Below are 56,681 nucleotides of genomic sequence, written 5' to 3' on the forward strand. Positions count from 1 at the left end.
CCGGGCTCGACCCGCGCAGCCGCAGTGATCTGTGGGAGATGTTGCGCGGCCTCGTCGCCGAGGGCACCACACTGCTGCTGACCACGCAGTACCTCGAAGAGGCCGACCAACTTGCCGACAACATCGTCGTCGTCAACAACGGCAGGATCATCGCGCAGGGCACCCCGCTGCAGCTCAAACAGCAGGCGGGTAACGCGAGCCTGGTCGTCACGGTCTCCCATGCGACCGACCTGCCCGCCGCGCGGGAGCTGATCGCGCGCACCGGCGCCGAGGTCCACGTCGACGTGGGCGCGCGGCAGCTCACCGCGTCGGCCGACGGTATCGCCGAGTTGACCCGCGTGGCCGGTTGGCTGCAGGAACGTGCGATCGAAGTCGACGACATCGGGTTGTCCCGGCCCAGCCTGGACGACGTGTTCCTGTCTCTGACCGGCCATCGCGCCGAGGGCGACGACGAGGAGGTCGGTGCATGACCGCCACCGAGCACCGGCCGGCCGACACCGTCGAGCGCCCGCGGATCCGCCAGACCAACATCGCCGAGCAGTCGTGGATCATGGTCAAGCGCAACATGATCCATACCAAACGGATGCCCGAGATGCTCAGTGACGTCACGGTGCAGCCCATCATGTTCGTGCTGCTGTTCGCGTTCGTGTTCGGCGCATCGATCGCGACGGAGGGCAGCGCGTCCTACCGTGAATTCCTGCTTCCCGGTATCCAGGCGCAGACCATCGTGTTCACGGCATTCGTGGTGTCCACCGGCATCACCGCCGATGTCGAGAAGGGCATCATCGACCGGTTTCGATCGCTGCCGATCAGGCGGTCGGCCGTGCTGATCGGCCGTAGTATCGCCAGCCTGCTGCACTCGTCGATCGGTGTGCTCGTGATGGCGTTGACCGGGCTGTGCATCGGATGGCGGATCCGCGGGGGTGTGGGGGACGCCATCCTCGCCTTCGCGCTGATCCTGGTGTTCGGCTTCGGGATGATCTGGTTCGGCATCCTGATCGGTTCGCTGATGCGTTCGGTGGAAGCGGTCAACGGCGTGATGTTCACCGTACTGTTTCCGATCACGTTCCTGGCCAACACATTTGCCCCGACCGAGCCCATGCCGCGTTGGCTGCGGGTGATCGCGGAGTGGAACCCGGTGTCATCGCTGGCTCAGGCGATGCGGGAGCTGTGGGGTAACGGCCCGCCCGCCCCGCCGGAGGCTCAACTGCCGCTGCACCATCCAATACTCTCGACCATCCTGTGGTCGTTGGCGATGACGGCGGTCATTGCGCCATTCGCCCTGCGGGCATACGCCCGCCGCACCGGCGACTAGGCGCGGATCGCGTCAACCGTCCACGCGGGCAGAATCGGCGCGCGCGTGAGGAAGTGGTCGGCCTGGCCATTGCTGCGCAGCAGCTCCTGCGTGCGCAGAATGCAGCAGCCCATCCGGACCATCGCGAAAATCTCGAACCAGTCGAGGTTTTCGAGCTTGCGGCCGATCATCTCCTCGAACCTGCGGACCACCGCGGCGCGGCTGTCGAAGCCGGGTAGCTCGGGGTCGGCATCGATCCCGTTGACTTCCAGCATCTGCTTACGCGTGGCCAGCCACCACGCGATGTCGGCCTCGGCCGGGCAGACACACGCCTGCTCCCAGTCCAGCGCGCCGATGATCTGGCCGGCGTCGTCGAAGATGGCGTTGGACATCCTGGCGTCGCCCCAGCAGATGGTCAGTGCCGACGTCTCGCCCGGCTGATGCCGTCTGAGCCAGCCGAACGCCTCGGTCATGACGTCGGGGACCTGATTGCCGGATCCCCAGCGTGCGTATTCGTGCCACCATCCGAGCTCCGCGGAAACGCCGAAACCGGCGGGGCGCTCCAGCCACGTCGCCTCTGAGACCGGAACCCGTTGCAGTGCCGCGAGTGTCTCCAGGAACGAGTCGTGCGCGCGCCGCTGGATCTCGGGTCCGGCGTCATGCATCCAGCCCTTCGTGGCGTACGAGGTGTCCGACGGTGTGTGGCCGACGATGCGCGGCATCACCAGAAATTTCGAGCCGATCCAGGTGCGGTCGGGCTCGTAGAGGATCGGTGACGGCGTCGCGATGCCGTACTCGTGCAGCAGTTCCTGCGTGAGCGTCTGGGCGCCAAGGTCGTACTCGCGAAAGATGCCGCCTCCGGTGGGCGGAATCCGGATGACGTACTCGTTCGTCTCGCCGTCGACCGCTGCGGAGAACACCAGGCTTTCACTCGACCATCCGGCCGCCCGGTTGGCCGCGCTCAGTTCCGATACGACCGCGACGCCTGCGAATCTGTGCTCGAACCACTTCTGCAGCTGCGCACGGGTGGCGGCGAGGTCGCGTTGGTCGAGCGTGATGCCAGCCATGGAGAACAGGGTTACATAGCAGCCATCTAATGTAAAGAACAGCGACTTTACGTTTGGTCTGCCGTATGTAATAGTCCTGGAAGCGAGTTTCCTCGCTAATCGTTGACCACCCGCGAGAGACGTCGCCGCGACTGGCCGAGCCCCGCGGCGTGACGCAGTTCAGCAAGGAACTGGTCGGGATCTCCCGTATCGATGATGTAGTGGCATAACGCGATTCGTACGACGGCGGCCGCGGCGACATCTTTGTCGTCGCCAGGGATGATGCGCGCGACGCGCTCGTGAATGATCGGCAGGACCCGTTTCATTTGCTGCAGTACGTGTTCGGGTTCGACGTCGACCAGTGAGCCCAGCGAGTATGTGCGCTGAAATTCGACGATGAACCGCAATGCGGCGTCCAGCCTGTCGGGACCGCTGAGGCCGGCGATGGCAGCGGTGATTCCCGCGTCGAAGTTGTCCTGCTCGTAAAGGCCGAATGCCTCGAGCAGGCCATCTTTGGACCCGAAATGCCGATACAGCGTTGGCCGCGACACCTTGGCCTCGGCCGCCACGTCCGAGAGCTGCAGCTTGCGTGTGCCGTCCCTGGCGAGCACGACGAAAGTGGCGGCGAGGATACGTCGCCGCGTCGACGTATCCGCGTCGGCGGCGAGGTGAGCAGACACAGCCACTTCCTTTACATCGGGAGGTTCAAATGTCACACTAATGCTAGCTCGAGCTCCGGTGCAGGCTCCTTTCGGCGAGACACCCTTGACGTTTATGTTAAGTCCCGCATTGAGAGGTGGGGCCGTCAAGGGGACAAGCCTTGTCGCAATCTCCGCACCACGATCCTGGCGATCAGCCGATACCGGATTGGGCAGACACCTGGATGCGCGAATATGACCGTGGTACCGATATGACGAAGTTCTTTGGTTCCTCGGGAACCGCAGGGGGTAGCGGCATTGCTGACGACGAACTACGGCGCTCTGGTGCCAGAAGATGAACTGCTCGCACACCAGATCGTTGACACCTTCGCCACCGTCAGCCAGTCGGATCCGTCGTGGACCGAGAAGATCTGGACGATGGCCCACGCCAGCGACAACTCACTTCAGGTCGTCCTCGGCGTCGGCAAGTACACCAACCGCGGCGTCTTCGACGGTGCGGCAGGCGTGTGCCGCGGCACCGAGCAGTGGACGGTGCGTGCCGGGCGCCGGTTGTCGTCAGACCCGGCGGCCACCCACGTCGGGCCCATCCACTACCGCGTAGTGGAGCCGTTGCGCACCGTCCGGGTCAGCCTGGACCCGACGGAGCACGCCCCGATCGCGTTCGACGTCAAGCTGTCGGGAAGCTTCGACGCCGCGCTGGAGGATCCGTGGCCGGACCGTAGCCCGGACGGGTATCGCGTCACCCACAACGTGCTGAGGTACCACCAGATCGGGGTGGCCTCCGGATGGGTGGAGGTCGAAGGAAAGCGCACCGAAATCGAAGCGGACAAGTGGATTTCGATTCGCGACCATTCCTGGGGGCTGCGGCCCGGTGTCGGAAAGCCGATTCCCGGACTGCCCCGCGGGGGTCGCAGGATCAAACAGATGTTCATGACCTGGCTACCGATGACGATGACGCGACAGGACGGGTCCACCTATTCGCTGTTCGTCATGTACCAGGAGGAGCGAGGCGACGGCTATCTCGAGATCCGTTGTCAGGCAGAGCAACAGAACGACGACGGCGGTTCACACCGATTCGTCTCCGTCGAACAGGACATGCACTTCCAGGACGACAACCGCAGGTTCACCCACGGCACCGTCACATTGATCGACTCCGACGGCAGCAAGCGCCCGCTGACCATCACCGCGGCGGGGCCTGGCGGCTTTCACCTGGGCACCGCCGGCTACTACGGCTGGAACGACTGGGTGTACGGCCAATGGGTCGGTGACCTCAAGGTCGAGGGCAACCACGTCGTCGACTGCGACAAACCCGAGAATGCGCGCGAACTGCATCAACTGCGGGATCTGCTTGTGCGCGTGGAGGATCCGGTCGAGGGTGGAGTCGGCCTGGGCAATGCCGAGACGTTCGCGCTCGGCGCATTCCCAGAACGCGGACTCACTGCGGAGAACTCATTCCTGTGACACCGGCGAGGACTGCGGGGCCATCTCGTCGTACACGCTCCACCAGATCGCTTCGTGTTCGGCGGACCCGAGCCGCCCATCGGCAAGGCTCTCGTCGGCTCTGATCAAACGAACACCGAGACGTTGGATCGTGTCGCGCGCCGCGTTCGATCCCAGATCGGGATGTCCGACCAGGACCGCCGCGGTCATCGTCCGCACCTGTGTGCGCACGGGGTCGGCCAACGACACCGTGACGACGCCCAGAACGAGAGTGGCGCTGATCGAGACGGCAAGTGCCGTCCACGGATTGAGCACGTTGCTCAGATAGATCTGCGCGGTGATCCACACCGCTGCACCCCACAGCGGCCAACCCCGTGCCGCGCGGACGCGCCGACGTTCGGTGGGGCTGATGCCGGGCGGGTAGACGACGAGTCGGTACCGGGTCACGCCGAACCGGTCGGGTCGTACGGAGACCGATCCCCAGGGACGGTCGCCGTCGAGAAGCTGATGCCAGGCGCAGCGCAGTACGCCGTTGTGGCTCTTGGACATGTCTCCGGTCTACGCCCGCCGTCGCGTCCGAAGTGGCGTCCGAACGGTTTCTTGACGGCGGCGCGATCAACTTTTACGCCTCTGGCGCCCTGCTGGGTATTGTGTACTATACCTAGCATGACCGACAGGATTCCGGCCCGGCTCGCAGACCACCCCACGGTCCGCAAGGTGCGGTCGCGAACCGTGGCGCGACCAGGCATCATCGACGCCGACTGGCTGCGTCAGGTGTGTCGGGACGCGGGCGCTGACGACGTCGCGTTCGCCAGCGTCGACAACCCCGAGTTGGCCTCGGAGCGTGAACACGTCGACGCCGCACTGCCGGGCACGCTGAGCTACATATCCCTGGTCGTGAAGATGAACCGTGACAACGTCCGCTCCACTGCGCGCAGCGTCGCCAATCAGGAGTTCCATCGCAGCGGCGAGATCATGAACGAGGCCGCACACCGGATCACCCGTGCACTGGAGGATGCGGGGTATCGCGCGATCAACCCGTCGATGTCGTTCCCGATGGAGATGGACCGATTCCCCGGCCGCATCTGGGTCGTCGCGCACAAACCCGTCGCGGTCGCCGCCGGTCTCGGCGTGATGGGAATCCACCGCAATGTCATACATCCGAAGTTCGGCAACTTCATCCTGCTGGGAACGGTGCTCGTGGCCGCACCGATCGGTAGTTACGGTGAGCCGCTCGATTATTCGCCATGTCTGGAATGCAAGTTGTGTGTGGCGGCCTGCCCGGTCGGGGCGATCAAGAAGGATGGCGAGTTCGACTTCTTCGCGTGCTCGGTGCACAACTACCGCGAATTCATGGGCGGATTCACCGACTGGGCGCAGACCATCGCCGACAGCGAGGACGCCGCAGATTTCCGTTCGCGGGTCAGCGATTCCGAGAACGCCTCGATGTGGCAGAGCCTGTCGTTCAAGGCCAACTACAAAGCGGCGTACTGCCTGGCGGTGTGTCCGGCGGGGGAGGACGTCATCGAGCCCTATCTCGACGACCGCAAGGGGTTCATGGACCTGGTGCTCAAACCCCTGCAGGAGAAGAAGGAGACGCTCTACGTGTTGCCGAACTCGGCGGCCAAGGAGCACGCTGAACGCCGCTTCCCCCACAAGCAGATCAAGGTGGTCGACAGCGGCATCAGTGGCCTCTAGCCCGGCGGTGGAATGAATTGGGCCGCATGTGGCGTTTGCCCATGCATGAACAAGGTGCGTGGGCTGATTCTGACCGTTGCGGCAGTGGCGGTTTCGGGTGTGACGCTGGTCGCACCCGCGGTAGCGCAGGCTGCGGCCTGCCCCGACGTGCAGGTCGTGTTCGCACGCGGCACCGGTGAGCCCGTCGGGGTCGGACGTGTCGGCGATGCATTCGTCAACGACCTGCGGTCCACGGTTCCCGGCCAGTCTGTCGACGTGTACGCCGTCAACTACCCGGCGTCATACGACTTCCTGCGCGCCGCAGAGGGTGCGAACGATGCGAGTGCGTTCGTCCAGAAAACCGTCGCGACCTGCCCCGACACCAAGATCGTGCTCGGCGGCTTTTCGCAGGGTGCCGCGGTGATCGATGCCATCGCGATCGCCAACGCGCCGACGCTCGGCTTCGTCAACCCGATGCCTGCGGCCGTCGCTGATCACGTCGCCGCGGTCGCCGTGTTCGGCAACCCGTCCATCCGGTTGCTCGGTGGTCCGCTGACCGGGTTGAGTCCCCTGTACGGGTACAAAACCATCGACCTGTGCAACGGTGCTGATCCGGTGTGCTCCACCGGCGATGACAGGCCGGCGCACAGCCAGTACATCGAGGCCGGATTGACAACGCAGGCAGCGCAATTCGTGGCCGATCGGCTCACCACGCAGGCGCCGATCACGACGCTGGCCGGCCAGACGCACAGCTGAGGCGCAAGCCCCGCTAGCCCCAGGCGTGCACGGTGTTCTGTGCCGCCTCCAAGCCCTGCGAGATCAACAGCTCGGTGGCGTCACCGGCCTGCTCGCAGATCGTCGGCACCTCTTTCCACTCTGCGGTGGTGAAGGTGCCGAGCACGAATGCCGCACCGTCCATCCGGCCCGGCGGACGGCCGATGCCGATGCGTACCCGCTGAAAGTCGTTGCTGCCCAGCGCCGATCCGACCGACCGTAGGCCGTTGTGGCCCGCTACACCGCCGCCGGACTTCAGCCGGATCCGCCCGAAGTCGATGTCGAGCTCATCGTGGATGACGATGATGTCCTGCGGCGCAACCGAATAGAACTTCGCCAGCGGCGCGACCTGACGCCCTGACTCGTTCATGTAGCAACGCGGCTTGGCGAGGACCACCGAACGGCCGGCCAGCCGGCCGGTGACCACGTCGGCCCCCGACTTCTTGTGCACCTTGAACCCCGAGCCGATGCGGTCGGCGAGGATGTCGGCGATAAGGAAGCCGAGGTTGTGCCGCGTCGTGGCGTACTGCGGACCGGGATTGCCGAGGCCGACCACGAGTTGAGGTTCGGCCATGTCGGGCTACTCGGATTCCGCGGCGGGTGCCTCTTCGCCGGCTTCGCCCTCGCCCTCGGCCTCTTCGCCCTCGGGCGCCTCGCCCTCCGCCTCTTCGTCTCCTGCCTCGCCCGCACCCTCGGCCTCGAGGTCTTCCTCAGTCGGCGCGGCGACGACGTTGACGACCAGCGCCTCGGGATCCGAGATCAGCGATACGCCGTCGGGCAGCGTGATCGCACCGGCGGTGAACTGCGTGCCGATGTCGGCGCCCTCGACCGACAATGTGAGGTTTTCGGGGATGGACTGCACGTCGGCCTCGATGGTGATGGTGTTCGCATCCTGCGTGACCAGGGTGCCGGGGGTCGCCTCGCCCTCGACGATCACGCTGACCTCGACGGTGACCTTCTCGCCGCGACGCACGACCAGCAGATCCGCGTGGGTGATGCTGCGGCGAATCGGGTGCAGGGTCAACGCCTTGGTCAGTGCGAGCTGCTCGGTGCCCTCGATGTCGAGGGTGAGCACCGCGTTCGTGCCCGCGTTACGCAGCACGGCGGAGAAGTCGTGAGCGTTGAGCTCGAGGTGCTGCGGTTCACTGCCATGGCCGTAGAGGACTGCGACGACCTTGCCGTTGCGGCGGGCCCGGCGCGAAGCTCCCTTGCCGGTTTCCTTGCGAATCGCAGCGGGGAGATTGTTCGGCGCGTTCTTGGCCATCGTGTTCAGCTCCTGTGTCGTGTGTTGAGCACGGCCAGGGCGCAACCTGAAGAAATCAGTCCGCGTCGATAACGGTGGCCGGACCACCCTCGCCGTGATTAGCAGCCAGAATAGCCGGAGCCGCTGCTCAACCCCAAATCAGAGGCCGAACTTGGTGTCCGTGAGCTGCTCGGACAGCTCCCACAGGCCGGTGGCCTTCTCCATGTCGCGCGCCAGTGGACTGCGCAACGGGGTGGGCCCGGACGGACCCCACATCGCAAAGCGTGGTCCGACGAACGAATCGCCGGGCAGCTGCTTGGCCGCTGCGTACAGCGTCTGGCGGGCGCCGAAGTCGGCGTCGGTCGCGAGCTTGTTTCCGAACGTCATCAACGCGTCGCCGAACTTGCGGCCGGTGTTGCCCTGCAGGTTGGTCGCCGAGTAGCCGGGGTGGGAGGCATGCGCCTTCAGTGGTGACCCGACGGCGTCGAGCCGGCGCTGCAACTCGCTGGTGAACAGCAGGTTCGCCAGTTTGGACTGCCCGTAGGCCCGCCACGGCGAGTAGGACCGCGCTTTCCAGTTCAGATCCTCGAGGTTGATCGCGCCGATCAGGTGCATGCCCGAGGACACCGTCACCACGCGGTCGGTGAGCTTCGGCAGCAGCAGGTTCGTCAACGCGAAGTGGCCGAGGTGGTTGGTGCCGATCTGGCTTTCGAACCCGTCGGCGGTCAGCGCGTACGGCACCGCCATGATGCCTGCGTTGTTCACCAGCACATCGACGCTGTCGACGCCGTCGGCGAAGGCGCGCACCGACGCGAGGTCCTGGAGGTCGAGCGGGCGGACCTCGACGTCGCCGGACATGGACGCGGCGGCGTCGTCGCCCTTGGCGGTGTTGCGTACGGCGAGAATCGTCTTCGCGCCGACACGCGCCAGCTCACGCGCGGTGATCAGGCCCAGTCCGCTGTTGGCTCCTGTCACGACGACGGTCCGTCCTGCGAACGACGGCAGATCTGCGGCGGTCCATTCAGTCATGCCGACCACCCTACGGACGTCATTCGCGGCGAACTATTTCGGCGGGGTCTTCGGCACCGTGACGTTGAAGCCCTTGATGATCGCCTCGATATCGGGCGCCTCCTCGGCGGCCTTCTCCGCGTAGCCCGTCACCGTGAATTGGATGAGGTACCGCTGGTTGGCCGGCGGCGCTCCGGTCGCAATGACGATGCGGTTGTAGGTGTGCATCCGGGAACCGTTGAGGTCGTAACTGCCTTCGATCATCGACGACGGGAAACCCCTGAAGTTGTCCATGGAAGCGTTGAGCCGCTTGAAGTTCTCCGACATTTCGGCGTCGACGTAGCCGTGCCCGATGGCCTCGTTGACATCGAAGTCTCCGTTGAGCTTGAACACGATCACCATGGCCATCGGATAGGTGGTGCCCTTGGCGATCACCCGCGTACCCGGCGACAGATTCGAATTGACGAACGGCTTCCAGCCCGGTGGCGTCGGGTACGTCACCGTGAGGTCGGTGAGCTTGTCGGCCGGGATGGGTTCGCCGACGACGCCCTTCTGCTCGAGGTACGTCGCGATGGGCAGCGGCGGCTCAGAGCCCGGCTCGGTGGTGGTGGTTGTCGTCGTCGGCGTCGTCGACAGGATCGACTGGTAGTCAGGCGCTTCCGGTGCACAGGCCGATGCGACGAGGACCGCCAGTGCGGCGGCGGCCACCGTGCAGTGGCGAACCCTCACAGAATCTCTCGTACCGCGTCGAGTGGCCGGGCCAGCCGTGTGCCCTTCGGCGTCACGACGAACGGACGCTCGATGAGGATCGGATGTTCGGACATCGCGTCGAGCAGTGCGTCGTCGCTGGCATCCGCGAGTTTCAGCTCGCCGTAGAGCGATTCACGTTTGCGCACCGCCGTGCGCACGTCGATACCCGCGTCCTTGATCATCTTCACGAGTTCGGCGCGGGTCGGAGGTGTCTTCAGGTACTGGACGACTGTTGGCTCGATGCCGTTGTCCCGCAACAACTCCAGTGTTTTGCGGGACGTGCTGCACTTGGGGTTGTGATAGATGACGCTGTCCGGCACTACGCGGACCCGTCGAAAAGACTGGTGACAGAACCGTTGTCGAACACGGCGCGAATGGTGTTGGCCAGCAGCGGCGCGATCGAGAGCACCGTCAACTGCGGGAAGCGCTTCTCGTCGCCGATCGGCAGCGTGTTGGTGACTATGACCTCACGTGCACCGCAGTCCGCTAGGCGCTGCGCCGCGGGATCGGACAGCACGCCGTGGGTGGCGGCAATGATGACGTCGCTGGCGCCGTCGGCGCGTAGAAGATTGACCGCGCCTGCGATGGTGCCGCCGGTGTCGATCATGTCGTCGGTGAGGATGCAGGTCTTGCCCTTCACGTCACCGACGACGCGATTGGACTTCACCTGGTTGGGCACCAGCGGATCGCGGGTCTTGTGGATGAATGCCAGCGGAACGCCGCCGAGCGCGTCGGCCCACTTCTCGGCGACCCGCACGCGACCCGAATCGGGGGAGACCACGACCATGTCGTGGTCGGTGTAGTTCTCGGCGATGTAGCCGGTGAGCAGCTTCTGCGCCCGCATGTGGTCGACGGGACCGTCGAAGAAGCCCTGGATCTGGTCGGTGTGCAGGTCGACGGTCAGGATCCGGTTGGCGCCCGCGGTTTTGAGCAGGTCAGCGACGAGGCGCGCCGAGATCGGCTCGCGGCCGCGGTGCTTCTTGTCCTGCCGGGCGTAGGGGTAGAACGGCAGGATCGCCGTGATTCGCTTGGCGCTGCCGCGTTTGAGCGCGTCGATCATCAGCAGCTGTTCCATCAACCACTGGTTCAGCGGTGCGGGATGGGACTGCAGCACGAACGCGTCGCACCCACGGACCGACTCGTCGAAACGGACGAAGATCTCGCCGTTGGCGAAGTCGCGGGCCGTCTGCGCGGTGACGTGGACGTCTAGCTCTTTCGCCACTTCGTCAGCGAGTTCGGGGTGCGCGCGACCCGAGAAGAGCATCAGATTTTTGCGGTTGTCAGTCCACTCGGTGCTCACGGTGCCCTCATTGCTCGGGGTCGATATCGGCTCAATCGTACGGGTAGCCGGATCAAGAACACCCGGCAACCGGCTCACGGCTTTTCGGCGTCCTCCGAGCTGCTTTCTTCACCGGCGGCGCGACGCGCGGCTTTATCGGCTTCGGATCCGGGCCGCTTGCGTGCCACCCAGCCCTCCACGTTTCGCTGTGAACCTGCCGACACCGCCAGCGCACCTGGCGGCACGTCCTCCCGAACCACGGTGCCCGCGCCGGTGTAAGCGCCGTCGCCGATGGTGACCGGCGCGACGAACATCGTGTCGGATCCGGTCCGCACATGGGAGCCGATCGTGGTGCGGCTCTTGTTCTCACCGTCGTAGTTGACGAACACGCTGGACGCGCCGATATTGCTGTGTTCACCGATGTCCGCGTCGCCGACGTACGTCAGGTGCGGCACCTTGGTGCCCGCCCCGATCGTCGAGTTCTTGGTCTCGACGAAGGCGCCGAGCTTGCCGTCGGCGCCCAGCGTCGTGCCCGGCCGCAGGTATGCGAAGGGGCCGACCGCGGACCCGGCGCCGATCACCGACTGTCCGCCGTGCGTTCGGACCACGGCGGCATCGTCGCCGACGGTGACATCGGACAGCGTGGTGTCCGGGCCGATTCGCGCGCGCGCACCGATTCGGGTCGTACCGAGCAGCTGTGTGCCCTGGTGGATGACCGCGTCGCGGCCGATGGTCACGTCGACGTCGATCCACGTCGTGGCCGGATCGGTGATGGTCACCCCGGCGCGCTGATGGGCGGCCACGATGCGGCGGTTCATTTCGGCGCCCAGCGCGGCGAGTTGCACCCGGTCGTTGACACCGGCGACCAGCATGGCGTCGTCGATGTGTTTGGCCCGCACCGGCAGACCATCGGACCGCACGATGGAGATCACGTCGGTCAAATACTGCTCCTGCTGCGCATTGTCCGAGCTCAAGCGGCTCAGCGCCGATCGCAACGCGGTGATGTCGAACGCGTACACCCCGGCGTTGACCTCCGTGATGGCCCGCTGCGACGGGCTGGCATCGGCCTGCTCGATGATGCCGATGACCTCTTGGTCCTGGGTGCGCAGGATGCGGCCGTAGCCGGTCGGATCGGGCAGCGTCGTCGTCAGCACCGTCGCGGCGGCCGACTCGCCGATGTGGGTGGCGATCAGATCGGCCAACGTGTCGGCGTCCAGCAGCGGGACGTCACCCAGAGTGACCACCACGGTGCCGGCGAAGTCGGCTGGCAGCCCGGTCAGCCCGCAGGCGACGGCGTGGCCGGTGCCCAGCTGCTGATCCTGTACCGCGACGTCGATGCCGCGGCCTAGGTCACCGGCGAGCTCCTCGACCGCGGGCACCACCTGTTCGCGGTCTTTTCCGACCACCACAACGAGGTGCTGCGGAGCCACCTTGGCGACTGCGTGCAGGGCGTGCGCCAGCATGCTGCGGCCCGCCATCGGGTGCAGCACCTTGTTGGTGTCGGAGCGCATGCGCGTGCCTGCGCCTGCCGCCAAGACCACGACCGCGGAATCGCGATGCTGGTTGCTCATCTGAATCCTTGAGTAGATGCTCCGTCGCCAGGACTCGAACCTGAACTTTCTGAACCAAAATCAGAGGTGCTGCCGATTACACCACGACGGATCGATCACCCCGCGATGTTAGTGCAAGGGCCTACCCTGAAACCCGTGGCAGTGCCCGAAAGTAACGCGCGTACGCCCCGCCCCAGAATGACCGGCGCGGAGCGGCGACACCAGCTCATTGTCGTCGCACGGTCGCTGTTCGCCGAGCGCGGCTACGAGGGCACCTCGATCGAGGAGATCGCGCAGCGCGCAAACGTCTCCAAACCCGTCGTCTACGAGCATTTCGGCGGCAAAGAGGGGCTGTACGCGGTGGTGGTCGACCGCGAGATGTCGGCGCTGCTCGATGGCATCACGTCGTCGCTCACCAAGATGACCAACAACCGGTCCCGGCTCCGCATCGAGCGGGTCACGCTGGCTCTGCTGACCTATGTCGACGAGCGCACCGACGGGTTCCGCATCCTCATTCGCGACTCTCCGGCGTCGATCACGTCGGGCAGCACTTACTCCACGCTGCTCAATGAGGCCGTCAATCAGGTGTCCTCGATCCTTGCCGGCGACTTCTCCCGCCGCGGGCTGGACGCCGAGATGGCGCCGCTGTACGCCCAGGCGCTTGTCGGATCGGTGTCGATGACCGCGCAGTGGTGGCTGGATGTGCGGGAACCCAAGAAAGAGGTCGTCGCCGCGCATCTGGTCAATTTGTGTTGGAACGGGCTGATGCACCTCGAGAACGACCCGCCGCTGCTCGACGACTAGTTGCGATTTCGGCGTGCTGAGTCACGCCCAGCGAGACTCGACACGCCGAAATCACCCTTGATCGCGCGCCAGGAGGTCGGCGATCGTCTCCCTGCGCACGATCGCGCGGGGGCGCCCGTCGGCGACGGCGACCACCGGCGGCCGGCCCACCAGGTTGTAGTTCGACGCCATGCTGTGGTGATACGCGCCCGTGCACGCCACCGCGAGCAGGTCACCGGGATGCACGTCGACGGGCAGCGGGATGTCGCGGGCGATCTCGTCGCCCGACTCACAATGCCGACCGGCCACCGTCACCAGTTGCGTCGCCGCCATTGAGTGGCGGTTGGCAAGCGTCACACTGTATTTCGCGCCGTACAGCGACACCCGCGGATTGTCGCTCATACCGCCGTCGACGGCGACGAACGTTCGCCCACCGGGCTGGGTCTTCACCGACACCACGCGGTACAGCGTCACACCCGCACGCGCCGAGATGGCCCGGCCCGGCTCGACCACGATCCGCGGACGGGGAAAACGCTCGGCGGCACACGCCGCATGCAGCGCGTCGTCGATGAAGTCGGCCAACTCGGCCAGGTTCAGCTCCGGGTCGCCCGTGGTGTACGGAACTCCATGTCCGCCGCCGATATTCAGCTCGCCGAGTGTCACACCGTGCGTGGTTCGGATATCGGCCATCGCGGCGATCATCCGGCGGATCGCCTCGCCGTACAGCGATGGGTCGGCGACCTGCGATCCGATATGGCAGTGCAGCCCGACGAGGTCGAGCAGCGGCTGGTGCAGAATGCGCCGCACCGCCATCGCGGCATGACCGTCGCTGGCGGCGAAGCCGAACTTCTGGTCGGTCACGCCGGTCGTCAACGCCCGGTGTCCGTGGATGTCGACATCGGGGGTCACCCGCAGCAGCACCCGCCGCGGTTTCGACACCTCGCATGCCAGAATCGCGATCTCGGTGCCGGACTCCACAACGATGCGGCCGACGCCGACCGCGGCGGCGTCACGCAACTCGCTCGGTGTTTTCGCGTTGCCGTGCATGATGATTCGCGCCGGGTCGACGCCCGCGGCCAAGGCGGTCGCGAGTTCGCCACCCGAGCAGACATCCAGTCCGAGTCCCTCCTCGCGAACCCACCGCGCCACCGCCCTCGTCAGCAGTGACTTGCCGGCGTAGACGATCTCGGCGTCCTTGAGCGCGCTGCGATACCGCCGCGCACGATGTCGGAAGTCGTCTTCGTCCACGACGTAGGCCGGTGTGCCGAACTCGTCGGCGATGTCGGGCAGCGGCACGCCGCCCACGCAGAGCCGGCCGTAGTCGTCGACACGGGCCGTCATCGGCCACACCGCGGGGTCGATGCGCGAGGGCGCAGCGCGTTGCAGGGACGGGATGAAGTCCAGAAGCGTCATGTCTCCACGGTGCGCGCCCACGCGAGCCGCGTGGGACCTCTTGACGCGGTCTTGACACCCCCGGCCCCGATCTTTGCGATTTCGGCGTGCTGGGTACCGCGCAGCGTGACTGAGCACGCCGAAATCGCCAGTGCCTACGATGGAGGCATCATGACGTCATCGGGGATCAACCATGCCCAGACCCCGATCGCCGGGCTCGTTGACCTGGCGCTACGGGATCCCTCCCTGCAGGAGATCGCCGCCCGCGCCGCCGACAGGCCGGTCGATCTCGCCGTCGTCGGTCCTGCCAGCGCCCGCGTGTACGTCGCGAGCACGCTCGCCGCGGCGGGTCCGTTGCTCGTCGTCACCGCGACCGGCCGCGAGGCCGACGACCTGACCGCCGAACTGCGGGGCGTGTTCGGTGACGCGGTCGCGCTGTTTCCCTCCTGGGAGACGCTGCCGCACGAGCGGCTGTCCCCGGGCGTGGACACCGTCGGCGCACGCATGATGCTGCTGCGCCGGCTGGCGCACCCGGACGACGCTCGCCTCGGGCCGCCGCTGCGGGTCGTCGTGACCACGACCAGGTCGCTGCTGCAACCCATGGCCGCCGACCTGGCCGACATCGAGCCGGTGACTCTCACGGTCGGTGCCGAGGCGACATTCGAAAACGTAATCGCACGGCTGGTCGATCTGGCGTACACCCGCGTCGACATGGTCGGAAAGCGCGGTGAGTTCGCGGTGCGCGGCGGCATCCTCGACGTCTTCGCGCCAACGGCCGAGCATCCCGTGCGCATCGAGTTCTGGGGCGACGAGGTCTCGGAGATGCGGATGTTCGCCGTCGCCGACCAGCGCTCCATCCCGGAGATCGACGTCGAGGTGCTCATCGCCGTGCCGTGCCGTGAAGTGCTGCTGACCGATGACGTCCGCGACCGCGCCGCCAAGCTGGCCGCCGAGCACCCGGTCGTCGACAACTCCGTCACCGGCAGCGTGCCCGACATGCTGGCCAAGCTGGCCGAGGGCATCCCCGTCGACGGGATGGAGGCGCTGCTGCCACTGTTGCGTCCCACCGATCTGGCGACGCTGACGGCGCACCTGCCCGCCGACACGCCTGTGCTGATCTGCGACCCGGAGAAGGTTCGCACCCGCGCCGGCGACCTCATCAAGACGGGCCGCGAGTTCCTGGAGGCCTCCTGGTCGACGGCGGCGGTGGGCGGCGACGCGCCCATCGACCTCGAGGCGATGGGCGCATCCGGCTTCATCGAGCTGGACGACGCCCGCGCCGCGGCCCGCGAGGGCGGCCATCCGTGGTGGACGCTGAGCCAGTTGTCCGACGAGTCCGCGCTGGAGATCGACATCCGTCCGGCGCCCTCAGCGCGCGGCAGCCAGGCGAACGTCGAGGAGATCTTCGCCATGCTGCGGGGCCACGTTGCGACCGGCGGTTACGCGGCTGTCGTCACCCCCGGCGCCGGCACCGCGCACCGCGTCATCGAGCAGCTCGCTGAATCCGACACTCCGGCAACACTTTTGGAACCAGGCGCCACCCCGAAAGCGGGTGTCGTCGGCGTGCTCAAGGGTCCGCTGCACGACGGCGTCGTCGTGTCGGGGGCCAACCTGGTGGTGATCACCGAGACTGATCTGACGGGCAACCGTGCCGCGGCCGCCGAGGGCAAGCGGCTGGCCGCCAAGCGCCGCAACGTGGTCGATCCGCTGGCGCTGACCGCGGGCGACCTGGTGGTGCACGACCAGCACGGCATCGGCCGCTTCGTCGAGATGACCGAGCGCGTCGTCGGCGGTGCACGCCGCGAGTACCTGGTGCTCGAATACGCTTCCTCGAAAAGGGGCGGCGGCTCGGACCGGCTGTACGTGCCGATGGACTCACTGGATCAGCTATCGCGCTACGTCGGCGGGGAAGCACCGACGCTGTCCCGGCTCGGCGGCAGCGACTGGACGAACACCAAAACGAAAGCCCGCCGAGCGGTGCGGGAGATCGCGGCCGAGCTGGTTTCGCTGTACGCCAAGCGGCAGGCATCGGCGGGCTACGCGTTCGGCCCGGACACCCCGTGGCAAAACGAGATGGAGGACGCGTTCGGGTTCACCGAGACCGTCGACCAGATGACGGCCATCTCCGAAGTCAAGGGCGATATGGAGAAGCCCGTCCCGATGGACCGGGTCATCTGCGGCGACGTCGGCTACGGCAAGACCGAGATCGCGGTGCGGGCGGCGTTCAAGGCGGTGCAGGACGGTAAGCAGGTCGCGGTGCTGGTGCCGACGACGCTGCTGGCCGATCAGCACCTGCAGACCTTCACCCAGCGCATGGCCGGATTCCCGGTGACCGTGAAGGGGCTGTCACGCTTCACCGATCCTGCCGAGTCGCGTGCGGTGCTCGCGGGCATGAAGGACGGTTCGGTCGACATCGTGATCGGCACACATCGGCTGATCCAGACCGGTGTGACGTGGAAGGACCTCGGCCTGGTCGTGGTCGACGAGGAGCAGCGGTTCGGCGTCGAGCACAAGGAACACATCAAATCGATGCGTACCCACGTCGACGTGCTGACCATGAGCGCCACGCCGATTCCCCGCACGCTGGAGATGAGCCTGGCAGGCATCCGGGAGATGTCGACGATCCTCACCCCGCCCGAGGAGCGCTACCCGGTGCTGACCTACGTCGGCCCGCACAGCGACAAGCAGGTCGCGGCGGCATTGCGGCGCGAGATGCTGCGCGACGGGCAGGCGTTCTACATCCACAACCGCGTGCGGTCCATCGACCAGGCCGCCGCACGCGTGAGTGCGCTCGTCCCCGAGGCCCGCGTTGCCGTCGCGCACGGCCAGATGCCCGAGGAACAGCTGGAACGCACGGTCGAAGGATTCTGGAATCGCGAATTCGACATTCTGGTGTGCACGACGATCGTCGAGACGGGCTTGGACATCTCCAACGCCAACACGCTGATCGTCGAGCGCGCCGACACTTTCGGGCTTTCGCAGTTGCACCAGTTGCGCGGCAGGGTGGGCCGCAGCCGTGAACGTGGCTACGCGTACTTCCTGTATCCGCCCGAGGTGCCCCTGACCGAGACCGCCTACGACCGGCTGGCCACGATCGCGCAGAACAACGAGCTCGGCGCGGGCATGGCCGTCGCGATGAAAGACCTCGAGATCCGCGGGGCGGGCAACGTGCTCGGCGCCGAACAGTCCGGCCACGTCGCAGGCGTCGGATTCGATCTTTACGTGCGTCTGGTCGGCGAGGCCGTCGAGGCCTATCGTGCCGCCGCGGACGGGAAAACCGTTCTGGCGCCTGAGGAACCGAAGGACGTCCGGATCGATCTGCCGGTCGACGCGCATCTGCCGCCCGACTACATCGGCAGCGACCGGTTGCGGTTGGAGGCCTATCGCAGGCTGGCGGCGGCGTCCGACGACGCGGCCGTGGACGCGGTGATCGACGAGCTCGTCGACCGATACGGCCCGCTGCCCGAACCTGCGAGGCGGTTGGTCGCGGTGGCGCGGCTTCGACTGCTGTGCCGGCACTACGGCGTCACCGAAATCAGCTCGGTGTCCGCGTCGACGCTGCGGCTGTCGCCGTTGCTGTTGGTGGACTCACAACAACTTCGGCTGAAGCGTTTGTATCCAAGCGCGAACTACCGTGCGACGACGTCGACGGTGCAGGTGCCGATTCCCCGTGACGGCGACGGTGTCGCCGCCCCGCGCATTCGCGATCTTGAACTTGTGCAGATGGTCGCCGACCTGCTCCTGGCGCTGGACGGCAAGCCGAAGGGCAGCGTCGACTTAATTTCGGGTTCAGATTCGACGGCTTAGGCACTGGTCGCCTCGGCGTTTCGTTGCCGCACAGCCACTTCGGATCGGTCAGCGCTGTTAACGCACCCGTGCGCCGAACCGACATACATGTCGGGGGGTCAAGGTGTTGCATTGCCGTCTAAACCGAGGGCGGCGAGATCGCTGGACATGGGCGGTCACGCAATTTCCCAAACCGACACATCACGCGATCACCACCGAGCTGGTTGGTGTGTCGCGGTGACGCAAGGCGAAGGAGTCAGACATGAACTTCAAGAAGATGGCAGTAACCACCACAATGACCGGTGCTCTCGGACTCGCCGCGCTGGGCCTGGGTGCGGGATTCGCCCACGCCATTCCCGAGCCGCCTCCGGTCCCCGTTCCGGCCGTTCCGAATGTGCACGTTCCCGATGTGAATGTGCCGAGGGTGAACGTTCCCGATGTGAACGTGCCGAGCATCAACGTTCCCGATGTGAACGTCCCGGTTGTCCAGTTCCCTGAGGTGGACGCCTACTTCAACCTGCCGAACGTGCACATTGCGCCGGGCCAGTTGAAGCACGCGCCGTTCATCAACGGGGTGGCCAATCCGTTCTTCAACATCCCGCCGGGCCAGTTGAAGAAGCTGCCGTCGGTGAACGGGATCGTCAACCCGTTCTTCGATGAGGTGCCGGGTCACTGGGTGATCCCGGTCTGACCGAGATAGCTCACGATGGCCGCCTTGCCTTCCCGGCAGGGCGGCCATCGCCGGATCGTGGCGACAACGGCCCACGGGTGCGCGCCGGCCGGTTCTCAGCAGGCGCGTCGAGTCTGACAATGTTGATATAACCGAGGTCGGCGATCTCATCGAAACGCGTGAGGGGGTGTGGCCCGATGACCGTCGTTTTGGTCGACCCCCGGCGCCCGTCGCTGGTGCCCGTCGAAGCGATCGATCTGCTTTCCGGTGATGTGCAGTACACCGAGGAGATGCCGATCAGGGTGCCGTGGTCGCTGCCCGCGGCCAGGCCGTGTTCCTACGACGCGTCGGACGATGAAGCGGCACCGGTACTGCTGTCGTCGGACCCGGGCCACCCCGCGGTACGGGCGCGACTTGCGGCCGGGGACAGGCTCATCGAGGCGCCGGGAGCCTCGTCGGGGCAGCGGCTGGTGGACGCGGTCGCGATGATGGACAAACTGCGTACGTCCGGCCCATGGGAGAGCCAGCAGACACACGATTCGCTGCGCAGGTATCTGCTGGAGGAGACCTATGAAGTCTTCGACGCGGTGCGCAGCGGCAACGCCGACGAATTGCGCGACGAACTCGGAGATGTATTGCTGCAGGTGCTCTTTCACGCCCGCATCGCCGAGGACGCCCCCGAGAACGCGTTTTCGATCGACGATGTCGCCGCTTCGCTCATCCGCAAACTCGTCAACCGGGTGCCCGCGGTGCTTGCCGGCCAAGAGATTTCGCTCGAAGACCAACTCGCGCAGTGGGAAGAGCGTAAGGCGCTCGAGCGGTCGAGTAGAGGCGTGCGTTCGGTGGTAGACGACGTTCCGACCGGGCAACCGTCGTTGGCTTTGGCGCAGAAGGTGATTGAGCGAGTGACTGCGGCGGGCTTGCCCGTCGACCTGATACCGGCGTCCATGACATCGGTCAGCGTGGCGGCACACGTCGACTCAGAGAACGCGTTGCGCGCGTCGGTGCTGGAGTTCATGGACACTGTGCGCACCGTCGAGACCGCGATCGCCGCCGCCCGGCGCGGAGACGATGTGCCCGCCGAGCTCGACGCGTCGGCACTCGCGGGCATCGCCGAGGACGAGTGGCGAGCGCATTGGCCCGGCGAGCCCGATGTGGCTGATGAGTCGGGTGAGGCCGACGAGGCGCAGGCCGAACCGGCCGGCGATGCCGGTGATGAGATCGGCGAGGAATTGCAGGATCAAGAGGTGGTCGTCGAAACGCGATGATCCCGGTTAACTGGGAATCAACGTTGTAGGCGTCGGCCACGCCTTCTCGCCGTGCCCTGAGCGCGTGGCACGATGGCAGTGACCGAGGTTGGTTCGAGGGAGTTTGGTGTCGCGCGTGCGTTGGCTGCGGGCGGTCGCGGTAGTGGGAGCGACGGCGCTGCTCATGGCTTCTAGCTGTTCATGGCAGGTGGGCACCCCGATTCCAGAGGGGGTGCCACCTCCCGCGGGCGACCCTGTGCCCAAAATCGACACCCATGCCGGCGGCCGTCCCGCCGATCAGCTGCGCCAATGGGCCGCCCAGCGCGCCCCCGCGCTGGGAATCCCCATCGAGGCCCTTGAGGCCTACGCCTACGCGGCGCGGGTGGCCGAAGTCGAGAATCCCGACTGCCACCTGGAATGGACCACGCTGGCGGGTATCGGCCAGGTCGAGAGCCACCACGGCACGTTCCGCGGCGCGATGATCGGCGAGAACGGCGACGTCAGCCCGCCGATCCGGGGTGTTCGCCTCGACGGCACCAACGGCAACCTGGAGATCATCGACAACGACGGTGGCGAACTCGACGGCGACCCGACCCACGCCAGGGCGATGGGCCCGATGCAGTTCATCCCTGAAACCTGGAAGCTGTACGGCGTCGACGCCAACAACGACGGCGTGATCAGCCCCGACAACTTCGACGATGCGGCGCTGTCGGCGGCGGGCTACCTCTGCTGGCGGGGCAAGGACCTGTCGACGCCGCGGGGCTGGATGGAGGCGCTGCGCGCCTACAACCTCTCCGACCAGTACGCGCGCACGGTGCGCGACTGGGCGACCGCCTACGCCGACGGACACCCCCTCTAAACACGCCGCACCGCGGTCCAACCTCTAGGCTCAACCTCGTCCACCCCGCCCATTCCAGACCACGGAGGCGCAAGTGCCCATCATCGAGCAGGTCGGAGCCCGCGAGATCCTCGATTCCCGTGGCAACCCGACGGTCGAGGTCGAGGTGGCCCTGTTGGACGGTACTTTCGCCAGGGCCGCGGTGCCTTCGGGTGCATCCACCGGTGAACACGAGGCGGTCGAGCTGCGCGACGGCGGCTCCCGCTACGGCGGCAAGGGCGTCGAGAAGGCCGTGGAGGCCGTGCTCGACGAGATCGCACCCGCTGTCATCGGGCTGAGTGCCGACGACCAGCGGCTCGTCGATCAGGCCCTGCTGGATCTCGACGGCACCCCGGACAAATCCCGGCTCGGTGCCAACGCCATCCTTGGCGTGTCGCTGGCCGTGTCGAAGGCGGCGGCCGAATCCGCGGGGCTGCCGCTGTTCCGGTATATCGGCGGACCCAACGCACACATCCTTCCGGTGCCGATGATGAACATCCTCAACGGCGGCGCACACGCCGACACCGGCGTCGACGTCCAGGAGTTCATGGTGGCCCCGATCGGCGCCGCCAGTTTCAAGGAGGCACTGCGGTGGGGCACCGAGGTGTACCACGCGCTGAAGGCGGTCCTGAAGAAGCAGGGTCTGTCCACCGGTCTCGGCGACGAGGGCGGGTTCGCTCCCGACGTCGCAGGCACCAAGGCCGCGCTGGATCTGATCCTGGTGGCCATCGAGGCAGCCGGTTACAAGCCCGGCTCCGAGGTCGCACTGGCGCTCGACGTTGCGGCAACCGAATTCTTCACCGATGGAACGGGTTACAAGTTCGAGAAGGAAACCCGTACCGATATGCAGATGATCGATTTCTATGCCGGGCTGATGGATTCGTACCCGCTGGTGTCGATCGAGGATCCGCTGTCGGAGGACGACTGGGACGGCTGGGTGGCACTGACCGCGGCGATCGGTGACCGCGTCCAGCTCGTCGGCGATGACCTGTTCGTCACCAACCCCGAACGTCTCGAGGACGGTATCGAGCGGGGCGCGGCCAACGCTCTTCTGGTGAAGGTCAACCAGATCGGCACGCTCACCGAGACGCTGGACGCGGTGGCGCTCGCCCACTACAGCGGCTATCGCACGATGATGAGCCACCGCAGCGGCGAGACCGAGGACACCACGATCGCCGATCTCGCCGTCGCCGTGGGCAGTGGTCAGATCAAGACCGGCGCACCGGCCCGCAGCGAGCGCGTCGCCAAGTACAACCAGTTGTTGCGCATCGAGGAGACCCTCGGCGACGCCGCCCGGTATGCGGGCGACCTGGCGTTCCCGCGCTATTCGGTGGAGACCAAATAGCCCGTGCCAGAAGCGAAGCGGCCCGACCCGAAGCGGCGATCCCCCACTTCTCGACCAGGGAAGTCGGGTAAGTCCGAGGGAGCACGGGGCCGCCCGCGCGGCGCGTCGCCAGTTCGTCGTGAGCCTCGCGTCACCGAACCGCGGACCGCGCCCGAGGCAGAGTCCGTCGAGTCTGCTGAGACTTCGGAAACCCCTGAGTCATTGGGCACCGCGGACTCGATCCGCAAATCCATTGCGGTGGCGGCAGAACAGCAGTCCGAGCAACGGTTCGGGTCGGCGGCGCGGCGCGCCGCGATCCTGGCCGCGGTGGTCTGCGTGCTGACACTCACCATCGCCGGACCGGTGCGCACCTACTTCGGGCAGCGCACCGAGATGAAACAACTGAAGGCCACCGAGGAACAACTGCGCGCGCAGATCGCCGAGCTCGAGCAGCAGAAGATCAAGCTGGCCGACCCGGTGTTCGTCGCGGCGCAAGCGCGTGAACGCCTCGGATTCGTGATGCCCGGGGAGATTCCGTACCAGGTGCAGCTTCCCCCAGGGGCTGCGGTGCCCGTGCCGCCCGGCGCGGAAGCGGTCACCTCGGATCCAGACCAGCCCTGGTACACGGCACTGTGGGGCACGATCGCCGATGCGCCGTACGGTGTCGCGCCGCCACCGCCGCCCGCCCCGCCGGGACCAGAAGCTCCTCCTGCGCCTGGTCCTTCCGGCCCGAGCAGTGCACCGCCGCCCGGTGGTTGAGCAGGCTGATCTGGGGGCGGTGGCCGAGCAGCTCGGTCGGGAACCTCGCGGTGTTCTGGAGATCGCCTACCGGTGCCCCAACGGTGAGCCCGGTGTCGTCAAGACGGCACCGAGATTGCCTGACGGCACGCCCTTTCCGACGCTGTACTACCTGACGCATCCTGCGCTGACCGCGGCAGCCAGCCGGCTGGAGTCCTCGGGGATGATGCGGGACATGACCGAGCGCCTGCAGCACGACCCGGAACTGGCGGCCGCATATCGCAGAGCGCACGAGTCCTACCTCGCCGAGCGTGACGCGATAGAGCCTTTGGGCACAACGTTTTCCGGCGGCGGTATGCCCGACCGGGTGAAGTGCCTGCACGTGGTGATCGCGCATTCGCTGGCCAAGGGGCCGGGAACCAACCCGTTCGGCGACGAGGCGCTGGGGGTGCTGGCGGCCGAACCGGCGATGGCGGGAATTCTGGAGAAGGGGACGTGGAGCGTATGAGCAGGGTCGGCGCCATCGACTGCGGCACCAACTCGATTCGGCTACTGATCGCCGACGTCGTGGAGGAAAAGCTGTCCGACGTACATCGCGAGATGCGGATCGTGCGGCTGGGCCAGGGGGTCGACGCGACCGGGCAATTTGCGCCCGACGCACTGTCCCGCACCCGGGCCGCGCTGGTCGACTACGCCGAATTGCTACGCAGACACGAGGTGCCGACGGTGCGGATGGTCGCGACGTCCGCGACCCGCGACGCATCGAACCGCGACGTGTTCTTCGCGATGACGGCGGAGGTTCTCGGGGCGGCGGTGCCGGGTGCGGTGGCCGAGGTGATCACCGGCACGGAGGAAGCCGCCCTGTCGTTCCGTGGGGCGGTCAACGAATTGGACACGACCTCAGGTCCTTTCGTGGTCGTCGACCTCGGCGGTGGTTCAACCGAAGTGGTGCTCGGAGTCGACGATGTGGAGGCAAGCTTTTCTGCCGACATCGGATGCGTGCGGCTGACCGAGCGCTGCCTGCAGTCCGACCCGCCGAAGGCCGTCGAAATAGCGGCGGCGCGTGAGGTTGTTCGCGACGGGCTGGGGCAGGCGTTCGGCGTGGTTCCCGTCGAACGTGCACGCACCTGGGTCGGAGTGGCGGGCACGATGACGACGGTTTCGGCGCTGGCGCAGAAGATGACGACGTACGATCCCGAGGCAATCCATCTGTCCCGCTGTGCTTTCAGCGATCTGCTGCCCGTCTGCGATGAGCTGATCGCGATGACGCGTGCGCAGCGCGCTGCGCTGGGTCCGATGCACGAGGGCCGGGTCGACGTCATCGGCGGGGGAGCGATCATCGTCGAGGAACTGGCGTACGCGCTGGGCCGGCGGTCGGGTATCGACGAGCTGGTGGTCAGCGAGCACGACATTCTCGACGGCATCGCCCTCTCCCTTTTGTGATTTAGGCCGCCAGCGACAGCCCGGCCGCCACCGCGAAACCCAGTACCGCTGCCAAACCCGCCTTCTCGCCTGCCTTTTGCGTGGCCTCCGGGATCATCGACCCGACCAGCATCACCAGCAGGGCCCCGGCGGCGAACCCGTTGATCCCGCCACGCAATTGCGCTCCGGCGATCTCCTGCAGTTGGTAGCCGACGAGCGTCGCTGCCACGCAGAGAACCGCAACGGTGGTCCACACCAGCATGATCCGCCCCGGCCCGCGGTGACCGGCCTTCATATCGGTTGCCGAGCCGATCGCCTCGGGGAGGTTCGACACGAATATCGCGATCAACAGTGACAGGCTGACGCCGTGACCGTCGGCGATGCCGATGCCGAGCACCGCCTGCTCCGGTATGCCGTCCAGCAGCGCGCCTAAGAGCAGTGCCAATCCAGAAGCACTGTTGGCCGCCCGACGGTCGATCGCGCGGTCGGCGGCGTAGAACACGATCGCACCCGCGGCCAGCCCCAACGCGACCGCGAGGGCGCCGGCGAGCCGAAAACCCTCTTCGGCCAGTTCAAATGAGATGCTCGCGACCAGAGCGCCTGCGCCGAAGCCGAGCACCAGGCCGACGAGTTTGGTGTTCCAGTCGCGTAGGACACCGGCCAGTGCGCCGAGGATCAACGACGATGCCGCGACGGCTCCCCACAGCAGTGCTTCGAGCACCGTTTGAGCATAGGCGCCGAATCGCGAAGTGACGGCGATCGCTCGGTCGACCAGAGCCGGGTCGGTCAATGCCGCAGGGTGGGCGAGCATGAACGACACGTCGTTGAACACGTCGGCGATCGGCTGGTCGACGAGGGTGGCCTTAACCACCTGCTCGAGGGCAGGAAACCGATCGATCAGGTGGTGGCGCGCCTGATCGACCGTTTCCCGGCCCTCGACCCGGTGACCGTGTTGTGGGTGGTTCAAGAGATCCACGCCCGCTACGACGGCCGACCGGTGCGCGACTACATCCCGCTATTCGTCGAGCGCAATGCGGTGGCAGAGCTCAAACAGTTGCCGATCACCGTGGATTCCAGAACGGCAGTGACGTTGGGAGCTACTGGATAGACCAGAGCGACGCGAACCGGTGGTCGAGCGCCTGGATCATGCGGTCGACGTCGCGGCATTCGGCTTCGTTGGTGCGGATATCGCGGCGCAGCCGGCTGATGGCCACGGCATCGGTTCTGGTGGACAGCCCGTTCAATTTTCGCGTCTGTCTGACGATCTCGGTCGTGATCAGAGCCCGCTGATCCACCAGGGCGCGGCGGAAATACGCTGCCTGTAGCGAATCGGACGCCCGCTTCTCGGCGTAGTCGATCGGCACCGTCGGAGTTGCCACGCCAAGACCGTAACCGAGGTTAGGACCGTGGGCGAGCGCACCGGCCAAAACAGCGACCTACGCTGCGGCCTAGCGCGTGCGGGCCAGGTCGGGGTGGTCGCGTTCGTTGAACCGCCGCAGCCCGTCGAAGGTTTCGGGTTCGACGATCGAGCGGCTGAAGCACTGCGCTTCGATGCGCAGGCCGTCCTCGAGTGGCCGGCCCTGCCCGCTGCGGGCGGCCTCCAGGTCGGTGCGCAGCGCAGGCTGGGGCAGCGCCGCGATGGTGCCGGCCAGTTCGAGGGCCCGGGCTACGCTGGTTCCGCGCGGGACCACCTCGTTGACCAGGCCGATGCGGTGCGCTTCGGCGGCATCGATCACCCGTCCGGTGATGATGAGCTCGACGGCCCTTCGGTATCCCAGGATGCGGGTGAGGCGCTGCGTGCCGCCGTCGGCCAGCCCGATGTTCCAGCGCCGGCAGGTGACCCCGAACGTGGCGTGCTCGTCGGCGATCGCGAGGTCTGTCCAGCACGCCCACTCCAGGCCGCCCGCGTAGGCGACACCGTTGACGGCTGCGATGGTGGGCTTGTAGACATCGGTCCATCGCGACGGGCCGAGCACACCGTCGGCCGGGGAGGCGTCGATCTCGAGTTCACCTGCCAGTGCGGCTTTCAGGTCGCCGCCCGCGCTGAAGGCGTCGTCACCCGCACCAGTGAGGATTCCGACCAGGGCGTCATCGTCATCGCGGAAGTGGCCCCACGCGTCGACGAGCTCTCGATGGGTCTGCGGGCCAATGGCATTCATGCGCTCGGGCCGGTTGATCGTGATGACCGTGACCGGTCCGCGCCGCTCGTAGAGCAGGTGCTCGTAGTCGGTCATCGGGCCGCCAGTCGCTCGTCGAGCGTGGCGTGGAAATGCCCGATCGCACTTTCGTGCATGCCGAATTCCACGAATTCGTTGGCTCCGGCGCGCAATCCGCGCTGCACGCCCTCCGACATCTCGTTGTCCTCCACGCCGCCGTCGTTGAGGAGATTGCGCGCACCCGCCGCGGCTTCTCGATCCGTGGACATCCTGCGGTCGACTTCGGGCGTGACCATGGCATAGATCGTGACGGTGGTGTGGTCGACGTCGACCGGGTCGATGGTGATCACCAGCACCTGGTTGGGGAACGTCGCGACCATGACGTTCGGGAACAGGTGATAGACGTAGGTCACCCGGTGATCCACCGTCCACTCCTCTTCAGGACGGTCGCGCAGGCGCTCGATGTTCTTGTACGGGAACGTGATCCGACTGTTGGGCCCGAACATCTCGACGACGTTGAGGTCGTCGTACTGCAGCGGATAGAACGTGTCCTTGTGCGTGGTCCGGATGTGGTAGCCCTCGAGGAACTGCTCGACGAGAACCTTCCAGTTCATGGCCCTCGCTGCGGGTCTCGCAGTGAACAGCCGCGTCGCAGGCATCAACTTGTCGCGCCACGGACTGCCGTCGGCCAGGGCCGTCATCGCGGCGTCCGCATGCGGACTCGGTGACGTCAGCGGGCCGATGACGATCAGCCCGTCGACTTCTGAGCTCTCGACCTCGACGAGTCCGCGGTCGGCCACGTCCAGGTCGGGGAAAGCCTCCGCGTGCGGGACGTGTGACAGCGCGCCGTCGAGCCGGTAGGTCCAGCCGTGATACCGGCACACCAACGCCTGCGCACATCCCGGCCCTTCGACGAGGGCCATACCGCGGTGTCTGCACGCGTTTCGGAACACCCGTGCCCTGCCGTCACGCCCACGTACCGCGAACAGTGGCACGCCGAAGGTGTCCCGTTCGACGTGGTCGCCCGGCTTGGGCAGCGCCGCCGACGGCAGGTACACGCTTGGATACGAGCGCAGCACCTCGAGTTCAGCGGCGAATCGGGCTGGGTCCACATAGTTTTTGACTGGCTCGCGCCAGGAGGCGCCTTCGTCGGTCGTGCCTGCGTCGATATGCGCCAGGATGCGGCGAGCGATGTCCCGATCATCCGCGAGATCGTGAGCGACCGACGCCCGTGTCGGAGTGGCCATAGTTCGGAAGTATCACACTCCGATCGCTACGTGTCAACGAACTCGTGAGATAGCATCATGGGTTCTACACGGATTTCGCAAATGATGTGACGGCACGACGACGAGGAGAGACATGTCAACGGATTCGCCGATGCAACTGGGAATGGTCGGTCTCGGCCGCATGGGTGCCAACCTGGTGCGACGGCTCATGCGCGACGGGCATCGGTGCGTGGTCTTTGACATGAACGCCGATGCGGTGGCGGGGCTCGCGGGCGAGGGCGCCACCGGTGCCGATTCGCTGAGCGACTTCGTCCAGAAACTCGAGAAGCCGCGGGCGGTGTGGTTGATGCTGCCTGCCGCGGTGGTGGACTCGACGCTGGATCAGCTGGTGGAGGTGCTGGAACCGGGCGACACGGTGATCGACGGCGGCAACTCCTACTACCGCGACGACATCACCCGCGCCAAGAGCCTGCTGACGAAGAACATTCACTACGTGGACTGTGGCACCAGTGGCGGGGTGTGGGGGCTCGACCGCGGTTACGCGCTGATGATCGGCGGCGAGAACGAGGTCGTCGAACGCCTCGACCCGATCTTCAAGACGATCGCGCCCGGGAGCAGCTGCGCTGAAGCGACACCGGGCCGCACGCGCACCGGCGGCACCGCACAGGACGGGTATCTGCACTGCGGGCCAAGCGGCGCAGGGCATTTCGTGAAGATGGTTCACAACGGAGTCGAGTACGGGATGATGGCCGCCATCGCCGAGGGCCTGAGCATCATCAAGCATGCCGATGCGGGCAAGGTCAACCGCACGGTCGACGCGGAAACCACTCCGCTCCGTGATCCGTGGGCCTACGAATACTCGATCGACGTGGGCGAAGTCGCCGAAGTCTGGCGGCGCGGATCGGTGGTGTCGTCGTGGTTGGTGGACCTCGTCGCCGACGCACTGGCACGCTCACCGGAGCTCGATGACTTCACCGGCCGGGTGTCGGACTCCGGTGAGGGCCGCTGGACGGTGCTGGCCGCCGTGGACGAAGGGGTCCCCGCGCCCGTGATCACCACATCGCTGTTCGAGCGGTTCTCCTCACGCGAGCTCGGTGAGTTCACCGACAAGATCCTGTCCGCCATGCGCAGCGAATTCGGCGGCCACGCCGAGAAGAAGTAGGGGCATCGTGACCGAACCGGCGACCACCCCGGCGGACGTACTGGTCATCTTCGGCATCACCGGGGACCTCGCCAAGAAGATGACGTTCCGCTCGCTGTACCGGCTCGAACGCCGCAAGCTGCTGGACTGCCCGATCGTCGGCGTCGCGCTGGACGACTGGTCGGTGGCGACCCTGCGCGATCATGCCCGCCAGGCGATCGAGGCCAGCGGCGAGTCCCTCGACGAGGACGTGTTCGCGCGTTTCGCCAAGCGCCTGTCGATGGTGTCGGGCGATTTCGCGGACGCGAAAACCTATGAGCGGGTGGCCAAGGCGATCGAGGGCAAGCACACGCCCGTCTTCTATCTCGAGATACCGCCGTCGCTGTTCGGGCGCGTCGTCGAGGGCCTGTCGAACGCCAACCTCACGTCGCGGGCCAGGGTCGTGGTGGAAAAGCCCTTCGGCCACGACCTGGAGTCCGCCCGGGCGCTCAACGCTCAGCTGCGCGCCGTGCTCGAGGAGTGGCAGATCTTCCGCATCGACCACTTCCTCGGCAAGGAACCGGCGATGGACATCATGTTCCTGCGGTTCGCCAATTCGATATTCGAGCCGCTGTGGAATCGCGACCGGATCCAATGCGTGCAGATCACCATGGCCGAGAACTTCGGGGTCGACGACCGCGGAAGCTTCTACGACCCGGTCGGCGCGCTGCGGGACGTGGTGCAGAACCACCTGCTGCAACTGATCGGGCTGTTCGCCGCCGAGCCGCCCAGCACGGCTGACGCCGACGGGCTGCGCGATAAACGCGCGGAGGTGTTCAAGGCGATTCCCTCGATCCAACCCGAACACTATGTCCGTGGCCAATACGACGGTTATCGCTCCATCAAAGGGGTGAAGCCCGACTCGCAGACCGAAACGTTCGCCGCGCTGCGGCTGGAGATCGACAACTGGCGGTGGGCGGGCGTCCCGTTCTTTCTGCGGGCCGGTAAGGCACTTCCGGTGCGGGCCACCGAAATCCGCGTCATCTTCAAGCGTCCGCCAAGGTTGCCGATCACCGAACAGACCCACGATCCCGACGAACTCGTCCTGCGCATCGATCCCAAGCCGGGCACCGATCTGATCATTCAGGTCAAGGAGCCCGGCGCGAACCGCACCCGGTGCGTGGATCTGTCGCTGATCTTCGCCTCGGAACTCGGTGAGGCGCCCGAGCCCTACGAGCGGCTGCTGTCCGATGCGATGCGTGGTGACTCCACGCAGTTCGCGCGCGAGGACGGAGTCGAGGAGACCTGGCGCATCGTGCAACCGCTGATCGACAATCCGCCGCCGGTACAGCCGTACGAGGTTGGATCGTGGGGGCCGGAGGACGCGGCGAAACTCTGTGCCGGACAACCGGGTTGGCGTGAGCCCTGGCTGGGGTCGTAGGTGCCGACGGCGTCTCGCGCCCGCGTCGCCGACCTGATCGGCGATCGGACGCTGAGCGCACGATCCGTCCTCGCGACGGCGTTGCTTGGCGCTGACGAGCCGCATCTCACGGTGGGGGAGCTCGTCGGGATAGGTTCACTGTTCGGTATCAGCGACGGCGCGGTCCGCACCTGCCTGTGGCGCATGGTGTCCAACGGCGAACTCGCCGGCGATGACGGCATCTATACGCTCGCAGGCCCGTTGCTCGAACGACGGCAGCGCGTCGACGAGGCCGCCCGGTTCGACGACACCGCGTTACCGTGGGACGGCACATGGGAATTGGCGGTCGTTTCGCTTGACCGCCGCTCGGCGGCCGATAGGCTCGCGCTGCGCAAGGCCGCGACGGCATTGCACCTGGCCGAATTGCGCGAGGGTGTGTGGATTCGCCCGGACAACCTGGACCCGTCGCGCCTGCCGACGCTACGCGCCGTGCTGGACCGTCAGTGCGTGCACTTCCACGGCGCTGCCACCGACGTTCCCGCCCAGATCGTGAAATCCCTTTTCAGCCTCGAAGATTGGGCGGCCGACGCGCGGCGACTTGCTGTCGCGATGCGTGACGAGTTGGATGTCGAAGCCGTCGACGCCGAAGACTTCATCTACCTGTTCGCGCTGTCCATCACCGTCGTCCGGCATCTCCAACTCGACCCGCTTCTACCTGTCGAGCTGGATATCGAGGACTGGCCGGGCCACGATCTGCGCAGCACGTATCGCCGTTTTGACGAGGGTTTCAAGCGTCAGCTGGCCGGAAGACGCTGACCCTTAGTCCTGCAGAATGGGTTTGAGCGCGTCGAGCACCACCGGATCCTCGATGGTCGACGGCACCGGCTCGTCGTGGCCGTCGGCGATACCACGCATGGTCTTACGCAGAATCTTGCCGGAGCGGGTCTTGGGCAATGCCGAGACGACATCGACGACCTTGAAACACGCGACAGCGCCAATGTTCTCGCGTACCGCGGCGACGAGCTCCTCGGTCAGCCCGTCTGCCGAGGCGCCCGCCTTGAGGACGACGAGCCCTCGCGGCACCTGCCCCTTGATCTCGTCGGCGACACCGATCACCGCGCACTCCGCGACCGCGGGGTGGGTGGCCAGCACCGCCTCGATCGAACCCGTCGACAACCGGTGTCCGGCAACGTTGATGACATCGTCGGTGCGCCCCATCACGAACAGGTAGCCATCCTCGTCGACGTAGCCGCCGTCGCCGGTGAGGTAGTAGCCGGCAAAGGCCGACAGATATGAGGCGATGTACCGGTCGTCGTCGCCCCACAGCGTCGGCAGGGTGCCGGGCGGCAGTGGCAACCGCACGCAGATCGCACCCTCTTCTCCCGCATCGCATTCCGATCCGTCGGGGCGCAGGATCCGCAGGTCGTATCCGGGCATCACCGCGGTCGCCGAGCCCGGCCTGATGCCGTGCGCTTCGACACCCATCGGATTGGCCGCGATCGACCAGCCCGTCTCGGTCTGCCACCAGTGATCGACGACCGGAATGCCGAGCCGCTCCGATGCCCAGTGGTAGGTGGCCGGGTCGAGGCGTTCGCCGGCCTGGAACAGGTACTTCAGCGCCGACAGGTCGTACTTGGCCAGGTGCTCACCCTCGGGGTCTTCCTTCTTGATCGCCCGGATCGCCGTCGGCGCGGTGAACATCGCCTTGACCCCGTGCTCGGCGGCCACCCGCCAGAACGCGCCCGCATCGGGGGTGCCGACGGGCTTGCCCTCGTAGAGCACGGTCGTCGCACCGAGCAGCAGCGGCCCGTACACTATGTAGGAGTGGCCCACCACCCAGCCGACATCTGAAGCGGCCCAATAGATGTCGCCGGGTTCGGTGTCGTAGATGTGGCGCATGCTCCACAGCAGCGCGACCGCGTGTCCGCCGTTGTCGCGCAGGATTCCCTTGGGCTTGCCGGTGGTGCCGGAGGTGTAGAGCACATACAGCGGGTCGGTGGCTGCCACCGGCACCGGGTCGACGGGCGCGGCGTCCTTCATGAGTTCGTGCCAGTCCAGGTCGCGGCCCTCGACCAGCTGGCACGGTTGCTGTTCGCGTTGCAGGATCACGCATGCGGGCGTGCCGTGTTCGGCGATGTCCAGCGCGGCGTCGAGCATCGGTTTGTAGTTGACGGTCCGGGTCGGCTCGACTCCACACGACGCGGTCACGACGACGGCCGGGCGGGCGTCGTCGATCCGGGCCGCGAGTTCGTGTGCGGCGAACCCGCCGAACACCACCGAGTGGATGGCGCCAAGTCGCGCGCAGGCCAGCATCGCGATCACCGCCTCGGGCACCATCGGCATGTAGATCACCACCCGATCGCCCTTGTCGACTCCCAGGCTCCGGAGCACGCCCGCAAAGCGCGCCGTCTCGTCGAGCAGCTCGCGATAGGTGTAGGTGCGTGCCGAGCCGGTCACGGGAGAGTCGTAGATCAGTGCGGGCTGATCGGCTCGCCCGCCCCAGCTGAACCCCGAGTCGTCCCCTGCCCTTCGGGCGTGGGCCCATCGCTCCTGCCCGCCGGCGACGTGACGGTCCAGCGCGTTGGCGCATGTATTCATCTCGCCGTCGGGAAACCACCGGTAGAACGGCGGATTGGAGTCGTCGAGCACCTGTTGTGGCTCGCGGATCCACGTAACGGCCTTGGCGGCGTCCGCCCAGAACGCCGTCGGATCGGAGATGCTGGCGTCGAAGAGTTCGCGATAGCCGCCCATACCCCGCACCGTAGCGCGGTCGCGGTCTGGAATAGTCCGATTTATGACTGCTGAACCGCCCCCGATCGAAGGTGTCCGCCGGTCGTTCGTCGAAGCCAACGGGGTGCGCTTCCACGTCACCGAAGCCGGGCCAACCGACGGCCGCCCCGTCATCGCGCTGCACGGGTGGCCGCAGCACCACTGGGAGTGGCGCGACCTGCTGGCCGACCCCCCGCCCGGGCTGCGCATCATCGCACCCGACCTGCCCGGCTACGGCTGGTCCGGACCGCCGCTGCACCGCTGGGCCAAGGAGGACGTCGCCACAGACGTTCTTGCCTTAATCGACGCGATGGGGCTCGACCGAGTCCTCCTCGTCGGCCACGACTGGGGCGCCTACATCGGGTACCGGCTGATCCTGCGGGCACCCGAGCGGTTCGACGGCTATCTCGCGATGAACATGGCGCACCCGTGGCAGAAACCGGCCAAAGTGCTGCCGCATCTGTGGAAGCTGTACTACCAGATCCCACTCGCGACCGTCGGAGTCTCGTTGATGACTCGCACCAGTTTCGTGGAGAAAGTTATTCTTCGCATCGGGTCCGACATGGATCCCGAGGTGCGGCGGGTGTTTGGCGACAGCTTCCGCAACCCGGTGAGTGCCCGCGCGGGCCGCGACACGTATCGAACCTTCCTGACCCGCGAACTACCCTCGGCCGCAAGAAATCCCGAGACGCGGCGCGCCACCCTGCCGATCCGTGTGCTCTTCGGTGAGGGTGACGCAGCCGTGTCGTTGTCCATGGTGTCGCCCGAGACCGCCAACGCTGACGACTACACGCTGGAGACGGTCGACGCCACGCACTTCGTGGTCGACGAGAGGCCGGACCTGGTCCGGAAGAAGCTGATCGTGCTGGCGGAGGAAACCGTTCAGTCCTGAGCGGCTGCCGCGACGTCGTCGTGGTCAGTCGAGACCGCCACGTCCCGCCAGGCCTGTTGCTCTTGTGCGACGGACTCGAGTTTTTGCGCGACGCCGGCGAACGCATCGCGTCCAAGTTGGATGCGAAGCGGGGCTCCGGCGATGACGCCAGATCGACGATCGCCGCGGCGGCCTTCACCGGGTCGCCCGGCCGAGCGTGGTTCACATCTCCTGCGTGCGTCGCGTGTGGCGCCTGAGGTTTCAGCGTGGTCGTCGATGATGTTCGCCTCCGTCTCCAGGCTCGACGCGTCGAGGAAATCGGTGCGGAAGTATCCAGGCTCGACGATTGTCACGTGGATGACCAGAGGGGCGACCTCTTGGTGCAGTGCTGCCCACTCGGGGTTTGGTGGCGTCGACTGCGGGTAGCCCGCCAGCATGGCTCAAGGACCCGCCGCAATCGAAAGCTCACTGACGGTCAAGCGCGACACCACTGCGACCCGCCAGCAGGTGTGGGACGTGGTCGCCGACGGCTGGACCTACTCGCAATGGGTCGTCGGCAACAGCCGTATGCGTGCCGTCGAGCCTGACTGGCCCGCGGTCGGCAGCAAGATCCACCACACCATCGGGATATGGCCGATTGCCATCAATGACGAGACCGTCGTCGAATCCTGCACGCCGCAGGAGGAACTCGTTCTGCTGGCCCGAACCCGGCCGTTCGGCCAGGCGCGGATCACGTTGCGGCTGCACGACACTGCCGATGGGTGCCGCATCGAGATGGCCGAGGTGCCGGTGGGTGGCCCGCTCAACCTGATTCCACGTCGCCTGGCGCTGGCGGCGGCGTTTCCCCGCAACCGCGAATGCACGTGGCGGTTGGCGGCCCTTGCGGAGCGTCGCACGCAACTAGACTGAGCCCTTGTGGTTGACCGCGATCGCGACGAGTTCGGCAACGCGCGCAACAGTCGACCGCGTGACGCGCTGGGACGCCCGCTACCGCACGGCAGCGAGGGCGTCGCGCGTATCCCCGACGATCTGGATCTGTCTCCGGCCGAATCGCTGAAGTATGCGCAGGACTTACTCGACCGTGGGCTGGCGTTTCATGCCCATGAGGTGCTCGAGGCGGCGTGGAAGAGCGCACCCGATGACGAGCGCGGGATGTGGCAGGGGCTGGCTCAGCTCGCAGTCGGCATCACGCATGTCCAGCGCGGGAACACCGCCGGGGCGGCGGGCGTCTTGGCCAGAGCCGCAGAACACCTAGAGGAGGGCCGCCCCGCGCGTCATGGCATCGATGTCGACGGGCTGATCAGGCATGCCCGGGCCCTCATCGACGATCTTTCGCAGAGCGTAGACATCGAAACCGAGCGCATGAGGCCACGGCTTCGGTGAAAGCTATTGCTGGAAGCGGTAGCCCATCCCCGCCTCGGTGAGCAGATGCACCGGGTGGGACGGATCGTCCTCCAGTTTGCGCCGCAGCTGCGCCAGATACACCCGTAGATAATGGGTTTCCTTGGCGTAGGCGGGACCCCACACTTCCTTGAGGAGTTCCTCGCGACCGACGAGCTTGCCCCGGTTGCGCACCAGCATTTCGAGCATGCCCCACTCGGTGGGGGTTAGATGCACCTCGGCGCCGTTCTTGGTCACCGTTTTGGCGGCCAGGTCGACGGTGAAACTCGACGTTTCGATGACGGGTTCGTCGGTTTCCGATGCTGCTGCGGCGCGACGCACCGCGGCCCGCAGCCGGGCCAGAAACTCGTCCATGCCAAACGGTTTGGTGACGTAGTCGTCGGCGCCGGCGTCGAGCGCTTCGACTTTGTCCGAGGAGTCGGTGCGCGCGGAAAGCACGATCACGGGTGCGGTCAGCCAGCCACGCAACCCGCCGAGCACGTCGATACCGGACATGTCGGGCAGCCCCAGATCCAGCACGACGACGTCGGGACGGTGGTCGGCGGCGGTCCTGAGTGCCTCACCACCGGTGGCCGCCGTGAACACTTCGTATCCGCGCACGGACAGGTTGATCCGCAGCGCCCGCAGGATCTGCGGTTCGTCGTCGATGACGAGCACCCTGGTCTTCGTCGTCACGATGCCGCCGCCAAGTCGATCTCGACCGTCAGCCCGCCGCCGGGGGTGTCGGTCGCCGAGATCGTGCCGCCCATCGCCTCGATGAACCCGCGTGCAACCGAAAGTCCAAGTCCAACACCGATGCTGTTGTCCTGATCGCCGAGTCGTTGAAACGGTGCGAATAGCTGTGATTCGGTTCCGCGCGGAATACCGGGACCCTCGTCGACGACGGCGATCAACACCCGGTCGCCGACTCGGCCGGCAGTCACCCGAATCGGGCTGTCCGCGGCATACCGCAGTGCATTGTCGATGAGATTGGCCAACACCCGTTCCAGCAGGCCGGGGTCCGCCATCGCCACGGTATCGCTCACGTCGACCTTCACGCGGTCCAGACCGTGCCGCCGAAAACCGGTGGTTCCCTTGCTGATCCCGAGAAGTGCCCGTTGCACCGTTTCCTCCAGATACACCGTGCGCAACTCCGGCTTCAGCACCCCGGCCGCCAACCGCGACGAGTCCAGCAGATTCCCGACGAGCGCGGTCAATTGGTCGATCGACTCTTCGATGGTCGCCAACAGCTCGGAGGTGTCCTCGGCCGAGAAGTCGACGTCGTCGCTGCGCAGGCTCGATACCGCGGCCTTGGCGGCCGCCAGGGGAGTGCGCAGGTCGTGGCTGACGGCTGACAACAGCGAGCGCCGCAGTTCGTCGGCCTGCGAGATCGCTTCGGCCTTACCGGCTTCCTCGGCGAGCTCTCGTTGTTTGACCAGTCCCGCAGCTTGGTTCGCGACGGCGGTGAGGACCTTGCGGTCACGGGCGGGCAGCTTGCGCCCCGCCATCAGCATCCAGAATTCCTGGCCGTAGTTCTCGGGGATGACCTCGATCGCGGTGTCCGCGGTGTCGACGTCCACGCATGGGTTGTCGCCGACGCAGGCAACGATCTGGCCCTCCGAGTTCCCTCCGGTAATCCGCAACATGCTCACGGCGCGTTGGGAATACGTCTCCCGCACGCGTTCCAGCAGCGTGTCGAGATCTGCCCCTCGGAGCACCGAGCCCGCGAAGAGTGCGAGTAGTTCAGCCTCCTGCGATGCGCGTCTGGCCTCGCGAGTGCGTTTGGCCGCACTGTCGACCAGTCCCGCCACCGCGACCGCGACGGCAAGCAGCACCACACTGGTGATCGCGTTGTCGGGATTGGAGATCGTCAGCGTGTGCCGGGGTTCAATCAGAAAGTAGTTGAGCAGCAGACCCGACAGCACAGCCGACAGCGCGGCCGGGGCGACGCCCCCGAGCAACGCAACCACCAGTACGCCGACGAAGAACAGGGCACTCTCGCCGCCGACCCCGAGCAGCGGGTCCAGCACGAGAACGAGGACCGCGCAGACAGCGGAAGGGACGACGACCGCGGCCAGCCAGGAGGTGAGATGTTGTTGATGAGGTGACATTCGTGTCCACGCCGACCCCCGGCGGGCTTCGGGATGAGTCACCATATGGACGTCGATTGAGTCCGACTGCTGGACCACGGTCGCGCCGATGCCTTCGTCGAAGATCCTGGCCCAGCGGGACCGTCGCGAGGTTCCGATGACCAGCTGGGTGGCGTTCTCGTCCCGGGCGAAATCCAGTAGTGCGCTTGGCACGTCGTCGCCGACGACGGTGTGCAGGGTGGCGCCCAGACTCACCGCCAGTTCCCGCACCCTTCCCATCTGTGGCGCCGAGACTCCCGACAAGCCGTCGCCACGAACGACGTGCACGACCATCAGTTCGGCGCTTGACTTCGATGCGATGCGAGATGCCCTGCGCACCAGGGTTTCCGACTCGGGGCCTCCGGTGACCGCGACGACGACGCGCTCGCGGGCCTCCCAGGTAGCGGTGATCTGATGGTCTTCTCGATACTTCTCCAGCGCCGCGTCGACCTGGTCGGCCAGCCATAGCAAGGCGAGTTCGCGCAGCGCCGTCAGATTGCCCCTGCGGAAGTAGTTCGACAGCGCCGCGTCGATCCGCTCCGGCGCGTAGACGTTGCCGTGAGCGAGTCTGCGTCGCAGGGCTTCCGGTGTGATGTCGACGAGCTCGATCTGGTCGGCGGCGCGCACGATTTCATCGGGCACCTTCTCCTGCTGCTCGATGCCGGTGATCTGGGTGACGACGTCGTTGAGGCTCTCGAGGTGCTGGACGTTGACGGTGGAGATCACCATGATCCCGGCCTCGAGCAGTTCGCCGATGTCCTGCCACCGTTTGGGGTTCTTACTGCCCGGGGTGTTGGTGTGCGCCAATTCGTCGACGAGGACGACTTGAGGTGCGCGTTGCAAGACTGCCTCGACGTCGAGTTCGGCGAACTGCTTGCCGCGGTATTCGATGAGTTTCGGTGGCACCGTCTCGATGCCCTCGATCAGGTCGGCGGTCTTCTTGCGGCCGTGTGTCTCCACCACCGCGGCGACCACGTCGGTGCCTCGCTCCAGCCGGCGGTGCGCCTCGCCGAGCATCGCGTAGGTCTTGCCGACACCGGGTGCGGCGCCCAGGTAGATGCGCAGCTCACCGCGCTTCCTCGGGGCGCCGGGCCGATCGGTCACAAGCCCATCATCCACTGGTCACATCAGCTTTTTGCCGGATACTTCTGGTCGAGGTCCAGATTGAGCTCGAGCACATTGACCGTGGGTTCGCCGAAGAACCCGAGGAACCGGCCGTCTGTGTGCGTGGCCACCACCTCACGGACCTGTTCGGGGGACACGCCGCGCGAGGCCGCGACCCGCGTCACCTGAATGTCTGCGTAGGCGATCGAGATGTGCGGGTCGAGGCCGCTTCCGCTGGCCGTCACCGCGTCGGCGGGCACCGCCGGATCGGCGGGGGCGCTGCCGCGGATCGGCACGATCTGACCGATGCCGTAGTCCTCGCCGGACTTGGCGCATTCCACGCGGACACCTTCGTAGGTATCGAGGAACGGGGTCTGGGTGGTGTCACACGGCTCGTTGACGCTGACTACCCGCGTCGGGTGGACGACGTTGCCGCGAGCATCGCGCGGGCCGATGACCGACAGCACCGCGCCGACACCGCCGCCCGTGCAGAACGGCCGCGAGCCGTCGACACCGTCGGCTTTACCGACGGCCGCGCTGCGCTCGCAGACCAAGGTCAGCAGGCTCTGCTTATCGGGTGTGTCGACGATGCTCTCCGGCCCCAGATTGCTCGCGCTGGTGGCCAGCGTGTCGTAGCCCTCGCCGGCGGCCGACGGTCGGCTCTGGAAATACTCCGGGAGAGGGTTGCCGTCGGCGTTGGTGAACGACTGACCGATCAGGCTGCTGCCCATCAGTTTTCCGTTCACCTCGATGAGCGAACCGTCGGCCTTGCCGCTGAGGCCTGGTATCTGTGCCACCAACCAGATGAACACCGGGTAGGCGATGCCGAGGATGACGGTGAGGACGAGCAGCGCACGCAGCGCCGCCCAGTGTTGACGAACGAGACTAGAGAGTTTCATTTTCACATTCCGGGAAAGAGTTGGATGATCAGATCGATCAGCTTGATACCGATGAACGGCGCGATGATTCCTCCGAGGCCGTAGATGTAGAGGTTGCGGCTCAACAACTTCGACGCGCTGGCCGGCGTATACCGAACTCCCCGCAGCGACAGCGGGATCAGCGCGATGATGACCAACGCGTTGAAGATCACCGCCGACAGGATCGCCGACTGCGGGCTGTGCAGCCGCATGATGTTCAGCAGATCCAAGCCAGGGAACAGCGCCACGAACAGCGCCGGGATGATCGCGAAGTACTTCGCGATGTCATTGGCGATCGAGAAGGTCGTCAACGCACCTCTCGTGATGAGCAGCTGCTTGCCGATCTCGACGATCTCGATGAGTTTGGTCGGGTCGGAATCGAGGTCGACCATGTTGCCTGCCTCTTTGGCCGCTGAGGTGCCGCTGTTCATCGCGACGCCGACGTCTGCCTGCGCGAGCGCGGGCGCATCGTTGGTGCCGTCGCCGGTCATCGCGACGAGCTTGCCGCCCGCCTGCTCCTTCTTGATCAACGCCATCTTGTCTTCCGGCGTGGCCTCGGCGAGGAAGTCGTCGACACCGGCCTCGTCGGCAATGGCCTTGGCAGTCAATGGGTTGTCGCCGGTGATCATCACCGTGCGGATGCCCATGCGGCGCATCTCGTCGAAGCGTCCCCGCATACCTTGTTTGACGACGTCCTTGAGGTGGATGACGCCGAGGACCTCGGCTTCCTTTGAATCGGAGCCGTCGACTACCTGGCCGACGACCAGTGGGGTGCCACCGGCGGCGGATATGCCGTCGACGATGTCACCGAGTTGCGTCGGCACCGCGCCGCCCTGCGAGCGCACCCATTCGGCGACCGTGCTCGCCGCGCCCTTGCGCAGCATGTGGCCATTCAGATCGACACCGGACATCCTTGTCGTCGCACTGAATTCGATCCATGTCGCGTGCGCCAGTTCGCCTTGTGTTCGTGCGCGCAGACCGTATTCCCGCTTCGCGAACACGACGATCGACCGCCCTTCCGGCGTTTCGTCGGCGAGGCTGGACAGTTGCGCGGCGTCGGCGAGCGCGTCGGCGGTAATCCCGTCGACGGGCACGAAGGCCGCGGCCTGGCGGTTGCCCAGCGTGATGGTGCCGGTCTTGTCGAGCAGGAGGGTGTTGACATCGCCGGCCGCTTCCACCGCGCGCCCCGACATGGCCAGCACATTGCGCTGCACCAAGCGATCCATGCCGGCGATGCCGATGGCCGACAACAACGCGCCGATCGTGGTCGGGATGAGGCAGACCAGCAGTGCCACCATCACGATGCCGCTGACGCCGTTCCCGTTGAGTGCCAACGAATCCGCAACACCGGGGTTGTTGATCTTGGAGTAGATCGCCAACGGCTGCAGGGTCGCGACGGCGAAGACGAAGATGATCGTCAGCGACGCCAGCAGGATGTTCAGCGCGATCTCGTTGGGCGTCTTCTGGCGGTTGGCGCCCTCGACGAGAGCAATCATCCGGTCGATGAAGCTCTCACCAGGCTTCTGGGTGATCTTGACGACGATGCGGTCGGAGAGCACGGTGGTGCCGCCGGTGACTGCCGAGCGGTCGCCGCCGGACTCCCGGATCACCGGTGCCGATTCTCCGGTGATCGCCGACTCATCCACCGAGGCAATGCCTTCCACGACATCGCCGTCACCCGGGATGGGCTGGCCGGCCTCGACCACCACGATGTCGCCCTGTTGCAGCAGCGGCGCGGCGACCTGTTCTTCACGTCCCGGCGTTCCTGGCGCCCAGCCAACGAGACGGCGCGCCATGGTGGCCGTCTTGGTCTTGCGCAACGACTCCGCCTGCGCCTTGCCGCGGCCCTCAGCGACAGCCTCCGCCAGGTTCGCGAAGATGACCGTGAGCCACAGCCAGACCACGATCAGCCATGCGAACCACGACGGTTCGGTGATCGCGAGAATCGTGCTCCACACGGCGCCGATCTCGACGATGAACATGACCGGGTTGCGCCACAGCGTGCGCGGGTCGAGCTTGCGCAGCGCATCGGGCATCGACTTCCACAGCATCTTCGGGTCGAGCAGACCGCCCTGAACACGACTCGGCGCGTCCTGCTTGGGCTGTGTAGGTGCAGCAGGGTCGATGGTGGGTGCAGGCATTTCAGTGGATTCCTTCAGCGAGAGGTCCCAGCGCGAGCATGGGAAGGAAGGTCAATGCGACCAGGATCAACGTCACACCGGCGACCATGCCGACGAACTGCGGCCGGTGCGTCGGCAGCGTGCCGACGGAGTCGGGCGTCTTGCCCTGTTTTGCCAATGAACCGGCGAGTGCCAGCACGAAGATGATCGGCAGGAAGCGGCCGAACACCATGGCCAAACCGAGTGCGGTGTTGTACCAATCGGTGTTGACAGAGATACCCGCGAACGCCGAGCCATTGTTGTTGCCGGCGGACGTGAACGCGTACAGCACTTCTGACAGCCCGTGCGGCCCGGTGTTCAGCATGCTCGCCCTTTGGCCCGGCATGGCCATAGCGACTGCGCTGCCTGTGAGCACGATCAGCGGTGTGATGAGGAAATAGGTTGCCGCGAGCTTGATCTCACGCGGGGTGATCTTCTTGCCGAGGTACTCCGGCGTACGGCCGACCATCAGCCCCGCGACGAATACGGTGATGATCGCCAGCACCAGCATGCCGTAGAGGCCCGAACCGACGCCGCCAGGTGCGACCTCGCCGAGCTGCATGTTGAACAGCGCCATCATGCCGCCGAGGCTGGTGTAGGAGTCGTGGAACGAGTCGACCGCGCCGGTCGACGTCAGCGTCGTCAGGTCGGCGAACACCGCGGAATCCGGTACGCCGAAACGCTGTTCGACGCCTTCCATCGCCGAACCGACGGCGGTCGGGACGGTTCCGTGTGCCTGCACCTGGAAGGTCATCATCAGCGTCATGCTGATCGCCGCGATCACGGACATCACCGCGACGATCGCTAGTCCTTGATTGCGGCCCTTCGTGCCGCTGCCGACCGCGCGGCCAAAGGTGCGCGGCAGCGAGAACGCGATACAGGACAGCAGGAAGATCTCGACCCAGTTGGTCCACGCGGTCGGATTCTCGAAGGGATGCGCGGAGTTGGCGTTGAAGAATCCGCCGCCATTGGTGCCCAGCAGCTTGATGGCTTCCTGGCTGGCGACCGGGCCACCGGTGATTGTCTGTTGTCCGCCCGTCAGCGTGTTGGCGACCAGGGTGTGCACGTCCCAGTTCTGGATGGTGCCGCCGATGATAAGGATCAGCGCACCGATCACCGAGAGCGGCAACAGGATTCGAATGGCGCCGCGAACGAGGTCGACCCAGAAGTTGCCGAGTTCGCTGGTGTTGCGCCGCGCCAGTCCCCGAACAAACGCCATCGCCACGGCCATGCCGACCGCCGCGGAGACGAAGTTCTGCACCGCCAGGCCGGCCATCTGCACCAGGTGGCCTTGCGTCGACTCACCCGAATAGGCCTGCCAGTTGGTGTTGGTCACGAAGCTGACGGCCGTGTTCCAGGCCAGCGCCGGGGTCATCGGGGTGCCGGGATCGTTGAGGTGCAACGGCAGCTTGCCCTGTACCAGTTGGAGGACGAACAGGAACAGCACGCTGATCGCCGAGAACGCGAGCACACTGCGGGCGTAGGCACCCCAGGTCTGTTCGGCCTTGGGGTCGGCGCCGATCAGCCGGTAGACGATGCGCTCTCCGCGCAGGTGCCTTTCGGTCGAGTAGACCCGGTACATGTAGTCGCCCAACGGCACGTGGACGACCGCGAGGCCGATGATGAGGGAGGCGAGGAAGAGTATCCCCGCGGTGGTGGTACTCACTAGAACCTCTCGGGGAAGAGGAGGGCGGCGAAGAGGAAGACCGCGATGAGGACTGCGAGCACGAGGCCGATGACGTTGACGATCACAGTCCCTCGACCCACCTCTGAACGAGGCCGAGGACGGCGAAGACCGCCACCGTCAACGCGATGTACACCAGGACGGACATGACACTCCGGGTCGTTTACGGGCCGCCGGATTTCGGCGTCCTGTAATAGGATCGCCGCAGATCAGGGCGTCAGTGCCGGCCTTAACGGTTTCTTGACGGCGGGGCGTTGGTCCTTGACGGTTTCCTTCCGGCCGACGGCAGGCGCCTGGGACTTCTTGCGGATTGCGATGATCCCGCCCCCGATCACCATCACGATGCCAAGGACGACGAGCAGCGTGGGCGCGTGATCCCAGAGGAACCAGTCGATCAAGGCTGTGAAGACGATGACGGTGTAGACGAACGGCCCGAGCTTGACGGCCGACGCGTAGCGATAGGCGAGGACGATGAACGCCTGGCTGATCAGTAGCACGACTGCGATTCCGACCATGTAGGCGGATCCGCGGAGCCCGAACGGCCGCCAATCGACGATGGCGAACGGTGTGCACAACACGGTCGAAATTCCGAAGTAGTAGAACAGAATTCGCGATGTGGGCTCGGTGGCTCCCAGTCGGCGAACCGAGATGCAGGCGACAGCGAGACACAGAGCGCCGGCCAACGCGATGAGCGCGCCGATGTTGAACGCCTGGTGGTGCGGCTGCAACACCAGGACTACCCCGATGAAGCCGACGACGGCGCCGACCCACGTCGCCCGGGGCGCTTGTTCACGGAAGAACATCCAGGCGATCAGAGGCATCCATAGCGGAGCGCTGAACGTCAACAGGGTGGCATTCGTCAACGGCATCATCGTGATGGCGACGAATAGGGCGTACCAGGCGGCAGTGCCGGTTGCTGCCCGCAGGATATGCAGACCTGTCCTGTCGGTCTTCAGTGACGGCCAGCCTCCGCGCAGCGCGAACGGGAGTATGAGCAGAAAGCAGATGAGGTTCTGGAAAAGCAGGATGACCGCCGCCGACGTCAGCGCCTCGGTTGCCTTCACCATCGCGCTCATCACCGCGGTGCCGAAGAACGACAGCGAGCTGAGCACCGCGCCCAGAATCAGGTTCTCGGGCAGGTGGACCGCACCGGCGGTGGACATCTAGCTGACGGCCTTGAGCTGGCCGACGCTCGCAACGGCGGTGTCGGGAGTGGCGGCCTGCGCCGAAGTACCGGTCGGCGAGCTGGAAGCAAACATCACGCCCGGGTTCGCGATGCGGCCCTCGACGGCACCGATGGCGCTGCAGATCACGATGTTCGTGAAAGTGCTGATGGCTTCATGGCTTCGGCCGTCCGCTGCAGGTGCCCAAATTGCGGGTCTGGACCTTCATAGTGCAAAGGTATGGCCGAAGAGAAGGCCTGGTCATGGGGCGAAAGATGCGTTTCTGAGCCCGCGGGTGGGGCGAATGATGCAGAGGGTCGCGCGCGATCAGGAGCGCCCGAACCGCCGCTTGGGCTTCTTGGGTGGCGGGTAGGGATCCTGAACCCAGGCGTCCCACGTCGCTTCGGAGTCCCCTTGGACAGGGCTGTTGCTGACATGGCGACCGAGGATTACGACTTCCGTTGTCGACCAACGTATTAGCGTGCCATCACCGCCGATCTGCTGTGCGAGAAGCACACGCTCATCGGATTCCAGCCGGTCGCTGAACGCCTGCATGGTGTTTTTGAGACGGAAGTAGGGGACGTCCCCGTCGAATTCGCGGCAGAGTTTCACCAGTTCTCGCCGTGCATGGTCGAGGAGGGTCGTCGGCTCCGGCTCCGGCTCGGCCGGTTCAGCGGGCTTGCCGCCCAGCTCCGGCGGTACCTCGGCGGGTTTCTCGGTCTCGGGGTACTTGGCGCGCAGCGCCTCGAGTTCCGCAGTGGCTGCTATGGCTCTCTCACGCCACCATTCGACGTGGTAAAGAACCAGTTTGCCTTCGCAATCCGGACAGATTGCGTCTGCACTGCCTGCTTGGGTCAGCGTGGTCGCATCGGTGACCTTTGCTCCGCAGAGTGCATAGTTCTCGCGACTGACGAGGTAGTCCGCGTGGTGCACCACCGAAGCGGATGTCTCCCGTATGTAGCTGTGGGGTGGCTCCACATAGGCGAACATAGCCGACCGTGTCCGGATCGTTGCGTAAAGGTTGCACCGTTTCCAGTCAAGAGACCGCTAGGGCACGGGCTCCGCACAGGTTCTCCGGTGATCCTCGATGAGATGACGCTCTCGATGGACCTTCTGACACGCTCTGACGAAGCCGCGCGGCCGAAAGCTCAACGGCTTGCGCCGGCTGACGAAGCTGTCGTTTTGCGCCGCTGCGCGCAGTACCGCGACGGCTTCAAGGGTGCCGGCGTCAGTTTCCCGGCCGCATTGCTTCGATTCACCACGGTGCGGGACTGGATACAACGCCAGCGGGTGGCGGTCGACGTCACCACCGACGGTGAGCTCGCCCAGGCCGTGGTGGCGGGTACTGATCCGGGGCGCATCGTCGTGCATTCGCGTGAGGGTGCGGGGGAGCCGACCCGTCGAGCCGTCAATGTCGAAGCGGCGCGGTTCGTGGTGAGCTCGAGTCAGCATGTTTCCAGGCTTGCCGCGCACACCGAGCGACGGCAGCAGGTTCTCGTTGACGCGACCGCCGACGCCGTCGGAGATCTCGCGTCGGATGTGTTGGCGCACAAAGAACTCGACCTCGTTGGGGTGCACTGTCGCTTGGAGCCGGGCGACGTTGTCGGCGCACTGACGCTCAGCCGGGCGATCGGCGAGATGTCCTGGATCCGGCGCCGCTACGGCGTGCTGGTCACTCAGATCAGCCTCGCCAATCTCGATGTCGGTCAGCGCTGTGAGCGCTGGATCCTGCGGCGCGTCACGGGCGCGATCTCCGAAGTGATCGACGACGCCTGCGCGCGGCACCGTTTCCCGCGGCCGGCACTCACCTTGGCGCCGTCGCGTGGCGCGCTTTTGTTGGGCCACTAGCGGCCCCCTCGACTAACGAGAGAGCGCCCGCTGCCCGATGGGGCAGCGGGCGTCGCGTCATTAGGTCAGGCGATCTCGAATCGGCGCTCGGTCCGCGCCTCACCTCGGCGTCGTGGGTGCCGGTCGTAAACTCAGGCGCGGCGCGCGACGGGCGGGCCCCCATAGCCCAATTGGCAGAGGCAGCGGACTTAAAATCCGCCCAGTCTGGGTTCGAGTCCCAGTGGGGGCACCAAAACCTGCGTCGCTTCGCGACGTCATCGCCCGGAGGGGCTGTGACGCCGCCGTTACGGCCATCCCTAATGCCCGTCGGAGGGCGCGCGCGCAGCCAGTGTTGCCGCCCACTCGGCTATCCGGGGGTGCTGCTCCGACATCATGCGTGGCAGTTGGTCGGCCGTCGCGGGCGGGCTGAAATGGAAGCCCTGCGCGGCGTCGCAGCCGTAGCTGATGAGCAAGTCCTCGGTCGCCGCGTTTTCGACTCCTTCGGCGACGCACACCATGCCCAGTTCCCGTGTCAACTCCACGACTTTGCGGACGATGATCGCCGCGCGCGGATCCTCCGAGATCGGTGCGATCAGTTGCTTGTCCAACTTGAGCTCGTCGATGGGCAGCTGGCGCAGGTAATCCAAAGCCGAATAGCCGCTTCCGAAGTCATCGATGGCCACTTTAATACCGAAGTCGTGCAACCGAATCAGTACCTCACGTGCTCGCTCCGGGTTGCTAAGCACCAGGTCCTCGGTGATCTCCAGGGTCACGTGATCGAACGGGAGATGCCGGTCGGCCATCACCCCGGCGACCGTCGACGCCAGGCTGAGCTTGCTCAGCGACGGTGGAAACACGTTGATGGCGAACGGAACTGCGAATCCGAGCGCGTGCCACACGACGGCGTCGTCGGCCGCTCGGTTCAGCACCTGCTCGGTCAACGCTCCCATCAACCCGTTCTGCCGGGCGATCGGGAGGAACTGGTCCGGCATCAGCTTGCCCAACCGTGGGTGCGGCCAGCGCACCAAAGCCTCCACCCCGATGATCCGCCCGGTGGCCAAGTGATACTTCGGCTGATACTCGGTCGACAGCGCGCCGTCGCCGATGGCGGTGCGCAATTCACTCAGCAGCCGCATGCCACCCACGCGCGCGTCTTGAGCGCCGGAACTGCACGTCTCTCCAACCTCGTCGGCGTCGACCAGCTTCATGTCCGCGGTGAACGTCGCGACTCCACCCGTGCCAGAGCGCTTGGCCGAATACATCGCCACGTCGGCCTGCTTGAGCAGTTCCTCTGACGTAAAGCCTGCGGTGACGTTCCGGTTCAGCTCGGCGAGTCCGGCGCTTGGCCGCACGGCGATCGGCTGTTCGTCGACCACAAATTCCGTGTCGAAGGCCTCCAGGATCCGCTCGGCCGCAGCCAAGGTCGGTTCGGTGCCGCCTTCCAGCAGTACGGCGAACTCGTCGCCGCCGAGTCGTGCGACCGTGTCGCCGGTACGCACGCTGCGCCGTAGTCGGTCCGCGACCTCGATCAGCACTGCGTCGCCCGCGGGATGGCCCAGGCTGTCGTTGACCAGTTTGAAGTCGTCCAGATCCAACGACAGCACGGCCACGTCGCGACCGTCGCGGGCGTGCATTGCCACCGCGTGAGCCAGCCGGTCTCCGAACAGCACTCGGTTGGCCAACGACGTCAACGGATCGCGCAGCGCCTGATCGGTGACCTTCGCCAGCAGCCGCCTATTTTCAATGACGAACAGCATCTGCCGCACCAACACCGTCGCCGTCAACAGCAGCAACGCTGCAAGTATCGGGCCGGTGTCCTTGCCGCCCAACAGGTACCACAGGCTGGGGATGACCGCGATGAGCAGCGGCACGTACGGCACCCACATCGCCACGAGCGTTGCTTCGCGCGGATCGACGACGCGCCACGGCGCCCGCGCGGCCACCAGCGCGGCCGCTGCCATCAACATCAACCCGGTCGCCCACAGGATGTCGATGAAGTTGCCGCTCAGGTAAGCGCCATTGGCGCTCAGGTACAGAAACACGCTGTCGGCGATCGCAACTGCCGCGATGCCGGTAGCCAGCAGACTGATAGTGAGTCGTTGGCCCGGCCCGGCCCGCGCCAGCATGAGCGCCGCCATGGTGAACAACGCCAAGTCGGCCAGCGGGTAAAACAACGACAGCCCGAACGAGAACAGATCGGCTCCACCCGCCGCTACGACGTCGTCCAGGCCCGAGACCCACGCGAGTGCGAAGAACGACACCGCCAGTAGCTGCCCGTCGAGGAACAACCGGGCGAGCGTGGCGCCGGCGTTGCCGGTCGGCAACATCACCAGGACGACGATCATGCAGACGTAGAACAACAGGTAGCCCAGGTCGGCCAGTGACGGGAACGGCACCTCGACGTCGAGGACCAACTCGTAAATCGCCCAGATCGCGTCGCCCACGAACCAGCTGGCCAACCCAGCTGCCATTGCCACCCACGCCATGCGCTGCCGGCCTGAGGTTGACCCGATGGCCAGCACGACGCAGACGACGGCCAAGGCCTCGACCACGAGGGAGCCCAGATCGCTCACCACGATGAGCACGCGGGGGCCACCCCAGCCGAACGCCAGCCACAACGCGTAGCCGAGGACGTAGGTCACGCCGATCCACGCGCCCAGCGGAACCCTCGGTCGGTTCACGTAAACCCCCAGGTAGCGGGACTGGCCAACGATAATAGGGGGCATCCAATCACACTGACAGAGCCGGTTTGCCAAGATTCCGGCAGAACCGGCAGAACCGGCGGTCCGCGCCGTCCAGGTCGCTCCGTGGCGCTAGAGCCGCAGTGGCCGAGGCCATCCTCGACGAGACCGCTCGTCGGGCGTTGATATCGAGCGACCAACGAAGGATGCCGAACACCGCGACCCGTGTATGCGTTGGCGACTACCCCGGGGCGGCCGACAGGACCTGGATAACCGCGTTGAGCGGCTCCGGAGACGTTGCGGTGTCGCCGATGTACGGGTGGGCAAGTTCCAAGACGAGGAACAGGTCGGTGGCTAGCAGCACGCCCACGACCACGACCAACGCGTAATGAATGGCGGGTTTCTCGACACCGTAAACGATGACGCAGGCAAGGACCAGCCCGGTGAGCAAGAAGAAGACTATCCACATCGACACCGGCATGCCGCTGTTGGTGCTGGCTCGGATTATCCGGTCTGTGCGTGCCTGACTGATCGTGTTCAGGGAGTCGAAAGACGTAGCGAGGAGCGTCTTTTGGGTGTCGGTACGCGGCTGAACTTCCCCGTATGCGGTTCGCAGGTGCTGCAACGCTTCGCCGGCCGCAGGGTACGAGCGGCCATCGGCGGCCAGCGGCCACTCTGTTACCGCCGCGCGTTCATAGTCCAACAGCGCCTGGCGGATTCGATCGCTGTCGGCCGCGTCGAACACGGTGAGGTCGTTGGCCATCGCTACCGCCGTCGTGCCCTCGGCTCGCATCGCGTCGTCCGCAGTATTGGTCACACCCCACAACGCGTTAACGATGAAACCTGTGAAGAACGCGTACACGAATCCGACGAACATGAAGGCGAACTGTGTCACCTCGCTGCGTTCGTCCCCCCTGAGCCCGGGGAACCGCCGCCGAACAAATGTCAGCGCGAGCGCTGCTCCGCCTGCGATGAGGAGGTTGAGTCCGAGCAATAGCAGCCACGACGGGACGTTGCTCACTATCCAACCACTCACAACCACGCTCCTCCCGAGCGGCGCGCCCGAAACCCCAGGCGAGAGACACAGAGTTAGGCCGGGCATCGATACGCGGCGGCTTTTCACTGTAGGCGCAAGTCCGCGGCACGACGCAAACTTCGTCCACATTCGTAACGACCAACTCGTCCAGGATTGATCCGTCTTCGACCTTGAACGGCCTCTCTGACGGCAACGGGCAGCGGTGCAGAAAAGTAGGCGATGTAAGGCGGATTTAGTTGTGCCACAAATGGAAGCGGCGCAAGCGCAGCGAAGCATTGGCGAATGTCGCGCTGGGCCGTCGACTTATCGCGCGTAGACCTGCTCACCTCCCACGAACGTCATGTCGACAGTAGTTTCAGCAATCTGATCTGATGGGCGGTCGAACGGATCACGTTCCAGGACAACGAGATCTGCCAACGCTCCGACCTCCACCCGACCCGTGTCGTCGAGGTGGTTGGCCCTTGCCGATCCCATCGTGTACGCAGTGACCGCTTCGGTCAGACTCAACCGTTCGCCCGGAAGGAAGACCGGCGCGTCGGAGCCGTGAAGGACTCGGTTGACCGCGACGTGGATGCCCTCCAGCGGGTTGGCGCTACTCACCGGCCAGTCGCTGCCCGCAGAGAGTGAGGCGCCGCTGCGCAACAGCGACCCGAATGGGTACTGCAAGCGGGTGCGCTGCTCGCCCAGGAACGGAATCGTCAGATCGTCCATCTGCGGCTCGTGGGCCGCCCACAGCGGTTGGATGTTCGCCATCGCGCCGAGCGCGGAGAACCGAGGAATGTCATTGGGATGCACGATCTGTACATGCGCCAGTTGCGGTCGGGTGTCATTGTGGCCGTTGGCCTGACGGGCGGCGTCAACCGCGTCCAGCGCGTTGCGCACCGCGTGGTCACCCAAGGCATGGAAGTGGCACTGAAACCCAAGCCGGTCCAGTTCTGTCACATACTTGGGCAATTCAGTGGGGTCGATGAAACTGGTGCCGCGGTTGGACGTCACACAGCCACACGTGCCGAAGTAGGGCGCTAGCAAGGCGGCAGTCGCCGTCTCAACTACCCCGTCGAGCATCAGTTTGACGCTATGCGCCCGAAAGCGCCCGCAGCTCAACGCCTCCCGTTGGGCCACCAAGGCGTCGATCTGTTCCGCACCCTGGTCGCGGTCCCACCACAGCGCCCCGACGACTCGGGCTGTCAACTGCCCGTTCCGGGCGGCGGTTGCGTAGGCATCGGAGATATCACCGCTGCCGAGATAGTCGCCCACTATGGCGTCCTGCCAGGCAGTGATTCCGAGTGCGTGCAAGTACTGCTGCGCGTACAGCAGTGCGGCCAGCCGATCGGCAGTCGTGCCTGGCGGGGTCAGTCGCCCGACCATCTCCATGGCGCTCTCCTGCAGCGACCCGTTCGGCTCGCCGTCGGCGTCGTGATCGATGCGCCCACCGGCAGGGTCGGGCGTGTGGCGGTCGATTCCCGCCAGCGCCAGCGCGCGACTGTTGACCCACGCCCCGTGGTGGTCGCGGTTGACCAGGTACACCGGCCGATCGCCGACGACACCGTCGAGCAGATCCTTGGTCGGCATTCCGCCGGTGAACGCCTCCATCGACCATCCGCCGCCCTGGATCCAGTCAATGTCGAGGTGAGATTCGGCGTAGACACGAACGGCGTCGAGGGTGTCCTTCGCCGTCTTCGTTCCGGTGAGATCGCACTGCATCATCTCGGTGGCAGCGAAAATGGGATGGACGTGCGCGTCTTGAAATCCGGGTAGCAGGAGCCGGCCGCCGAGGTCGATCACGTCGGTCGTCGGCCCGACGAGGTCGTCGAGATCGTCATGGCCCACCGCGACAATGCGCTCACCGGCGACCGCCACCGAGGTCGCGGTTCGGCCCCGGGGCGTCAGGACACGCCCGCGTCGAAAGAGGGTTTCGGCGTGCATGAGTGCCTCCCATGCGGCTGCCGGAAATCCCATGCGCGCCGCCGCCAGCGCCGCCACCTGAATTGACGTGCGGTGACTATCGGACATTTTGCCCACTCGCGCACCGCCAGGCCGGACATTTGGCGAGGTCGTCGCTGGATGCGCGCCGCCTCGCCAAGACGACGTCTGCGTCATCGCGGCGCGCATTCGGAGCACCGGTAGCTCACACGATCTGTCGTCCTCGGGATCCTGTCGGGTTCGCGCTGGATCGAGGTCGGCGAACGGGCCCTGCAGCGACGTCTCGCTGGGCTACGGTTCGGATATCGCTTTGATATGGCGACCGTTGAGGGGGAAGTGTGGAAGTTTGCGCGTTCGCGCCATCATTGAATGTCGTCAACAATGATGGCGGTGGAGTCGATGTGCGTGGCTTCCCGATGACCAGTTGCAACGTCGACAGCTTTCCCGCGCGAATCATGATTTCGCTCGTCTTGGCTGTCTACACGCAGGGCGGCACTGACTACGACCCGGAACGGTTCATCGTCGCCAAATCGCCGCAGGGTGAAACAGTCGGCGAGTTGGTATGCCAGTGGCATTGGCCTGACAACCCGGGCTCTCCTGTCAAATTCCGCGTCTTCGCCCACCAGCTGCCGCTCCAGTTGTCATCCACGGGGCTCTACACGATCGGGTTCTACGAGAGCCGCCACCAAGTGGAGACTCCACATCAGTTCCCGATGCCGGTACTCAAGACCAATCCGTTCCGGGCCCCGTCCGCTCAGCCCATGTAACTGAGCGGACGGCCCGATCCACTACGGCGTCGTTTTCCGCCGCCTGCTTGCCAGCAGGAACACGATCCCACCGATCACCACCACGCCGGCGACAGCGCCGACGATGACCACCGGCTTGACCCACGACTTCTTCGCCGGCGCCGCGGTCTCCTCGCTACTGGTCAGCTGGATCTGATAGCCAGGCACCGGACCTTCTGCCGGTTTGGTGAGCCCGGGCAGCTGATTGGTACTGGTGACCTCGAACACGCGCTCGCCGCCGCTGGTCTTGCTCCACGTTCCCCACACGGGGGTCTCTTCGTCGAGCAGGACGCGGTGTCCACCAACCGACGGATCGTCGCCGAGGTCGGCCAGGGTCTTGACTCGGAACGGCTTCGACAACTTGTCGTTGTACTTGAGCTGGACGAGTACATTCTTCAAAGTCGTGAGGGGCGCGGGCTTTGCAGGCGGCGGCTGACCGGGGGCCGGCTTGAAACCGCCGCCGGAGAAGCTCCCGGTGGAGACCGTCACCGGCTTACCGGAGGGATCCTTGTTCACCGCGGTGAAGTTGTAGACACCGGCGTCAGGAGCCGTGAGCACCCCCCGCCCCATCGGCGGGACCTCGAAGATGCGGGTGGCATCGTCGTACCAGTAATACATTTCCAGCGGCGTGCTGTACGGATTCGTGAAGACCGGCCGATACCAGTCGTCGTAACCGGTCCACGACGAATTCCACTGCGTCACACCACTGCTCCAGCTCGACGACGTGGTGGTGCTCGTGCTGCTTTCGAACGACTCGAGCGTCTCGGTGACCTCGCTGACTTCGCTCTCCGACGCGGTCGTCGATTCGACGTCCAGCACTTCGGCGCTCTGCGCCTGGTCGAAAGCCTCCTGAGGCGCCTCGGCGACATTGGGTTCGGGGGAGTCGGCGTCGACGGCCGGGTCGGTGACGTTCGAGTCGGGGTCACCCGGGTTGCCCTCGCCCGCCGGTTCGTCCGGCCCTCCGGTGGAGCCCGGCTCGTCGGCCCCGCCGCCACCGGGAGCCTCGCCACCGGGAGCCTCGCCACCGGGAGCCTCGCCACCGGGAGCCTCGCCACCAGGAGCGGGTTCGTCCGCGCCGGGGCCGGGTTCGTCTGCGCCGCCTGCCGGCTCGCCAGGATCCGGAGCACTGGGCTCATCGGCCGGCTGGTCGGAGGACCCGGAGTCGCCCGACTCTGACGAGCCACCGTCGTCGTAGGGGTCGGCCAGGGCGGGCGCGGCGACACCCAGCCACACAGTCGCTGTGACTACGACCGACGACAAGGCGAGGGCGCTCCGCCGGTAAACGGTGATCCGATCTTCGTTCATGTGATCCTCCTGTGTGGCCGGCCGGCCGGCGCGGCGCGGACGAGAGTTGAGAGTGAATAGCTTTGTGGTGCAACAATAATGGCGGCCGAACCATCGGTTCCTCCCGTCAGCCAAGGTGCGGGAGGAACCGGCGATCAGCTGTCCCTACCCGACGCCGACGAGGACGGTCGAACCAGAAAAGTTGGTCGATGTCACTCCCGACGCCGACGTGTTCGGCACCTTGAGCGTCGCAATGACTGTTTCGTAGTTGTCGGACTGCCACGCCCTCATGAAGGTGTTCAGGTCGACCTTCGTGCCTGCCGCGAGGCCGGTGTCGTTGAGGTAGACGACTCTTTCGTCGAAGTCGACGCCGGTGACGACAATCTGATGGTCTGCGGAGGCGATGGTGGGTAGCGGTTGGTTTGCGACGGAGTTCCAGATGGTTGAACCTTGAACGCCGACCGACACGGCCTTTCCATCCCGCAGCGCGAACGCCAAGGCTCGCAGCGCGAGGTTGCCCTCCGACTTGTCGTATTTCGTGAGGTCGGCCGAAACACCGTACATATCAAGGAGTTTGAGACCATCTTTGATGTCCACACGGTCTTCGGTAGTTTTCCGTTCGCCGTTCTCGTCTAAGACGTATTGGCCGTTCGCGTCCAGTTCGTATAGGCCCTTGTACATCTTCTCGTCCGGGTCGGCAACGCTCTGAGTTTCTGTTGCCAGCTGGGCGATGGCCTCTTCATTGGGATCGGGAACCGGGGTCTCTTTGAGCTGGTTGATGACCATCGCCATGGACTGCAAAACGCAGTTCTCGGCCTTCTGCGTCTGGTGGTACTGCTTGTTCGCTTCCGGGTCGCCGTACAAGCCGGTGAAGTGAACCGGGGTGGTGAACCAGTCCGAGATGCCCTGAATGAACTGTGTGATCCCGAAGGAGATGTAGTTGACGAATTCAGTCACCACGACGGCTGCGGTGTTGACGAGTTCGGAGACCACGAACGCCGCGCTGTTGAGGAGCGCCCCGACTGGATCCGTGGACGCCATCTGCTCGTTGAACGCCTGAACTCGGGCGGCCTGTGCTTCGTTGAACGCCCCGATCCGCTGGGCTTGCGCCTTCTGGAACGCCGCGGTCCGTTCGGCCGAGGTGAGAGCGACCGTCAGGTCATCGGGCACCTCCCATGAGGGTGGTGGCGGTGCAGCCTGCACCGTTGCTGCCAGGGTGACAGATCCCGAGTTGAAGCCCTTCTCGAGGTCGCGGCGCACCTGGTCCAGTGAGCCCAGCATGACTCCGGGCAGCGGTGGTGTGATGGGTCCATTGGTCGACAAGTCAACGTCTAGCAGCTGGCCGGATTCCAGATCGATCGATGTCAGCGACGGCACGGGATCACCCGAAGCCCCGGCGTCTTGCGAATTCAGGCTCGACGGCGGCAGGTCGACAATCAGCGTCGAGGTGCCCGTATCGGTGACTGTCTCATCGTTGGCGTCAGTGCCCGAGACCGTGAGGTCCGTCGCGCCCAGGCCGCTGGTGTCCGCGCCGCCGTGGACGGTGCTCGTCCCGCCGAATGTGGACACGGCGAGGTTGTTGTCCTGTGGTGCCGACGAGTCGGAGTCCTGCAGGTCCGATCGGTGGTTGTTCGTATCCCGCTGCGCCTCGTCGTCGAGCACGACCGGAAGGGTGTCCACCGAACTATCCACTGGCCCAGTCGAATTCGTCGACGGATCATCAGTCTCGTCCACATCGTTCGCCGAACCGGTGGCGGAACCCGTGGTACCTGTCACCGAGGATTCGCCGGGTCGTGTGGTCGACGGATCCGAGCCGACAGTCGAGACCGGGCTCGAACCCGAGGTGGTCGAACCGGAGGGACTGCCGCTCGACCCCGACTCCGTGCCGGTGGTCGTCGACCCCGACGATGTGGTCGTCGACCCCGAAGATGAGGCCGATGAGTCTGTCGATGAGTTCGTCGACCCGGGGGATGAGTTCGACGATTCAGATGAGCTCGATGACGAGTCTGAATCGTTCGGTGCGGCGAATGCCGCTCCCATCCCTCCGGTGCCGACCAACCCCACTACGCCGAGCGAAAAGGCGAGGGA

54 protein-coding genes, 2 tRNA genes and 1 pseudogene (1 of these 57 running past the window's edge) are annotated in these 56,681 nt (G+C 65.8%); 25 read left to right on the forward strand and 32 right to left on the reverse strand.

The annotated features are described in order from the left end of the window. Both AB4Z42_RS24475 and AB4Z42_RS24480 read left to right on the forward strand, forming a co-directional pair. On the forward strand, positions 1 to 470 hold the final stretch of the coding sequence (locus AB4Z42_RS24475; protein WP_442011822.1) for an ATP-binding cassette domain-containing protein. 493 nt of this gene lie to the left of the window's left edge; only the last 470 of its 963 coding nucleotides appear in the window; the start codon falls outside the window, past its left edge; its stop codon occupies positions 468 to 470. Then, positions 467 to 1,315, forward strand: a complete 849-nt coding sequence (locus AB4Z42_RS24480) for an ABC transporter permease (protein ID WP_442011823.1) — start codon at positions 467 to 469, stop codon at positions 1,313 to 1,315. Before AB4Z42_RS24475 ends, AB4Z42_RS24480 begins: the two co-directional genes overlap by 4 nt. On the opposite strand, the gene AB4Z42_RS24485 is transcribed toward AB4Z42_RS24480, so the two are convergent. Then, positions 1,312 to 2,361, reverse strand: a complete 1,050-nt coding sequence (locus AB4Z42_RS24485; protein ID WP_442011824.1) for a phosphotransferase family protein — start codon at positions 2,359 to 2,361, stop codon at positions 1,312 to 1,314. The genes AB4Z42_RS24480 and AB4Z42_RS24485 overlap by 4 nt on opposite strands. Before the next feature lie 95 nt (positions 2,362 to 2,456). Beyond that, on the reverse strand, positions 2,457 to 3,020 hold the full coding sequence (locus AB4Z42_RS24490) for a TetR/AcrR family transcriptional regulator (protein ID WP_442011825.1): 564 nt from the start codon (positions 3,018 to 3,020) through the stop codon (positions 2,457 to 2,459). A 303-nt stretch (positions 3,021 to 3,323) separates the two neighbouring features. On the opposite strand from AB4Z42_RS24490, the gene AB4Z42_RS24495 reads away from it, so the two are divergent. Continuing rightward, positions 3,324 to 4,460, forward strand: a complete 1,137-nt coding sequence (locus AB4Z42_RS24495) for a hypothetical protein (RefSeq protein ID WP_442011826.1) — start codon at positions 3,324 to 3,326, stop codon at positions 4,458 to 4,460. On the opposite strand, the gene AB4Z42_RS24500 is transcribed toward AB4Z42_RS24495, so the two are convergent. After that, positions 4,449 to 4,988 carry a DUF6611 family protein gene (locus AB4Z42_RS24500; protein ID WP_442011827.1) on the reverse strand — a complete coding sequence of 180 codons (540 nt, stop codon included), beginning with the start codon at positions 4,986 to 4,988 and terminating at the stop codon, positions 4,449 to 4,451. The genes AB4Z42_RS24495 and AB4Z42_RS24500 overlap by 12 nt on opposite strands. 117 nt (positions 4,989 to 5,105) lie before the next feature. Between AB4Z42_RS24500 and AB4Z42_RS24505 the strand changes: the two genes are divergently transcribed. Together AB4Z42_RS24505 and AB4Z42_RS24510 are read left to right on the forward strand one after the other, a co-directional pair. After that, positions 5,106 to 6,137 (forward strand): epoxyqueuosine reductase, encoded by a 1,032-nt coding sequence (locus tag AB4Z42_RS24505; protein ID WP_442011828.1) that lies wholly within the window; start codon positions 5,106 to 5,108, stop codon positions 6,135 to 6,137. Between the two features lie 45 nt (positions 6,138 to 6,182). Next, positions 6,183 to 6,872, forward strand: a complete 690-nt coding sequence (locus AB4Z42_RS24510; protein WP_442011829.1) for a cutinase family protein — start codon at positions 6,183 to 6,185, stop codon at positions 6,870 to 6,872. Between the two features lie 13 nt (positions 6,873 to 6,885). Here AB4Z42_RS24510 and pth read toward each other — a convergent pair whose 3' ends face one another. The 8 genes from pth to AB4Z42_RS24550 form a co-directional block, all read right to left on the reverse strand. After that, positions 6,886 to 7,464 carry an aminoacyl-tRNA hydrolase gene (gene pth / locus AB4Z42_RS24515; protein ID WP_442011830.1) on the reverse strand — a complete coding sequence of 193 codons (579 nt, stop codon included), beginning with the start codon at positions 7,462 to 7,464 and terminating at the stop codon, positions 6,886 to 6,888. 6 nt (positions 7,465 to 7,470) lie between these two features. Continuing rightward, positions 7,471 to 8,154: a 50S ribosomal protein L25/general stress protein Ctc gene (locus AB4Z42_RS24520; RefSeq protein ID WP_442011831.1), complete on the reverse strand. Its 684-nt coding sequence runs from the start codon at positions 8,152 to 8,154 to the stop codon at positions 7,471 to 7,473. A 138-nt stretch (positions 8,155 to 8,292) separates the two neighbouring features. Beyond that, complete coding sequence (locus AB4Z42_RS24525) at positions 8,293 to 9,162, reverse strand: oxidoreductase (RefSeq protein ID WP_442011832.1); 870 nt, start codon at positions 9,160 to 9,162, stop codon at positions 8,293 to 8,295. A gap of 33 nt (positions 9,163 to 9,195) precedes the next feature. Continuing rightward, the gene (locus AB4Z42_RS24530) at positions 9,196 to 9,870 is read right to left on the reverse strand and encodes an LpqN/LpqT family lipoprotein (RefSeq protein WP_442011833.1); all 675 of its coding nucleotides are present in this window, start codon (positions 9,868 to 9,870) and stop codon (positions 9,196 to 9,198) included. After that, complete coding sequence (arsC, locus tag AB4Z42_RS24535; RefSeq protein WP_442011834.1) at positions 9,867 to 10,211, reverse strand: arsenate reductase (glutaredoxin); 345 nt, start codon at positions 10,209 to 10,211, stop codon at positions 9,867 to 9,869. The genes AB4Z42_RS24530 and arsC overlap by 4 nt, the downstream gene beginning before the upstream one ends. Further along, positions 10,211 to 11,191: a ribose-phosphate diphosphokinase gene (locus AB4Z42_RS24540; protein ID WP_442011835.1), complete on the reverse strand. Its 981-nt coding sequence runs from the start codon at positions 11,189 to 11,191 to the stop codon at positions 10,211 to 10,213. Before AB4Z42_RS24540 ends, arsC begins: the two co-directional genes overlap by 1 nt. 74 nt (positions 11,192 to 11,265) lie before the next feature. Continuing rightward, on the reverse strand, positions 11,266 to 12,741 hold the full coding sequence (glmU, locus tag AB4Z42_RS24545) for a bifunctional UDP-N-acetylglucosamine diphosphorylase/glucosamine-1-phosphate N-acetyltransferase GlmU (RefSeq protein ID WP_442011836.1): 1,476 nt from the start codon (positions 12,739 to 12,741) through the stop codon (positions 11,266 to 11,268). 19 nt (positions 12,742 to 12,760) lie between these two features. Continuing rightward, a tRNA-Gln gene (locus AB4Z42_RS24550) sits at positions 12,761 to 12,832 on the reverse strand. 86 nt (positions 12,833 to 12,918) lie between these two features. Here AB4Z42_RS24550 and AB4Z42_RS24555 point away from each other — a divergent pair. Then, a complete protein-coding gene (locus tag AB4Z42_RS24555; RefSeq protein WP_442011877.1) occupies positions 12,919 to 13,524 on the forward strand; it encodes a TetR/AcrR family transcriptional regulator in 606 nt (201 codons plus the stop codon). 51 nt (positions 13,525 to 13,575) lie between these two features. Here the strand turns inward: AB4Z42_RS24555 and lysA are convergent, their stop codons facing one another. Then, positions 13,576 to 14,916 (reverse strand): diaminopimelate decarboxylase, encoded by a 1,341-nt coding sequence (lysA, locus tag AB4Z42_RS24560; protein WP_442011837.1) that lies wholly within the window; start codon positions 14,914 to 14,916, stop codon positions 13,576 to 13,578. Positions 14,917 to 15,066: 150 nt separating this feature from the next. Between lysA and mfd the strand changes: the two genes are divergently transcribed. The 8 genes from mfd to AB4Z42_RS24600 all read left to right on the forward strand — a co-directional run bounded on the left by mfd (position 15,067) and on the right by AB4Z42_RS24600 (position 24,980). Next, the gene (gene mfd, locus AB4Z42_RS24565) at positions 15,067 to 18,702 is read left to right on the forward strand and encodes a transcription-repair coupling factor (protein WP_442011838.1); all 3,636 of its coding nucleotides are present in this window, start codon (positions 15,067 to 15,069) and stop codon (positions 18,700 to 18,702) included. A 241-nt stretch (positions 18,703 to 18,943) separates the two neighbouring features. Further along, a complete protein-coding gene (locus tag AB4Z42_RS24570) occupies positions 18,944 to 19,372 on the forward strand; it encodes a hypothetical protein (protein WP_442011839.1) in 429 nt (142 codons plus the stop codon). Between the two features lie 176 nt (positions 19,373 to 19,548). Further along, on the forward strand, positions 19,549 to 20,619 hold the full coding sequence (locus AB4Z42_RS24575; RefSeq protein ID WP_442011840.1) for a nucleoside triphosphate pyrophosphohydrolase: 1,071 nt from the start codon (positions 19,549 to 19,551) through the stop codon (positions 20,617 to 20,619). 106 nt (positions 20,620 to 20,725) lie between these two features. Next, a complete protein-coding gene (locus tag AB4Z42_RS24580; RefSeq protein WP_442011841.1) occupies positions 20,726 to 21,457 on the forward strand; it encodes a lytic transglycosylase domain-containing protein in 732 nt (243 codons plus the stop codon). Between the two features lie 73 nt (positions 21,458 to 21,530). Next, complete coding sequence (gene eno, locus AB4Z42_RS24585) at positions 21,531 to 22,820, forward strand: phosphopyruvate hydratase (RefSeq protein ID WP_442011842.1); 1,290 nt, start codon at positions 21,531 to 21,533, stop codon at positions 22,818 to 22,820. A 3-nt stretch (positions 22,821 to 22,823) separates the two neighbouring features. Beyond that, on the forward strand, positions 22,824 to 23,558 hold the full coding sequence (locus AB4Z42_RS24590; RefSeq protein WP_442011843.1) for an FtsB family cell division protein: 735 nt from the start codon (positions 22,824 to 22,826) through the stop codon (positions 23,556 to 23,558). Then, entirely contained in the window at positions 23,551 to 24,045 is a 495-nt protein-coding gene (locus AB4Z42_RS24595) for a DUF501 domain-containing protein (RefSeq protein ID WP_442011844.1), read from the forward strand. Before AB4Z42_RS24590 ends, AB4Z42_RS24595 begins: the two co-directional genes overlap by 8 nt. Further along, positions 24,042 to 24,980 carry a Ppx/GppA phosphatase family protein gene (locus AB4Z42_RS24600; RefSeq protein WP_442011845.1) on the forward strand — a complete coding sequence of 313 codons (939 nt, stop codon included), beginning with the start codon at positions 24,042 to 24,044 and terminating at the stop codon, positions 24,978 to 24,980. Before AB4Z42_RS24595 ends, AB4Z42_RS24600 begins: the two co-directional genes overlap by 4 nt. A 1-nt stretch (position 24,981) precedes the next feature. On the opposite strand, the gene AB4Z42_RS24605 is transcribed toward AB4Z42_RS24600, so the two are convergent. Continuing rightward, positions 24,982 to 25,830 carry a ZIP family metal transporter gene (locus tag AB4Z42_RS24605; protein WP_442011846.1) on the reverse strand — a complete coding sequence of 283 codons (849 nt, stop codon included), beginning with the start codon at positions 25,828 to 25,830 and terminating at the stop codon, positions 24,982 to 24,984. Between the two features lie 30 nt (positions 25,831 to 25,860). On the opposite strand from AB4Z42_RS24605, the gene AB4Z42_RS24610 reads away from it, so the two are divergent. After that, the gene (locus AB4Z42_RS24610) at positions 25,861 to 26,067 is read left to right on the forward strand and encodes a three-helix bundle dimerization domain-containing protein (RefSeq protein WP_442011847.1); all 207 of its coding nucleotides are present in this window, start codon (positions 25,861 to 25,863) and stop codon (positions 26,065 to 26,067) included. Here the strand turns inward: AB4Z42_RS24610 and AB4Z42_RS24615 are convergent. The 3 genes from AB4Z42_RS24615 to AB4Z42_RS24625 form a co-directional block, all read right to left on the reverse strand. Continuing rightward, positions 26,057 to 26,338, reverse strand: a complete 282-nt coding sequence (locus AB4Z42_RS24615) for a hypothetical protein (protein WP_442011848.1) — start codon at positions 26,336 to 26,338, stop codon at positions 26,057 to 26,059. The two genes, AB4Z42_RS24610 and AB4Z42_RS24615, sit on opposite strands and share 11 nt — an antisense overlap. A 69-nt stretch (positions 26,339 to 26,407) precedes the next feature. Next, positions 26,408 to 27,193, reverse strand: a complete 786-nt coding sequence (locus AB4Z42_RS24620) for an enoyl-CoA hydratase-related protein (protein ID WP_442011849.1) — start codon at positions 27,191 to 27,193, stop codon at positions 26,408 to 26,410. After that, positions 27,190 to 28,362: an aromatic ring-hydroxylating oxygenase subunit alpha gene (locus AB4Z42_RS24625; RefSeq protein WP_442011850.1), complete on the reverse strand. Its 1,173-nt coding sequence runs from the start codon at positions 28,360 to 28,362 to the stop codon at positions 27,190 to 27,192. Before AB4Z42_RS24625 ends, AB4Z42_RS24620 begins: the two co-directional genes overlap by 4 nt. A gap of 130 nt (positions 28,363 to 28,492) precedes the next feature. Here AB4Z42_RS24625 and gnd point away from each other — a divergent pair, with 130 nt between their 5' ends. Genes gnd through AB4Z42_RS24640 form a run of 3 tightly spaced genes read left to right on the forward strand, consistent with a single transcriptional unit; the run spans position 28,493 to position 31,697 of the window. Beyond that, the gene (gene gnd, locus AB4Z42_RS24630; RefSeq protein WP_442011878.1) at positions 28,493 to 29,503 is read left to right on the forward strand and encodes a phosphogluconate dehydrogenase (NAD(+)-dependent, decarboxylating); all 1,011 of its coding nucleotides are present in this window, start codon (positions 28,493 to 28,495) and stop codon (positions 29,501 to 29,503) included. 7 nt (positions 29,504 to 29,510) lie between these two features. Then, a complete protein-coding gene (gene zwf, locus AB4Z42_RS24635) occupies positions 29,511 to 30,902 on the forward strand; it encodes a glucose-6-phosphate dehydrogenase (protein ID WP_442011851.1) in 1,392 nt (463 codons plus the stop codon). Beyond that, on the forward strand, positions 30,903 to 31,697 hold the full coding sequence (locus AB4Z42_RS24640) for a PaaX family transcriptional regulator C-terminal domain-containing protein (protein ID WP_442011852.1): 795 nt from the start codon (positions 30,903 to 30,905) through the stop codon (positions 31,695 to 31,697). Between the two features lie 3 nt (positions 31,698 to 31,700). Here the strand turns inward: AB4Z42_RS24640 and AB4Z42_RS24645 are convergent, their stop codons facing one another. Continuing rightward, positions 31,701 to 33,632, reverse strand: a complete 1,932-nt coding sequence (locus AB4Z42_RS24645; RefSeq protein WP_442011853.1) for a propionyl-CoA synthetase — start codon at positions 33,630 to 33,632, stop codon at positions 31,701 to 31,703. Between the two features lie 43 nt (positions 33,633 to 33,675). On the opposite strand from AB4Z42_RS24645, the gene AB4Z42_RS24650 reads away from it, so the two are divergent. Beyond that, complete coding sequence (locus AB4Z42_RS24650) at positions 33,676 to 34,542, forward strand: alpha/beta fold hydrolase (RefSeq protein WP_442011854.1); 867 nt, start codon at positions 33,676 to 33,678, stop codon at positions 34,540 to 34,542. Here the strand turns inward: AB4Z42_RS24650 and AB4Z42_RS24655 are convergent. Beyond that, on the reverse strand, positions 34,533 to 34,874 hold the full coding sequence (locus AB4Z42_RS24655; RefSeq protein WP_442011855.1) for a hypothetical protein: 342 nt from the start codon (positions 34,872 to 34,874) through the stop codon (positions 34,533 to 34,535). The genes AB4Z42_RS24650 and AB4Z42_RS24655 overlap by 10 nt on opposite strands. Before the next feature lie 82 nt (positions 34,875 to 34,956). Between AB4Z42_RS24655 and AB4Z42_RS24660 the strand changes: the two genes are divergently transcribed. Further along, the gene (locus AB4Z42_RS24660; protein WP_442011856.1) at positions 34,957 to 35,430 is read left to right on the forward strand and encodes an SRPBCC family protein; all 474 of its coding nucleotides are present in this window, start codon (positions 34,957 to 34,959) and stop codon (positions 35,428 to 35,430) included. A 6-nt stretch (positions 35,431 to 35,436) separates the two neighbouring features. Beyond that, positions 35,437 to 35,904, forward strand: coding sequence for a DUF309 domain-containing protein (locus tag AB4Z42_RS24665; RefSeq protein ID WP_442011857.1), 468 nt, complete (start codon positions 35,437 to 35,439; stop codon positions 35,902 to 35,904). Between the two features lie 3 nt (positions 35,905 to 35,907). Here the strand turns inward: AB4Z42_RS24665 and AB4Z42_RS24670 are convergent, their stop codons facing one another. The 9 genes from AB4Z42_RS24670 to AB4Z42_RS24710 form a co-directional block, all read right to left on the reverse strand. Then, entirely contained in the window at positions 35,908 to 36,600 is a 693-nt protein-coding gene (locus tag AB4Z42_RS24670) for a response regulator (RefSeq protein ID WP_442011879.1), read from the reverse strand. Next, a complete protein-coding gene (locus AB4Z42_RS24675; protein WP_442011858.1) occupies positions 36,594 to 39,149 on the reverse strand; it encodes a DUF4118 domain-containing protein in 2,556 nt (851 codons plus the stop codon). The genes AB4Z42_RS24670 and AB4Z42_RS24675 overlap by 7 nt, the downstream gene beginning before the upstream one ends. Positions 39,150 to 39,157: 8 nt before the next feature. Beyond that, positions 39,158 to 40,033, reverse strand: coding sequence for a potassium-transporting ATPase subunit C (locus AB4Z42_RS24680; protein WP_442011859.1), 876 nt, complete (start codon positions 40,031 to 40,033; stop codon positions 39,158 to 39,160). A 2-nt stretch (positions 40,034 to 40,035) separates the two neighbouring features. Next, complete coding sequence (kdpB, locus tag AB4Z42_RS24685) at positions 40,036 to 42,192, reverse strand: potassium-transporting ATPase subunit KdpB (protein WP_442011860.1); 2,157 nt, start codon at positions 42,190 to 42,192, stop codon at positions 40,036 to 40,038. Position 42,193: 1 nt separating this feature from the next. After that, positions 42,194 to 43,876, reverse strand: a complete 1,683-nt coding sequence (kdpA, locus tag AB4Z42_RS24690) for a potassium-transporting ATPase subunit KdpA (protein ID WP_442011861.1) — start codon at positions 43,874 to 43,876, stop codon at positions 42,194 to 42,196. Beyond that, positions 43,876 to 43,977 (reverse strand): K(+)-transporting ATPase subunit F, encoded by a 102-nt coding sequence (kdpF, locus tag AB4Z42_RS24695; protein WP_442011862.1) that lies wholly within the window; start codon positions 43,975 to 43,977, stop codon positions 43,876 to 43,878. The genes kdpA and kdpF overlap by 1 nt, the downstream gene beginning before the upstream one ends. Before the next feature lie 126 nt (positions 43,978 to 44,103). Further along, complete coding sequence (locus AB4Z42_RS24700; protein ID WP_442011863.1) at positions 44,104 to 45,057, reverse strand: DMT family transporter; 954 nt, start codon at positions 45,055 to 45,057, stop codon at positions 44,104 to 44,106. After that, positions 45,058 to 45,207, reverse strand: a complete 150-nt coding sequence (locus AB4Z42_RS24705) for a hypothetical protein (protein ID WP_442011864.1) — start codon at positions 45,205 to 45,207, stop codon at positions 45,058 to 45,060. It lies immediately after the preceding gene. A 177-nt stretch (positions 45,208 to 45,384) separates the two neighbouring features. Next, on the reverse strand, positions 45,385 to 46,035 hold the full coding sequence (locus AB4Z42_RS24710; RefSeq protein ID WP_442011865.1) for a hypothetical protein: 651 nt from the start codon (positions 46,033 to 46,035) through the stop codon (positions 45,385 to 45,387). Between the two features lie 99 nt (positions 46,036 to 46,134). On the opposite strand from AB4Z42_RS24710, the gene AB4Z42_RS24715 reads away from it, so the two are divergent. Both AB4Z42_RS24715 and AB4Z42_RS24720 read left to right on the forward strand, forming a co-directional pair. Then, a complete protein-coding gene (locus AB4Z42_RS24715; protein ID WP_442011866.1) occupies positions 46,135 to 46,905 on the forward strand; it encodes a hypothetical protein in 771 nt (256 codons plus the stop codon). Positions 46,906 to 47,060: 155 nt separating this feature from the next. Then, a tRNA-Leu gene (locus AB4Z42_RS24720) sits at positions 47,061 to 47,137 on the forward strand. Between the two features lie 64 nt (positions 47,138 to 47,201). Here AB4Z42_RS24720 and AB4Z42_RS24725 read toward each other — a convergent pair. The 3 genes from AB4Z42_RS24725 to AB4Z42_RS24735 form a co-directional block, all read right to left on the reverse strand. Then, positions 47,202 to 49,565 (reverse strand): putative bifunctional diguanylate cyclase/phosphodiesterase, encoded by a 2,364-nt coding sequence (locus tag AB4Z42_RS24725; RefSeq protein ID WP_442011867.1) that lies wholly within the window; start codon positions 49,563 to 49,565, stop codon positions 47,202 to 47,204. Positions 49,566 to 49,806: 241 nt separating this feature from the next. Next, the gene (locus AB4Z42_RS24730; RefSeq protein WP_442011868.1) at positions 49,807 to 50,601 is read right to left on the reverse strand and encodes a bestrophin-like domain; all 795 of its coding nucleotides are present in this window, start codon (positions 50,599 to 50,601) and stop codon (positions 49,807 to 49,809) included. Between the two features lie 303 nt (positions 50,602 to 50,904). Next, positions 50,905 to 52,614 carry an amidohydrolase gene (locus AB4Z42_RS24735; RefSeq protein ID WP_442011869.1) on the reverse strand — a complete coding sequence of 570 codons (1,710 nt, stop codon included), beginning with the start codon at positions 52,612 to 52,614 and terminating at the stop codon, positions 50,905 to 50,907. A gap of 311 nt (positions 52,615 to 52,925) precedes the next feature. Between AB4Z42_RS24735 and AB4Z42_RS24740 the strand changes: the two genes are divergently transcribed. Further along, positions 52,926 to 53,291, forward strand: coding sequence for a hypothetical protein (locus tag AB4Z42_RS24740; RefSeq protein ID WP_442011870.1), 366 nt, complete (start codon positions 52,926 to 52,928; stop codon positions 53,289 to 53,291). Positions 53,292 to 53,312: 21 nt separating this feature from the next. Here AB4Z42_RS24740 and AB4Z42_RS24745 read toward each other — a convergent pair whose 3' ends face one another. Then, complete coding sequence (locus AB4Z42_RS24745; RefSeq protein WP_442011871.1) at positions 53,313 to 54,614, reverse strand: hypothetical protein; 1,302 nt, start codon at positions 54,612 to 54,614, stop codon at positions 53,313 to 53,315. A 144-nt stretch (positions 54,615 to 54,758) separates the two neighbouring features. After that, positions 54,759 to 56,285, reverse strand: a complete 1,527-nt coding sequence (locus AB4Z42_RS24750; RefSeq protein ID WP_442011872.1) for a hypothetical protein — start codon at positions 56,283 to 56,285, stop codon at positions 54,759 to 54,761. Positions 56,286 to 56,343: 58 nt separating this feature from the next. Here AB4Z42_RS24750 and AB4Z42_RS24755 point away from each other — a divergent pair. Beyond that, positions 56,344 to 56,681, forward strand: a pseudogene (locus tag AB4Z42_RS24755) (hypothetical protein); the annotation flags it as partial.

This window comes from Mycobacterium sp. 2YAF39 (assembly GCF_052114565.1).
Classification (GTDB): Bacteria; Actinomycetota; Actinomycetes; order Mycobacteriales; family Mycobacteriaceae; genus Mycobacterium.

What these genes read in the sequence shown, in the direction of transcription:
- AB4Z42_RS24480 (WP_442011823.1), top strand. Translation starts at nt 467, where the DNA reads ATGACCGCCACCGAGCACCGGCCGGCCGACACCGTCGAGCGCCCGCGG.
- AB4Z42_RS24485 (WP_442011824.1), bottom strand. Translation starts at nt 2,361, where the DNA reads ATGGCTGGCATCACGCTCGACCAACGCGACCTCGCCGCCACCCGTGCG.
- AB4Z42_RS24500 (WP_442011827.1), bottom strand. Translation starts at nt 4,988, where the DNA reads ATGTCCAAGAGCCACAACGGCGTACTGCGCTGCGCCTGGCATCAGCTT.
- AB4Z42_RS24505 (WP_442011828.1), top strand. Translation starts at nt 5,106, where the DNA reads ATGACCGACAGGATTCCGGCCCGGCTCGCAGACCACCCCACGGTCCGC.
- AB4Z42_RS24510 (WP_442011829.1), top strand. Translation starts at nt 6,183, where the DNA reads ATGAACAAGGTGCGTGGGCTGATTCTGACCGTTGCGGCAGTGGCGGTT.
- pth (WP_442011830.1), bottom strand. Translation starts at nt 7,464, where the DNA reads ATGGCCGAACCTCAACTCGTGGTCGGCCTCGGCAATCCCGGTCCGCAG.
- AB4Z42_RS24520 (WP_442011831.1), bottom strand. Translation starts at nt 8,154, where the DNA reads ATGGCCAAGAACGCGCCGAACAATCTCCCCGCTGCGATTCGCAAGGAA.
- AB4Z42_RS24525 (WP_442011832.1), bottom strand. Translation starts at nt 9,162, where the DNA reads ATGACTGAATGGACCGCCGCAGATCTGCCGTCGTTCGCAGGACGGACC.
- glmU (WP_442011836.1), bottom strand. Translation starts at nt 12,741, where the DNA reads ATGAGCAACCAGCATCGCGATTCCGCGGTCGTGGTCTTGGCGGCAGGC.
- AB4Z42_RS24555 (WP_442011877.1), top strand. Translation starts at nt 12,919, where the DNA reads ATGACCGGCGCGGAGCGGCGACACCAGCTCATTGTCGTCGCACGGTCG.
- lysA (WP_442011837.1), bottom strand. Translation starts at nt 14,916, where the DNA reads ATGACGCTTCTGGACTTCATCCCGTCCCTGCAACGCGCTGCGCCCTCG.
- mfd (WP_442011838.1), top strand. Translation starts at nt 15,067, where the DNA reads ATGACGTCATCGGGGATCAACCATGCCCAGACCCCGATCGCCGGGCTC.
- AB4Z42_RS24570 (WP_442011839.1), top strand. Translation starts at nt 18,944, where the DNA reads ATGAACTTCAAGAAGATGGCAGTAACCACCACAATGACCGGTGCTCTC.
- AB4Z42_RS24575 (WP_442011840.1), top strand. Translation starts at nt 19,549, where the DNA reads ATGACCGTCGTTTTGGTCGACCCCCGGCGCCCGTCGCTGGTGCCCGTC.
- AB4Z42_RS24600 (WP_442011845.1), top strand. Translation starts at nt 24,042, where the DNA reads ATGAGCAGGGTCGGCGCCATCGACTGCGGCACCAACTCGATTCGGCTA.
- AB4Z42_RS24620 (WP_442011849.1), bottom strand. Translation starts at nt 27,193, where the DNA reads ATGACCGACTACGAGCACCTGCTCTACGAGCGGCGCGGACCGGTCACG.
- AB4Z42_RS24625 (WP_442011850.1), bottom strand. Translation starts at nt 28,362, where the DNA reads ATGGCCACTCCGACACGGGCGTCGGTCGCTCACGATCTCGCGGATGAT.
- gnd (WP_442011878.1), top strand. Translation starts at nt 28,493, where the DNA reads ATGCAACTGGGAATGGTCGGTCTCGGCCGCATGGGTGCCAACCTGGTG.
- AB4Z42_RS24645 (WP_442011853.1), bottom strand. Translation starts at nt 33,632, where the DNA reads ATGGGCGGCTATCGCGAACTCTTCGACGCCAGCATCTCCGATCCGACG.
- AB4Z42_RS24650 (WP_442011854.1), top strand. Translation starts at nt 33,676, where the DNA reads ATGACTGCTGAACCGCCCCCGATCGAAGGTGTCCGCCGGTCGTTCGTC.
- AB4Z42_RS24660 (WP_442011856.1), top strand. Translation starts at nt 34,957, where the DNA reads ATGGCTCAAGGACCCGCCGCAATCGAAAGCTCACTGACGGTCAAGCGC.
- AB4Z42_RS24680 (WP_442011859.1), bottom strand. Translation starts at nt 40,033, where the DNA reads ATGAAACTCTCTAGTCTCGTTCGTCAACACTGGGCGGCGCTGCGTGCG.
- kdpB (WP_442011860.1), bottom strand. Translation starts at nt 42,192, where the DNA reads ATGCCTGCACCCACCATCGACCCTGCTGCACCTACACAGCCCAAGCAG.
- AB4Z42_RS24700 (WP_442011863.1), bottom strand. Translation starts at nt 45,057, where the DNA reads ATGTCCACCGCCGGTGCGGTCCACCTGCCCGAGAACCTGATTCTGGGC.
- AB4Z42_RS24735 (WP_442011869.1), bottom strand. Translation starts at nt 52,614, where the DNA reads ATGTCCGATAGTCACCGCACGTCAATTCAGGTGGCGGCGCTGGCGGCG.
- AB4Z42_RS24745 (WP_442011871.1), bottom strand. Translation starts at nt 54,614, where the DNA reads ATGAACGAAGATCGGATCACCGTTTACCGGCGGAGCGCCCTCGCCTTG.